Annotated in this window: 36 protein-coding genes, 1 pseudogene and 1 riboswitch (2 of these 38 running past the window's edge); of the genes and pseudogenes, 22 read left to right on the forward strand and 15 right to left on the reverse strand. The window is 62.7% G+C overall.

Annotated elements, in window-relative coordinates; translation table 11 throughout:
* A protein-coding gene (locus Q8L50_RS10135; RefSeq protein WP_305348548.1) for a phage holin family protein crosses the window boundary here: on the forward strand, positions 1–4 show its end. Its footprint begins 422 nt before the window's first position; 4 of the gene's 426 nt are visible here — the last part of the coding sequence; its start codon lies off the left edge, out of view; it ends in the stop codon at positions 2–4.
* Positions 1–365: the 3' portion of a hypothetical protein gene (locus Q8L50_RS10140; RefSeq protein WP_305348549.1), read on the forward strand. Its footprint begins 4 nt before the window's first position; the window shows 365 of its 369 coding nt (coding positions 5–369); the start codon falls outside the window, past its left edge; its stop codon occupies positions 363–365. The genes Q8L50_RS10135 and Q8L50_RS10140 overlap by 8 nt, the downstream gene beginning before the upstream one ends.
* Before the next feature lie 117 nt (positions 366–482).
* Here the strand turns inward: Q8L50_RS10140 and panC are convergent, their stop codons facing one another.
* From panC to Q8L50_RS10205, 13 genes are all read right to left on the reverse strand, one after another.
* Positions 483–1,325 (reverse strand): pantoate--beta-alanine ligase, encoded by an 843-nt coding sequence (gene panC / locus Q8L50_RS10145; protein WP_305348550.1) that lies wholly within the window; start codon positions 1,323–1,325, stop codon positions 483–485.
* 61 nt (positions 1,326–1,386) lie between these two features.
* The gene (panB, locus tag Q8L50_RS10150) at positions 1,387–2,262 is read right to left on the reverse strand and encodes a 3-methyl-2-oxobutanoate hydroxymethyltransferase (RefSeq protein WP_305348551.1); all 876 of its coding nucleotides are present in this window, start codon (positions 2,260–2,262) and stop codon (positions 1,387–1,389) included.
* Positions 2,259–3,275 (reverse strand): biotin synthase BioB, encoded by a 1,017-nt coding sequence (bioB, locus tag Q8L50_RS10155; protein ID WP_305348552.1) that lies wholly within the window; start codon positions 3,273–3,275, stop codon positions 2,259–2,261. Before bioB ends, panB begins: the two co-directional genes overlap by 4 nt.
* Positions 3,276–3,338: 63 nt before the next feature.
* On the reverse strand, positions 3,339–3,719 hold the full coding sequence (gene panD, locus Q8L50_RS10160; protein ID WP_305348553.1) for an aspartate 1-decarboxylase: 381 nt from the start codon (positions 3,717–3,719) through the stop codon (positions 3,339–3,341).
* A 15-nt stretch (positions 3,720–3,734) separates the two neighbouring features.
* On the reverse strand, positions 3,735–4,925 hold the full coding sequence (locus Q8L50_RS10165; RefSeq protein WP_305348554.1) for a thiamine phosphate synthase: 1,191 nt from the start codon (positions 4,923–4,925) through the stop codon (positions 3,735–3,737).
* A complete protein-coding gene (locus Q8L50_RS10170; protein ID WP_305348555.1) occupies positions 4,922–5,704 on the reverse strand; it encodes a thiazole synthase in 783 nt (260 codons plus the stop codon). Before Q8L50_RS10170 ends, Q8L50_RS10165 begins: the two co-directional genes overlap by 4 nt.
* Before the next feature lie 7 nt (positions 5,705–5,711).
* Positions 5,712–5,921, reverse strand: coding sequence for a sulfur carrier protein ThiS (thiS, locus tag Q8L50_RS10175; RefSeq protein ID WP_305348556.1), 210 nt, complete (start codon positions 5,919–5,921; stop codon positions 5,712–5,714).
* Positions 5,918–6,982 (reverse strand): glycine oxidase ThiO, encoded by a 1,065-nt coding sequence (gene thiO, locus Q8L50_RS10180; RefSeq protein WP_305348557.1) that lies wholly within the window; start codon positions 6,980–6,982, stop codon positions 5,918–5,920. The genes thiS and thiO overlap by 4 nt, the downstream gene beginning before the upstream one ends.
* Before the next feature lie 28 nt (positions 6,983–7,010).
* Positions 7,011–8,912, reverse strand: a complete 1,902-nt coding sequence (gene thiC, locus Q8L50_RS10185) for a phosphomethylpyrimidine synthase ThiC (protein WP_305348558.1) — start codon at positions 8,910–8,912, stop codon at positions 7,011–7,013.
* 90 nt (positions 8,913–9,002) lie between these two features.
* Positions 9,003–9,117, reverse strand: a riboswitch (TPP riboswitch).
* A gap of 190 nt (positions 9,118–9,307) precedes the next feature.
* Complete coding sequence (locus Q8L50_RS10190; RefSeq protein WP_305348559.1) at positions 9,308–11,509, reverse strand: filamentous hemagglutinin N-terminal domain-containing protein; 2,202 nt, start codon at positions 11,507–11,509, stop codon at positions 9,308–9,310.
* A 47-nt stretch (positions 11,510–11,556) separates the two neighbouring features.
* Complete coding sequence (locus tag Q8L50_RS10195) at positions 11,557–13,203, reverse strand: ShlB/FhaC/HecB family hemolysin secretion/activation protein (protein WP_305348584.1); 1,647 nt, start codon at positions 13,201–13,203, stop codon at positions 11,557–11,559.
* Positions 13,204–13,510: 307 nt separating this feature from the next.
* On the reverse strand, positions 13,511–14,377 hold the full coding sequence (locus Q8L50_RS10200; protein WP_370869780.1) for a ScpA family protein: 867 nt from the start codon (positions 14,375–14,377) through the stop codon (positions 13,511–13,513).
* 92 nt (positions 14,378–14,469) lie between these two features.
* Entirely contained in the window at positions 14,470–14,688 is a 219-nt protein-coding gene (locus Q8L50_RS10205) for a DUF3460 family protein (protein WP_305348560.1), read from the reverse strand.
* A 125-nt stretch (positions 14,689–14,813) separates the two neighbouring features.
* Between Q8L50_RS10205 and bamE the strand changes: the two genes are divergently transcribed.
* Positions 14,814–15,335: an outer membrane protein assembly factor BamE gene (gene bamE, locus Q8L50_RS10210; RefSeq protein ID WP_305348561.1), complete on the forward strand. Its 522-nt coding sequence runs from the start codon at positions 14,814–14,816 to the stop codon at positions 15,333–15,335.
* Between the two features lie 58 nt (positions 15,336–15,393).
* Here bamE and Q8L50_RS10215 read toward each other — a convergent pair whose 3' ends face one another.
* The gene (locus Q8L50_RS10215) at positions 15,394–17,064 is read right to left on the reverse strand and encodes a SulP family inorganic anion transporter (protein ID WP_305348562.1); all 1,671 of its coding nucleotides are present in this window, start codon (positions 17,062–17,064) and stop codon (positions 15,394–15,396) included.
* Between the two features lie 175 nt (positions 17,065–17,239).
* Here Q8L50_RS10215 and Q8L50_RS10220 point away from each other — a divergent pair, with 175 nt between their 5' ends.
* Positions 17,240–18,934: a 7TM diverse intracellular signaling domain-containing protein gene (locus Q8L50_RS10220; RefSeq protein WP_305348563.1), complete on the forward strand. Its 1,695-nt coding sequence runs from the start codon at positions 17,240–17,242 to the stop codon at positions 18,932–18,934.
* On the opposite strand, the gene metG is transcribed toward Q8L50_RS10220, so the two are convergent.
* On the reverse strand, positions 18,927–20,996 hold the full coding sequence (gene metG, locus Q8L50_RS10225; protein ID WP_305348564.1) for a methionine--tRNA ligase: 2,070 nt from the start codon (positions 20,994–20,996) through the stop codon (positions 18,927–18,929). The two genes, Q8L50_RS10220 and metG, sit on opposite strands and share 8 nt — an antisense overlap.
* Before the next feature lie 166 nt (positions 20,997–21,162).
* On the opposite strand from metG, the gene apbC reads away from it, so the two are divergent.
* From apbC to Q8L50_RS10315, 18 genes and pseudogenes are all read left to right on the forward strand, one after another.
* Positions 21,163–22,254 carry an iron-sulfur cluster carrier protein ApbC gene (gene apbC / locus Q8L50_RS10230; RefSeq protein ID WP_305348565.1) on the forward strand — a complete coding sequence of 364 codons (1,092 nt, stop codon included), beginning with the start codon at positions 21,163–21,165 and terminating at the stop codon, positions 22,252–22,254.
* 19 nt (positions 22,255–22,273) lie between these two features.
* Positions 22,274–23,239 carry a LysR family transcriptional regulator gene (locus tag Q8L50_RS10235; RefSeq protein WP_305348566.1) on the forward strand — a complete coding sequence of 322 codons (966 nt, stop codon included), beginning with the start codon at positions 22,274–22,276 and terminating at the stop codon, positions 23,237–23,239.
* A gap of 41 nt (positions 23,240–23,280) precedes the next feature.
* Positions 23,281–25,095 (forward strand): NADH-ubiquinone oxidoreductase-F iron-sulfur binding region domain-containing protein, encoded by a 1,815-nt coding sequence (locus tag Q8L50_RS10240; RefSeq protein WP_305348567.1) that lies wholly within the window; start codon positions 23,281–23,283, stop codon positions 25,093–25,095.
* A gap of 76 nt (positions 25,096–25,171) precedes the next feature.
* Positions 25,172–28,105: pseudogene (locus tag Q8L50_RS10245) on the forward strand (molybdopterin-dependent oxidoreductase).
* A 62-nt stretch (positions 28,106–28,167) separates the two neighbouring features.
* The gene (locus Q8L50_RS10250; RefSeq protein ID WP_305348568.1) at positions 28,168–28,755 is read left to right on the forward strand and encodes a DUF3305 domain-containing protein; all 588 of its coding nucleotides are present in this window, start codon (positions 28,168–28,170) and stop codon (positions 28,753–28,755) included.
* Complete coding sequence (locus tag Q8L50_RS10255) at positions 28,748–29,428, forward strand: DUF3306 domain-containing protein (protein WP_305348569.1); 681 nt, start codon at positions 28,748–28,750, stop codon at positions 29,426–29,428. Before Q8L50_RS10250 ends, Q8L50_RS10255 begins: the two co-directional genes overlap by 8 nt.
* The gene (locus Q8L50_RS10260; protein WP_305348570.1) at positions 29,358–31,499 is read left to right on the forward strand and encodes a 4Fe-4S binding protein; all 2,142 of its coding nucleotides are present in this window, start codon (positions 29,358–29,360) and stop codon (positions 31,497–31,499) included. Before Q8L50_RS10255 ends, Q8L50_RS10260 begins: the two co-directional genes overlap by 71 nt.
* A 19-nt stretch (positions 31,500–31,518) precedes the next feature.
* Positions 31,519–32,139: a molecular chaperone gene (locus Q8L50_RS10265; protein WP_305348571.1), complete on the forward strand. Its 621-nt coding sequence runs from the start codon at positions 31,519–31,521 to the stop codon at positions 32,137–32,139.
* A gap of 210 nt (positions 32,140–32,349) precedes the next feature.
* Positions 32,350–32,556: a formate dehydrogenase gene (locus Q8L50_RS10270; RefSeq protein WP_305348572.1), complete on the forward strand. Its 207-nt coding sequence runs from the start codon at positions 32,350–32,352 to the stop codon at positions 32,554–32,556.
* 39 nt (positions 32,557–32,595) lie between these two features.
* Positions 32,596–35,571 carry a formate dehydrogenase subunit alpha gene (locus tag Q8L50_RS10275; RefSeq protein WP_305348573.1) on the forward strand — a complete coding sequence of 992 codons (2,976 nt, stop codon included), beginning with the start codon at positions 32,596–32,598 and terminating at the stop codon, positions 35,569–35,571.
* 2 nt (positions 35,572–35,573) lie between these two features.
* A complete protein-coding gene (gene fdh3B, locus Q8L50_RS10280; RefSeq protein WP_305348574.1) occupies positions 35,574–36,197 on the forward strand; it encodes a formate dehydrogenase FDH3 subunit beta in 624 nt (207 codons plus the stop codon).
* A complete protein-coding gene (locus Q8L50_RS10285) occupies positions 36,194–36,424 on the forward strand; it encodes a hypothetical protein (protein ID WP_305348575.1) in 231 nt (76 codons plus the stop codon). Before fdh3B ends, Q8L50_RS10285 begins: the two co-directional genes overlap by 4 nt.
* A 12-nt stretch (positions 36,425–36,436) precedes the next feature.
* A complete protein-coding gene (locus Q8L50_RS10290; protein WP_305348576.1) occupies positions 36,437–37,621 on the forward strand; it encodes a formate dehydrogenase subunit gamma in 1,185 nt (394 codons plus the stop codon).
* Positions 37,622–37,643: 22 nt separating this feature from the next.
* Positions 37,644–38,033 (forward strand): hypothetical protein, encoded by a 390-nt coding sequence (locus tag Q8L50_RS10295; RefSeq protein WP_305348577.1) that lies wholly within the window; start codon positions 37,644–37,646, stop codon positions 38,031–38,033.
* 65 nt (positions 38,034–38,098) lie between these two features.
* On the forward strand, positions 38,099–38,977 hold the full coding sequence (locus Q8L50_RS10300) for a formate dehydrogenase accessory sulfurtransferase FdhD (protein ID WP_305348578.1): 879 nt from the start codon (positions 38,099–38,101) through the stop codon (positions 38,975–38,977).
* Between the two features lie 25 nt (positions 38,978–39,002).
* On the forward strand, positions 39,003–40,529 hold the full coding sequence (locus tag Q8L50_RS10305) for a C13 family peptidase (protein WP_305348579.1): 1,527 nt from the start codon (positions 39,003–39,005) through the stop codon (positions 40,527–40,529).
* 30 nt (positions 40,530–40,559) lie between these two features.
* Complete coding sequence (locus tag Q8L50_RS10310; protein WP_305348580.1) at positions 40,560–43,103, forward strand: ABC transporter permease; 2,544 nt, start codon at positions 40,560–40,562, stop codon at positions 43,101–43,103.
* A gap of 2 nt (positions 43,104–43,105) precedes the next feature.
* The gene (locus tag Q8L50_RS10315; protein ID WP_305348586.1) at positions 43,106–43,522 is read left to right on the forward strand and encodes a group II truncated hemoglobin; all 417 of its coding nucleotides are present in this window, start codon (positions 43,106–43,108) and stop codon (positions 43,520–43,522) included.
* Positions 43,523–43,612 lie beyond the last annotated feature (90 nt).

Consider the following 43,612-nt stretch of genomic DNA (forward strand, 5'->3'; position numbering starts at 1 on the left):
ATGATGCTGCCGGTCAACGCGCGCTGAGAAAACAGCTGCTGCTGATGCGTTCGGCCACCGAACGTGCCGAACTGGCGCAGGCGGCGCTCGCTGCGCGGCAGTCGCTGGCGGCCTTCAAAAGTGGTGTCCCGGGTCTGGCCATGGGCAAGGGCTTGCCGCTGGCCCGGGGGCTGATGCAGCGGGCGCCCCTGATCAGCTCCTTGCTGCCGCTGCTACTGGCCGGCGCGCGCCGGCCCCTGCTGCGTAAAGCCTTGCTGGGCGCCGGCTCGGCGCTGCTGCTGTGGACGGCTTACCAGTGGCTGGCCGGTCAGCGCGGGCCGGATGGGGAGCTTGCGGAAGACCGCCATCCACCGGCTGCCGATTGATTCTTTGCTACCAGGGCGGGTGGGCCAACCTGCGCCGACAGGCAGGTTGCTCCTGAAAAGATAGCTGCTTCCGCCCGTCCCTATTGGGCTGGAGGCATTTTATCTTTGAATCCAAAATTAAATCTCGAGGTTGTCGATCAGCCGTGTTGGACCCAGCCTGGCGGCACCCAGCACCACCAACGATGTATCGGCGTTTTCCGGTGGCAGCAGGTCGGCGCGGCGGCGCACGGTCAGGTAGTCGGGTTTCCAGCCGCGTGCGGCCAGCGCCTGCATCGCGGCAGCTTCCAGGGCCTCCCGTTGGGGCAGACCTTGCGCCTGGACGGCCTGGCCCAGGGCCTTGAGCGCCATCGACAAATGAACCGCTTCGCTGCGTTCTTGCGCGGACAAGTAGCCGTTGCGCGAAGACAGGGCCAGGCCGTCGGCGGCACGCAGCGTTTCGCCGGGCACGATTTCTATCGGCAGCGCGAACTGTCGCACCATGCGGCGCACGATCATCAGCTGCTGGTAGTCCTTCTTGCCGAACATTGCAAGGCCTTCGGGCTTGCCGGCGAATACGCAGGAAAACAGCTTCATCACCACCGTGCTCACGCCGGTGAAAAAGCCGGGCCGGAAGTGGCCTTCGAGGATATCGGCGAGTTCGGCTGGCGGGTGCACCTTGTAAGTCTGCGGTTCGGGGTAAAGATCGGCTTCCCGCGGCGCAAACAGCACATCGCAACCCGCAGCTTGCAGTTTGGCGCAGTCAGCCTCCCAGGTACGCGGGTAACTGTCGAAATCTTCATGCGGCGCGAATTGCAGGCGGTTCACGAAAATGCTGGCCACGGTCACATCGCCGCGGGGCCTGGCCTGGTTGACGAGCGCAATATGGCCATCGTGCAGATTGCCCATGGTGGCCACAAAAGCCGGGCGCCGGTAGGGGGCCAGCTGCGTGCGCAGGTCGGCGATGGTATGGGCAATTTTCATGGCTTGGTTGCAGAAGGGTGCGGTTCAGAGCGGCGGATAATACAGCGGCAGCTGCGCTGCCTCACCAGGCATGCAATGCATCGACCGGGAAGCGGCCTTGCTTGACGGCCTGCACATAGGCCTGCATCGCGCCCTGTACGCTGTGCGCCTCGGCCATGAAGTTGTGCACAAACTTTGGCATCTTGCCGAGGTTCATGCCCAGCATGTCGTGTAACACCAGCACCTGGCCAGCGGTAGCCACACCGGCGCCTATGCCTATGGTCGGGCAGTGCCTGAGTTCCTCGGTGAGCGTGGCCGACAGCGCTGCTGGCACCATTTCGAGCACCAGCATGGAAGCCCCGGCATCTTGCAGCGCGTGGGCCTGGACCATCAGCAAGGCGGCAGCCTCATCGCTTCTCCCCTGTACTCGGTAGCCGCCCAACGCATGCACGGTTTGCGGTGTCAGGCCCAGGTGGGCGCAGACCGGGATACCGCGTGCCACCAGGAATTGCACAGTCTCGGTGGTCCAGCCGCCGCCTTCGAGCTTGACCATGTGGGCGCCCGCCTGCATCAGCACGGCAGCGCTGCGCAGCGCCTGCTCTTTGGACTCGTGGTAGCTGCCAAAGGGCAGGTCAGCGATCAGCCATGCGGTGGCCTGTGCCCGTCGCAGGCCACGCGCCACACACTCGGTGTGATGCCGCATGGCTTCCAGCGTCACGCCGACCGTGCTGCTCAAGCCCTGGCAGACCATGCCCAGCGAGTCGCCGACCAGGATGCATTCGACGCCAGCAGCGTCGGCCACCGCCGCAAAGGTCGCGTCGTAGGCGGTGAGCATGGTGATTTTTTCGCCCTGCGCGTGCATCTCGCGCAGGCGCGGCAGGCTGATGGGTTTGCGCTGCGCTGGCGCTGGGGACGCGGGCAGGGTGCCGTAGGGGCTGCTGGCAGGGGTGGGCGTCATGACAACGCCTCAGGGGCGGCGCGCTTCATGCCCAGCCGCTCCAGCAAGGCCACATCGGCTGCGGTGTCGGGGTTGCCGGTGGTCAGCAGTTTGTCGCCATAAAAGATCGAGTTGGCACCGGCCAGAAAACACAGGGCCTGCACCGCGTCGCCCATTTGCTGGCGACCGGCCGACAGGCGCACTCTCGCCTTCGGCATGGTGATCCGCGTGACCGCGATCGTGCGCACAAATTCAAACGGGTCCAGGTCTTGCTGGCGGGCCAGCGGCGTGCCCTCGACCTTCACCAGGTTGTTGATGGGCACCGACTCGGGGTAGGGCGACAGGTTGGCCAGCTCGGCCACCAGGCCGGCGCGCTGGCGCCGGGTTTCGCCCATGCCCACAATGCCGCCGCAGCAGACCTTGACACCCGCACTGCGCACGCGCGCCAGGGTGTCGAGCCGGTCCTGGTAGTCGCGCGTGGTGATGATGTCGCCGTAAAAATCGGGTGCACTGTCCAGGTTGTGGTTGTAATAGTCCAGACCCGCGCTTTGCAGGGTCTGGGCATGGCCGTCTTCCAGCATGCCAAGGGTGGCGCAGGTTTCCAGGCCCAATGCCTTGACCGTGCGCACCAGCTCGGCAACCTTTTCAATATCGCGGTCTTTCGGTGCGCGCCAGGCGGCGCCCATGCAAAAGCGCGTGGCTCCTGCGTCTTTGGCGCGTTGCGCCGCCAGCCGCACTTCGTCCGGCTCCATCAGCTTGGTGGCTTCCACGCCGGTGTCAAAGCGGGCCGCTTGCGGGCAGTAATTGCAGTCTTCCGGGCAGCCGCCGGTTTTGACCGACAGCAGTGTCGCAAACTCAACCCGTGCAGGGTTGAAATTTGCCCGGTGCACGGTCTGCGCCTGGTGCATCAGTACGGGAAATGGCAAATCGAACAGTGCTTCAATGGCGTCCACGCTCCAGCGGGCCTCGGGGCTGGCCGGGACGGTTTGGCGCGGTCGGTGCAGGGTGACGGGTTGTTCAAAAACGCTGGACATGTCCTGGCTCCTGGAGGTGAGAGTGGTTTGACTCTGGTTTTTTTGCGTGAGAGTGCGACTGGCTCAAACGCCCTGAACCGCAATCGTGGAGCGCTCTTCCTTGATGCGGTTGCTCTCGTCGACAAACACCAGTTTAGGCTGGAAGCTGGCCACCTGGTCGGCCGGCAACTGGCCAAAAGCCGCAATGATGACCAGGTCGCCAACAGCCGCCTGGCGTGCTGCCGAACCGTTGACCGAGATGGTCCCGCTGCCGCGCAGGGCGCGTATCGCGTAGGTCACAAAACGCGCGCCGTTGTTGATGTTCCAGATGTGGATCTGCTCGAACTCGGCAATGCCCGAAGCCTCCAGCAAGTCGTCGTCAATGGCGCAGGAACCCTCGTAGTGCAGTTCGCACTGGGTAACGGTGGCGCGGTGGATTTTTCCGGCTAGCAAGGTACGTTGCATGGTGTCTCGGGGCTGTCAAGGCGTGGGTGAAAGAGTGGGTTTGGGAAACAGGGGTGCCGTGACGGGCGGGCTCGCGCGGCCACGCCGCACGGCTTCCTGTAGTTGCGCGATAGCTGCTTCCGGCGACGCGGCCGCCGTGATGGCACTGATCACGGCCACACCGGCGGCACCGGCGCTCGCCGCCTGTTCGGTTCGCGGTACGTCCATGCCGGCAATGCCGACAACCGGTGTGGGTAGCAGCGCGCACCAGTAAGCCAGGTTGTTATTGCCCTGCGGAATCCAGGGCATGGCTTTGGCCTGGGTGGGGTGTATCGGCCCGCAGGCGATGTAGCTTGGGCGAAGCGCCCAGGCGCGGCAGACCTCCCAGTAAGCATGTGTGCTGATGCCCAGCCGCAGGCCGGCCTGGCGGATGGCGGCGAGATCGGCAATGTGCAGGTCTTCCTGCCCCAGGTGCACGCCGTACGCGCCTTCTTCGATGGCGAGTTGCCAGTGATCGTTGATGAAAAGTTGTGCGCTGGCGGGTGTGGCTGCGGCAATGGCGCGCCGTATCTCTTGCCGTACAAAATTGCCTTGCTCCGGTAACTCTGCATCCTTGATGCGTAGCTGTACGGTGCGTACACCGGCGGCCACCACGCGCTCGACCCAGGCTGCGCTGTCCACCACGGCATACAGACCCAGATCGGGGTCGCTGAGCGCGGCAAAGCCGCTGACCGCTGTGGCTTGAGGCAGACTGAAATGCGGAAGGTTGGCAATGTGCCGTGCGAAATCCGGGCGTGCTTGCAGGCCGCCCTGGCCCAGACAGTCGGTCCTGGCCATGCTGGCCAGGACAACGGCTTCGATGGCGACAAAGCCCCTGGCCAAAGCGTAGTCGGCACTGGCGGCAAATACCGCAGCGCCGCCGGCGGCGTTGCCGCCCGGGCTGCGAAGCCAGCCGCTGGCCTGCACGGTGTGCGCGTAGTCTTCTGCCTCGTCGCCTGTGATCACCACCGCCTGGCAGACCCGGGCCCGCAAGGCGCAGGCGGCCAGCTCCACCGCCTCGCGGGTGCTCAGCGCAGGCACGCCCAGCAGGCTTGCCGCTTCGTCGCGGCTGATACACAGCAGGGCGGATTGGGGCTGGGCACGAGTTGGACCCTTCAACAACTGCTTGATCTCATGGGCCTGTCCCGCCACGGTCCAGACCTTCGCGGTGTGGTGTGGCCCGGTCATAGCACGAAAGGCCGACCAGTGACGGGTGTGGAAGCGACCGCCATGTCTTGTTGCGCCATGATGCCGGCCTCGTAAGCCAGCCGCCCGGCTTCGATGCCGAGTTTGAAGGCGCGCGCCATCTGCACCGGATCGCGCGCATGGGCCACGGCCGAGTTGAGCAGTACGGCGTCGTAGCCGAGTTCCATGGCCTGCACCGCGTCGGCGGGTGAACCGATACCGGCATCGACTATCAGTGGTACCCCTGGCAGGCGTGCGCGCAGGGTGCGCAGTGCGTGCGGGTTGAGCAGGCCCTGGCCCGAGCCAATAGGCGCGCCCCAGGGCATCAGGATGCGGCAACCGGCATCGAGCAGGCGCTGGCAACTGACCAGGTCGTCGGTGCAGTAGGGGAACACTTCAAAGCCATCGCGCACCAGTTCGGTGGCGGCGATGACCAGTTCAAACGGGTCGGGTTGCAGCGTGTGTTCGTCCCCGACCACCTCGAGCTTGATCCAGCTCGTGCCGAACATTTCGCGCGCCATTTTTGACAGCGTGACCGCTTCACGCGCGCTGCGGCAGCCGGCGGTGTTGGGCAGCAGGAGCGCACCGCTGGCCCGAATCATTTTGTAGAAGTCGTTTTGGGTGCTGCCGCCACCCGCGGCCATCTGGCGCTTGAGGCCGACGGTCACGACTTCGGCGCCTGAGGCTGCGATCGCCTCTTGCAAAACCTGAGGTGACGGATAGCTGGCGCTACCCAGGAAAAACCGGCTGCCAAGCTCGACCCCTGCGATCTGAAAAGTCATGGTGCTACTAGCCTCCTGTGATGGCCTGGAAGGTGAAAACCGCATCGCCGTCGGCCAGTGGCGTGGATGCACGCGCATCGCGCGCCACAAACTCGCCATTCACCGCGCTGGCAAACGAGGCCGCCGGCTGTCCGTTGCTGGCCAGTACGTCGGCCAGCGAACTGCCCGCCGGCACTTGCCGGGTCTCGCCATTGAAGGTTACGGTGATCAATGTCATGTCAATTTTTTCAGCGTTTGCTCGACCAGCGCCGGCGCAATCAACCAGCCGTGTCGGAACAGACCATTGATACGCACCAAGCCGGGCTCTTGTTCAACATGCGGCAGATTGTCGGGCAAGGCGGGGCGCAGGTTGGTTTCAGAATGGACAATGCGCGCCTCGGCCAGTTCGGGAATGATGCTGTGCGCCGCAGCCAGCAGCTCCACCATGCTGCGCAGCGAGATCGGCGAACGGTCTTCACTTTCGATCTCGCTGGCGCCGACCACGATGCGGCCGCCTTCGCGCGGCACCAAGTAAACGCGGTGGCGCGGGTGCAGCAGACGCACGGGGCGCTGCAGCACGACGCCGGGCGCATGCAGCCAGATGATTTCGCCGCGTACCCCGCGCACTCCCGGTGTGAAACCGTGGTCCTGCCCGTCGCTTGATGCTTGAGGTCGTGCCCCGGTTCCGCGCACGTCGAATACGCAGTCGAAGGTGTGCAGTCCTTGCTGCGTGTGAATTTCTCCGGCCTGCAGGCGCTGCACCGTGATCCCCCAGTGAAAGCGTGCGCCGGCCGCTGCGGCCGCATGGGCCAGCGCCGCCATGGCCTGCACGCTGTGGATCTGCCCTTCATGCGGCAGGAGCCAGGCGTGGGTTGCACCATGGATCGCGGGATCAAGCTCGCGCAGGTCCGCCGCGTCCAGCGCCTGCGGGGCGTGGCTGCTTGGGGCCTTGTGCAGCAGCAGGTCGACCACGCGGCGCGCTGCGCCCTCGTCGCCCCGGTGCGCGACCAGCAGGCTGCCGCGCTGGCGCAACTCCACGGGCTGGCCCAGCGCGGCCACGATGCCAGGCCACAGCGTCAGCGAACGCAGGCCGAGCGCAAAGACGTTTTCATCGGCCGATTCCAGCTCGGCCGTGGGGCTGAGCATGCCGGCGGCGGTCCAGCCGGCAGCGTACACGCCTGCTGACGGCGCGTGTGGGCCAGGCGCGGGGTCAAAGACCTCGACCTTATGGCCGGCGCGGGTCAGCTCGAAGGCCAGCAGCCGACCTAGCAAACCTGCGCCTGCGATGCCAATGTGCATGGGTGTTTACGCTTCGGTCAGCGTGGGTTCAGATTTTCTGGATGGGGATGTAGATTTCGCTGCCGCCTTCGCGGAACTCGGCCGATTTTGCCTGCATTCCCCGATCCAGCGCCGCGTTTTCCGCGATACCTTGTTGCGCCGCAAACTCGCGCACTTCCTGGCTGATTTTCATGGAGCAGAATTTCGGCCCGCACATGGAGCAGAAATGTGCCACCTTGCTGACTTCCTTGGGCAGGGTTTCGTCGTGAAACTCGCGCGCGGTGTCCGGGTCCAGCGACAGGTTGAACTGGTCGTGCCAGCGAAATTCAAAACGGGCCTTGGACAGGGCCTCGTCGCGCGCCCGCGCTGTCGGGTGTCCCTTGGCCACGTCGGCCGCATGCGCGGCAATCTTGTAGGCGATGATGCCTTGCTTGACATCGTTGCGGTCGGGCAGGCCCAGGTGCTCCTTGGGCGTGACGTAACACAGCATGGCCGTGCCGAACCAGCCAATCATCGCCGCGCCTATGGCGCTGGAGATGTGGTCGTAGCCCGGCGAGATGTCGATGGTCAGCGGTCCCAGCGTGTAAAACGGCGCTTCGTGGCAGTGCTTCAATTGCTCTTCCATATTGGCCTGGATCATGTGCATGGGCACATGGCCAGGGCCTTCGATCATGGTCTGCACGTCGTGTTTCCAGGCGATTTTTGTGAGTTCGCCCAGCGTGCGCAGTTCGGCAAACTGCGCCTCGTCGTTGGCGTCCGCGCCCGAGCCCGGACGCAGGCCATCGCCCAGCGAGAAGCTCACGTCGTAGGCCTTCATGATCTCGCAGATCTCTTCAAAGTGCGTGTATAAAAAGTTCTCTTTGTGGTGCGACATGCACCACTTGGCCAGGATGGAGCCGCCGCGCGAGACGATGCCGGTGCGGCGCTTGGCCGTCATCGGGATGAAGGGCAGGCGCACGCCGGCGTGGATGGTGAAGTAGTCCACACCCTGCTCGGCTTGCTCGATCAGGGTGTCGCGATAAATCTCCCAGCTCAGGTCTTCGGCGACGCCGCCGACTTTTTCGAGTGCCTGGTAAATCGGCACCGTGCCGATGGGCACCGGCGAGTTGCGGATGATCCAGTCACGCGTGGTGTGGATGTTTTTGCCGGTGGACAAATCCATCACGTTGTCAGCGCCCCAGCGGATGGCCCAGACCAGTTTTTCAACTTCCTCCTCGATGCTGGAGGTGACCGCCGAGTTGCCGATGTTGGCGTTGATCTTGACCAGGAAGTTGCGGCCAATGATCATGGGCTCGACTTCGGGGTGGTTGATGTTGGCCGGAATGATGGCCCGGCCACGCGCCACCTCGTCGCGTACAAACTCCGGCGTCACCAACTCGGGCAGTTGCGCGCCCATGGGGTTGCCGCGCAGGCGCCGGTTGCGCTCAGCGTCGCCCAGGTACTCGGCCATCCATTCGCGCTTGCTGTTTTCGCGCAGCGCAATGTATTCCATCTCGGGCGTGATGATGCCGCGGCGCGCGTAGTGCATTTGGCTGACGTTGGCGCCGGCCTTGGCGCGGCGCGGCGTGCGCTGCAGGCTGGCGGCCTGGGCGCGCAGCGCGGCAACGCGCTGGGCTTCCGGGTCCGACGGGTCAGTGCGGTCTTCCCGGCGGGTGCCGTCGTCCACCGCCTGCGCCGTGCGGCCGGCGTAAACCTCGGTGTCTCCGCGCGCTTCAATCCACGGCGTGCGCAGCGCTTCGAGCCCGCGGCGCACATCGATGTCGGCGCCCGGATCGGTGTAGGGGCCAGAGGTGTCGTACAGCGTGGCGGACTCGCCGTTGCTCAGCGCGACCTCGCGCATGGGCACGCGGATGTCGGCGTGGACCTGGCCGGGCACATAGATCTTGCGCGAAGCGGGAAACGGCTCACGGGTCAGCGACAGCAGTTGGGCAAATTTGTCGGGGGCGTTCATCGGGGCATCCTTTTGGTGTAGCTCTACACAAAGTGCTCCGAAGGTGTGGCCAGAACCAGCGCTGTGGTTGTGGTCAGTGACTGCAACCTCGAGGCAGCAGTCAGCTCTTCTTACGTCGGTACGAACCGATTCAAGTTCACGGGTTTGGGTCTGGCCATCTCAGCTGCCCGACCAACATGGTCGGGCAGCACCCCGGAGCAAAGCCATTGTAGTCCCCGCACCAGGCAATGGCCGTCCCGCTTCCTCAGGGCAGCAGACTGACGTGACAGAGGCGTCCGCTTTCTCCGCCGGCTTGTGATCGGAACTTTTGCTGCCAAGGCAAGCGTCTTGAAGCCCGCAGTCCGAGATAGGTGCGGCCTTGCGAGGTATCGATGCGCCATGCCATCGGCTGACTGCTAGTTGCGTGCCGGTTTCGGAGCGTAGCGCGGTGCGACATACGGCGGCGGCGGGTTGAACGGGATGGGGGTGGCTGCCACCTCTTCCTCCTCGGCCAGCGCCAGGAAAACATCGTCTGTATCGGCAAAGGCGGTTGGCAGCAAGCTGGATGGAAACGAAAAACCAGCCAGCAACGGCGAGAACAACCCGGCAAGTATGATGGGGCGCGCTGGGGAAATGGTCCCTGTTGTCTTGCCGACAATCGGGCCGCAACAGGAAGCCGGAAGCGCGTATCTACTGGCGCTGGGTCCTCCAAGCCTGTAACCTGTGAATGTCACGATCTTGCCGGTGCCTACATCGACACTGTTGAAGACGGCAGTGCTGCCGGGGTCGGCAATCAGGCTGACACCATCCGGGTTCCCTTTGAGCGACACGAGGGTAGCCGTGAGAGTCCCGTCATAGACTTTCGTGATCTCGGGAAATACCAGCATGCGCTGGGTGATCGTGCTGTCGGTCAGGATGAACTTGGGCGCGTAGTCTGTCGGCGTTGTGTAGGAGGTCGGGTTGTAGTTGATGGTGACCGGCGCATTCGGGCCGGTGACGGTTGGACGATCTGGCCCGCTGACGTTGATGTTGACCGTGCCACCGGCCACACCGGGCCCGGTACCGTCGGTATCTGAGGTGAGCGTCAGGCCGAGCGGTATGCCCAGGCTGCGGGAAGGAATGCTGGTGCCCCGGGTCAGGGTGATCTTGGCGTTCACGTTGACATCGTTCGCAGCACACATCATGAGGTTGCCGTCGGTGACCGTGATGGCCGCATTCTGGTTGACATTGCGCCCGGCGCCCAGAGAAACGCTTCCCCGGGTGGTGGTGATGGCTGCGTTGACATTGATGTCCCTGCCGCAACAAACCACAAAATTCCCGTCCACTGCCGTCACGGCTGCATTGATGTTCACATCCCGGTCAGCCGTCAGGGTCAGGGTCGTCGGGGTCCCGGCGGCGACCCAACTGACCGCTTCATTGACGAAAATATCGCCGTTGCCGGCGCCGGGCATGGTGGTGATGTTGACGTTGTTGTTCACCAGCTGCGCAGAAAGAGTGGCACCGGAGATGTTGCCGCCTGCGCCGATGATGAAGTCCTGCGGGTCGATCAGCCAGGTGCCCATCAGGCCAAGGGGTGCGTTGGTGGTGACACGAACACCGTCCCTGATGGTGACCTTGGCCGCCGAGGTCTCGATAAATCCGCCGTTGCCGCCGTTGGGTGCGCTGGCGTCCAGTGTGCCGCCCACACTCATGGTGCCGGTGGCCATGTCGCCCAACAGCAGGATGGTGCCGTTGCGGCTTCCAATGGTCTGGGCCTGAATGACCCCCGTGTTGTTCACTGCGGTGTGCAACAGGTTGCCGGCTGCCTGGGCGGTCAGCAGGACTCGCCCGCCATCGGCCTGGATGAGCCCGCCGTTTTCAACCAGCGCGTTGACAGCACCCTGGGCCACCGACACGCGGAGTATCCCGTCGCCCGCCAGATCGAGTGTGGCCGCCTGCCCACCGACCAGCGCCACTGTTCCCAGGCGCGCGGTGATGACGCCCTGGTTGATGACAGTTTTGCCCATCAGGGCCACATGGCCTCCGTCGGCCGCGTTGATGGTGCCCTGGTTCACCACGGTGCCGCTTCCGGCATTGCTGAAGCTGTAATCGCCGGACATGAATTTCGCATCGCTCAGGCTCATGGTTGACGCCACCAGACCTCCGACATTGACTTGCGCACCGCTGCCAAACAGAATGCCGTTCGGGTTGAGCAGGAAGACCTTGCCGTTGGCAGACAGGTTGCCGAGGATGCTGGAAACTTCTGACCCCAGCACGCGGTTCAGCGCTACAGAGTTGCTTCCGGGTTGGACAAACTGCACGCTTTGTCCGGCGCCAATGCCGAAACTTTGCCAGTTGATCACCGTATTGGCGCTCGACTGGTTGATGGTCGTGGTGGAGGCCGTGCTGCTGATGGTTGCTGAGCCGGCTGCCACCGCGCCATTGGCGGGTAAGGCTTGTGCGACGGTGCCGAATGTGAGCATCAGACACGCTGACAGCAGGTTCACGGCAAAGCAGGCGCTAGTCGGGCCAGCACCGGCGCTGGACGATTTATTCTGGCCCTTGCCTGCAGCGTTCTCGGCGACGGCGACGCAGGCGCCAGAGCTGTCGCTCCAGATGGTTTTGTAAATGCGGTTCATGAGGTGTCCTTCAAGCTTGTTCGGTGCGGGTGATCTGTCTGCTGGGCTTAGAAATACTTCACGGCCTGAATCCAGAATCGGCCCGTTTTATCGGGTGCCGAGGTGGCGGCCGAGTCACCGAGCTTGCGTGCGTAGTAAGTCCTGATTGCAAAATTGCCAGGCTCGCCCCAGGTCAGTCCGACGCCATAGGAGGCGAGGTTGCGGCGGTTATTGCCTGCCGCCCAGGGTTTCTTGTTGATGGTCACAGTTCCCCCGTCCACGAAGCCGATCAGGTGAACCTGTCCGGGCATGTTTTCCGGCTTTGGCAGGAGCAATCGGGCTTCCACGTTGACCAGGTAGCCCTGGTCGCCGAAGGCTTCGCCCTGCGGGTAGGCCCTGACGCCGTCCATGCCGCCCAGGACCATCTTCTCGGACGAGTCCAGATTTTTCGAGGCGAGCTGTCCGTTGATGCCTGCGAACAGGGACAGCGTGTCAGTAACCCGCTGCAGCCGGCTGGCACTGAAAGCCAGCTTGCCGTAAGAGCCGTTGGTGCGGGCGCTGGCCGCATCCGCAGCCCGTGCGGCTGGGGTTTCAATGTCCAGGTTGCCCGCGGACAACCCGAGCGAAAAAGCGCTGACGCCGCCACCGCCCAGGTCGTCGCGGTGGTTGCCATACAGGCTTCCGGTGACGACGTTGGCCTTCTTGTCAACGACCGAAGGGATTACATCGACCCGGTCCTGGAAGGTCCGGTGGTCGTAGGTGAGACCCGCATTGAGGTTGGTACTGCGGGAGCGGATCAGCGGGTAGCTGCCGTAAACACTGGCGACCTCTGCCGTGCCATTGGCTTGCAGCGGCGCGAATTCTTTGCCCAACTCATAGGCCAGCCGGCTGTAAGACACACCCGCTGTGGCCTTGCCGAACTGCATCTGGTAGGACGCGCGACCATAGTTGAGCCCCGACCCCGAGGTCACTGCCCGCAAGCTGAAGACGTCCCCCTGGCCCAGCAGGTTGTTGAGATTGACCGTCCCGCCCAGGCGATATTCACCGGTGTAGCGGTTGCCGGCGTTGTCGAAGTCCACGCTGCCACTGACGCGCTTGCCTGGCGTGATAGTGACCACCAGGTCAGAGCTGCCGGGCGTGTCACCCGGCACCAGTGTTGATGAGATATTGACACCAGGTAGGTCCGAAAGCAGCAGCAGCCGGCTCTCCAGGGTGTCGTTGGTGATAGGGTCGCCGCTGTTGACGCCGCTCAGGATGTTGAGGACCAGGGCATCGGACAGGTTGGTCTGGTTGTTCAGGACGATCTTGCCGTATTGCCCTTCGCTGACTGCAATCGTGAGGGCGTTGTCCTTGACATCTTGCGCTGGCAGGTAGGCCCGGGCCACAAAGTAGCCGTTTTTTCGATAGTGCTCAGTGATCCGGTCAGCCATGGCCTGCAGCTCGCCCAATGTCAGCTCGGTGTTGGGCACAAAGCCGGTCAGTGCCAGTAGTTCGGCTTCGGAATACACGCGGGAGCCGCTCACTTGCAGGCTTTTGACCAGAAATTTCGCCGTGCTGGGCGCGGATCGGACCGGTGCCTTGCCCTGCTGTATCCGGATTTCCGGCGCCGCCTTCTGAGGAACGGGGACAGGCGGAAGCTGCTGGATCTGGCTTCCCGATCCGGGAAGCTGTTGGGCCAGGAGGCCCTGGCTCAGTGCCAGCAGCGCGAAAGGGATCGCCCCTCTTGCGAGGACGGCGGGAAGAGGGGTGCGATATCTGTCACGGGTCTGTCGGGATGTCTGCGAAGTCATGATGGGTCACCTGAAGTTCAACCCATCGTGTCTGTAGGTGTTGATAAAAGCTGTAGGACATCACGCCGCGCACCCGCAATAGAATCACTAAAATTACATTTAAGTTACCAATCAGTAATTATGATAAATATGATAAATCGTCAAATTACCTTGCTGACCGTGGTGATGATGCCGGCAAGGGACCGAAGCCTCGTGCCCGCTGACGTGGCTGGCGAGTCTGCCGTGCGCGAGATCAGGTGGGCGAGTAAGCCAGCCGCACGTAGATAGGCGCATAGGCCTCGGCCTGGGTCACGTCGATCAGGCCTTCCTTGGACAGCTCCAGCAGCGCGATGAAGGTGACCACCAGCACGGGCATGCCGCGCGTGGGGTCAAACAGTGCCTCAAACTCGACAAACTTCTGCCCCTGCAGCTTGCGCAGCACGATGCTCATGTGCTCACGCACCGAGAGTTCTTCGCGCGAGATCACGTGGTGCTGCACCAGCCGCGCGCGTTTGACGATGTCGCGCCAGGCGTCCTGCAGGTCCACCACGCTGATATCGGGAAAACGCGGCTGCAGCGCCTGCTCGACATAGACCTGCGCACGCAGGAAGTCGCGACCGTACTGCGGGATTTCATTGAGCTTGTGCGCCGCCAGCTTGATCTGCTCGTACTCCAGCAGGCGGCGTACCAGCTCGGCGCGCGGGTCTTCGGCTTCCTGGCCGTCGGCCACCTTTTTGGGCGGCAGCAACATGCGGGACTTGATCTCGATCAGCATCGCGGCCATCAGCAGGTATTCGGCCGCCAGCTCCAGGTTGGTGCTGCGGATTTCATCCACATACACCAGGTACTGACGCGTCACCGCCGCCATCGGGATGTCCAGAATGTTGAAGTTCTGTTTGCGGATCAGGTACAGCAGCAGATCCAGCGGGCCTTCAAAGGCTTCCAGAAACACCTGTAGCGCGTCCGGCGGTATGTACAGATCCTGCGGCATCGCAAACAGCGGCTCACCATACAGGCGGGCCAGCGCCACCTGGTCAATCACCCCCGGCATGCCCGCCAGCGCCAAATCCCCGGTCGGCAGGCCTGGCTCGGCGGGCGGAAGTTCGGTGATGGTGGTCATGGGCATGGGAGGGGTGGCATCAGCTATGAATTTGATAGCTGTTTGCGCACGTCCAGTATGGGCTGCGGGTCTTTTTGACCTGAATGTTTCGACTATTTGCTGTTCGGGTGGCCGCTGGTGCCATACACATAGGCTTGCTGCGCAACGTTGGCGTCCAGGTAATCGGCCTGCTCTGTGGCGCTCAGCTTTTTGTCCCACAGAAGCGCGCGCCCCTGGCGCTGCTCGGCCTCCAGCGTGGGCTTTTTCGCCTTGAGTTCGTCAATGAACTGGGTCGCTTCCGAGGAGTAGTGGGGCCGGGCGAAGATGGACATGGGATTAAACTGCCTGAAACTTGAATCGGCTGATTTTACCGGGGACCACCATGCACCTGCCTTTTTTCGCTTTCCCGGGGCGAGCGGCGGCGAGCGGGCGCTGCAGCATGGGGAGATGGGCACTGATGGGACTGTTGTCGGCTTTGCTGGGTCTGGTCGGGTGTGACGCCCAGCGTATTGCAGAACTTGAAGAAGGTGTTGCCACCGAGGCCGATGTGCGCGCCCGTTTTGGCGAGCCCGAGAAAATTTGGGAAGCAGCCGATCTGGCGGGCAACCCTTTTCCCGGCGCCGCTGCCCAGCCAGGCGCCCGCACCTTCGAATACAACCGCCAGCCCGAGGGACAGGTCAACTACATGGTCACCATAGGTGCTGACGGCAGGATGAGCGCCTTGCGCCAGGTCCTGACGCCGCAGAACTTTGCGCTGGTACTGCCGGGCATGCCAATGGAGCAGGTGCGCAAGATGCTGGGAAAGCCGATGAAAGTCACGCCTTACGCCCTGCAGCAGGAGACGCACTACGACTGGCGGTATCTGTCGGCGCCAAACACAACCAGAATTTTCACCGTGGTATTTGACCGCGACCTGCGCGTCGTGCGCAGCGCCTCGGTGGATGCCGAGCTGCTCGGCCCGTCCGGCCCCAGCCGTTAAGTTTACATACGAAAAATGGCTGCAGCCCTTGTGCAGCTTGCGTAATTAGCTACTTTTTTTATAGCGTTTCTATTTTCGCCAGAAAACCTGAACGCTCCATCACCGCGCGCGGCTGGGCGTTCAGCCCCGAGATCACCAGCCGCCCCCCGCGCAGGGTGATCGCCTTGTGCAACTGGCCCAGCACGTCCAGGCCGGATGCGTCCAGCGATTGCAGCGACTGGGCGTCCAGGCGCACCAGCAGGCCTTGCGGCGCGCTTTCAACCACAGACAGTACCGGATCTATTTTGGCCACTGCGCCGAAAAACAGCGAGCCGTAGAGCTGGAAATGGACCGAGTCGTCTGTGCGCGCTGTCTCCACCACCTGAAACAAACTGCTCATGCGCCGCACAAATAACACGCAGGCCAACAGCAGGCCCACCTGTAGAGCTACCGTCAGGTCAAACACCACCGTGAGAAAAAAAGTGCCCAGCATCAGCAGCCGATAGTGGTTGCTGTACTGCCGCAGGTGCACAAACTCACGCCACTCACCCATGTTCCAGGCGACATGCACCAAAATGCCGGCCAGTACCGCCAGCGGCACATGCAGGGCCAGCGGCGCGGCCAACAGCACGATGGCGGCCAGCACCAGTGCATGCACGATGCCCGCTATCGGCGAGCTGGCGCCTGAGCGCACATTGGTCACGGTGCGGGCAATGGTGCCCGTGGCCGGCATGCCGCCAAAAAAAGGCACGATGAAATTGGCCACACCCTGGGCCATCAGCTCCTGATTGGGATCGTGTTTGGGCAGACCTGAAAGCTGGTCGGCCACGCGTGCGCACAAGAGCGACTCCACGGCACCCAGCATGGCGATGGTCATCGTGGGAGGCAGCAGCAGGCGCACGGTTTCCCACGAAAACGCCGGTAGCGCAAAGGCCGGAAGCGCCTGTGGAATGCCGCCAAATCGCGAGCCTATGGTTTCAACCGGCAGATCCAGCAGCCAGGCCAGAAGTGTCAGCGTGATCAGGGCGACGATGGGGCCGGGCACCCGTGAGACGGCGCGTGTGGCCCGTAACAGCTGCACACCTTCTACCGCCTGAATACGGCTGATCAGGCGTGCGGTGAAGCCGCTGGCGGTGCTGGCGCGGCTGACAAACAGTTTGGGCCAGAGGATCAGCCCCAGAAAACACAGCAGGCCCAGCCCCAGGGCGTGGCTATTGAGGGTTTCGACCTGGCCGGCGATGGCCGCAATTTGCGAGAAAAAATCAGCCGGCATCTTGCCGATTTGCAGCCCCAGCAAGTCCTTGAGCTGCGACAGGGCAATCAGCACGGCAATACCATTGGTAAAACCCACCACAATGCTGACTGGCACGTACCGCACCAGGGTGCCCATCTTGAGAAAACCAAGCAAAAACAGCAGCACGCCGGCGCAGGCGGTGGAGATCAGCAGATTGGGCAGGCCGTAACGCTCGACAATGCCGTACACAATCACGATGAAGGCGCCTGCGGGCCCGCCGATTTGCACCGCTGATCCGCCCAGCAACGAGATCAGTCCGCCTGCAATGATGGCCGTCCAGATGCCCGCCTGCGGCGACAGGCCCGAGGCAATCGCAAACGCCATGGCCAGCGGCAGCGCCACAATGCCGACGGTCAGGCCTGCGCCTACATCTTTGCCAAAGCGCTCCCGCGTGTAATTTTTCAGGGCCGGGCCAATGCGTGGCCGAAATGGCGCCAGGTAGGCGGGTAAGTTCATCGGTAGGTAGTGTCCAGCGGGATAAGCCGGTTGGTCATCCTGCAACTGGAGGATGGTCAGAGCGGCAAGCCCTTGTTAAAGTAAACACCTGTCTTTTGGTTGGGTTTCAGATACCTGTCGGGCTATCTTAAGGCGCTGTCGCACGCTTCATGCCAGTTTTATCCAGTCGCTCCTCATGCCGCGCAGACTCCTAGCTTGTCTGACCATGGCCGCCTGCGTGCTGGGGATGGGCGGCCCCGCTGTGGCCCAGACCGATCAGGCAGCTGGCCCCGGGTGGATGGGCCAGCAGGGCGCTGCCCAAGTGGTGATTGATGGGTCGGGCCAGCAAACGCTGGCGCAGATCGAGCAACGCTTTATGCTGGGCGAGTCCGAGCCCGCCGACGCCGGGCGCATCATGCCCACTGGCGGCAACACCGCCGTCTGGTACCGGCTGGCGCTGCCTGTGGTCAGTGTGCCAACCCCGCTGGTGCTGGCGCTGCCGCACCCGGGCATGAACCGGGTCGATCTCTACCGGCCTGCGGCCGATGGTGGCTGGGGCGTCGAGCGTTCGGGCGATTCGATCCCGGTGGCGCAATGGCCCCTGCCTTACCTGTACCCGGCGTTTGAATTGGTGCAACAACCGGGTGAGGTGCGCGCCAGCTACCTGCGGGTTCAGCACAGTCACCCCATCAGTGTGCGCTGGTCCGTCTGGAGTACTCGCGATTTCCAGGAGTCCGGCAAACGCTGGCATTTCTTTCTGGGTGCCTACGTAGGGCTGATGGCGCTTGTGATTTTGATCTGCATGGTCAACGCTTATGTGCTGCGCGACTCGATACATCTCTATTACGCCGCCTACGTGCTGTTCATCACCTTCGGCCAGCTTTCGCTGACCGGCCTGGCCGGTGAGTATTTGTGGCCCGGCAGCGCCTGGTGGAACGACGTGGCGTCCAACGTTCTGCCAGTCACCGGGGTGGCGCTGGGCCATCTTTTCTTGCGGGAGCTGGTGCTTGAGCGCGGCGCCCGCTGGGCCACCGGCCTGATGCTGGCCATGGCTGCGGTCGGTGCCGGGCTGGCGCTGGGTTTTCTGTTTGTCGGGCGCGATCCGTTTTTTACCATCAGCGGCCCCTTTTACCTCGCCAGTTTTGCGGTTTACCTGGGCGCTGCGCTTTGGTACACCTGGCGCGTGCCACGCGTGGGCCTGTGGGTGCTGGCAGGCATGTTGGCCCTGCTGGCCGGGGCGGTGTTCCCCGTCCTGCGCAACATGCAGATGCTGCCGGTTTCCTTCATGACCCAATACGGCGCACAGCTGGGCGCCGCTGTCGAAATTCCCCTGCTGCTGATCGCCTTGTATTTGCGCAGTCGGGGCCAGCGTGCCACCCAGGCGCGAGTGGGTGCCATGGCCACGGCCGACCCACTCACGGGTGTGGCGAACCACCAGGTCATGCTGCAGCGTCTGGCGCATCTGCTGGAGCATCGGCCGCGCGACCCAGGCGCCGGTGTGGTGATCCGTGTGCGTATCGGCAATATCCACGACATCCGCGCCGAATATGGCTTGCAGGTGGCGCAGATGGCGCTGGTTCATGCGGGCGCCTGCATCAACCAGGTGGTCAGGGAAGGCGACACCGTGGCGCGCCACCGTGACGGTGATTTTGTGCTGATTTTGCAGGGCCGGATGGAGCGTGACGACATCTCGACCATAGGCCAGCGCCTGATTGCGCGCGGATTGGCCCCCAGCGGTGTGTTGCCGCCGGGTGCTGTGCTGCAGCTCAAAGTCGGCATTGCCGCTGCACCTTATCAGATGCAGGACGTGGAGGCCTTGTTGCTAGCGCTGGAAGGTGTGGTCACCGAGCTGGCGGCGCGGCCAGGCAAAGCACTGCGCTTTGTTACCTGATACGCATGCCCGGGGTGGCGCCCGGCCAGGGCTCCAGCACAAAGATGCCAGGTGCGGCTTTTTCGTCGGCATGGCTGGCGGCCAGCACCATGCCTTCGCTGAGACCAAACTTCATCTTGCGCGGCGCGAGGTTGGCGACCATGACCGTGTGTTTGCCGATCAGTTGCTCTGGTTTGTAGGCGCTGGCAATGCCGCTGAAGACGTTGCGTGTTTTGCCCTCACCGACGTCCAGCGTCAGGCGCAGCAACTTGGTTGAGCCTTCCACGGCTTCGCAATTGACGATGAGCGCAATGCGCAGATCGATCTTGCTGAAGTCGTCGATGGGGATGCTGGGGGCGATGGCTTCGCCGCCGGGCGCTATGCTTTCAATAGCTGCTTTGGCAGGCGTGGAAAGGGCTGGAGGCTCAAACAATGCATCGAGTTGCTCTGGAGTTACCCGCTGCATGAGGTGTTGGTAGTCGCCAATTTGGTGACCCACAGGAAGCGCAACAGCTGCATTCTCAAAATTCAACGGAGCGCATTGCAGAAATTTTTCAACTGCCGCGGCAACGCCGGGCATCACAGGTTTGAGGCAGGCCGACATGACCCGGAACATTTGAAGCGCCTCGGAGCTCTTTTCCGCAGCCAGTTCAATCTTTCCTTCTTTGACCAACTTCCAGGGTGCGGCGGCGTCAAAACGCGAATTCACGTTGTCCGCAAAGGCCATCACTTCCCGCAAGGCTTTGCCGTACTCGCGCTGTTCCAGATATTCACGCACCTGCTTCAGAAGGTCTGTGGAACTGATGTGTGACTGCTCGGGCGAAGCCACAAACTTCCCGTCCGGTAAAAATTTGGCAGCGCGGCTTGCAATGTTCACATACTTGCCAATCAAGTCGCTGTTCACCCGCGCCATGAAGTCATCGGCGTTGAAATCAATGTCTTCATTCTTCGCATTGAGCTTGGCCGCCAGGTAGTAACGCAGCCACTCCGGGTTCATGCCCAGACTCAGGTACTTGAGCGGGTCCAGGCCGGTGCCGCGGCTTTTGCTCATCTTCTCGCCGTTGTTGACCGTCAGAAAACCATGCACAAAGATGTTGTCCGGTGTCTTGCGGCCACTGAAGTGCAGCATGGCCGGCCAGAACAGGGTGTGGAAGGTGACGATGTCCTTGCCGATGAAGTGGTACTGCTCCAGCGCCGGGTCGGCCATGTAGTCGTCGTAGCTTTCACCACGCTTGTCGAGCAGGTTTTTCAGTGACGCGAGGTAACCGACCGGCGCGTCCAGCCACACATAAAAGTACTTGCCAGGCGCATCGGGGATCTCGATGCCGAAGTAGGGCGCATCGCGGCTGATGTCCCAGTCGCCCAGGCCTTCGCTTTGGCTGCCATCGGGATTGGTTCGAACGCTGAACCACTCCTTGACCTTGTTGGCTACCTCGGGCTGAAGCTTGCCGTCCTGCGTCCACTTCTCCAGAAAGTCCACACAGCGCTGGTCAGACAGCTTGAAGAAAAAGTGTTCTGAATTTTTGAGAACAGGGGTTGCGCCCGACAAGGCTGAATAGGGGTTGATCAAATCTGTAGGTGCATACACAGCACCGCAGTTTTCGCAGTTGTCGCCATACTGGTCTTTGGTTCCGCACTTGGGGCAGGTGCCCTTGATGTAGCGGTCCGGCAAAAACATGTTTTTTTCGGCATCAAAAAACTGCTCAATCGTTTTGGTCTCAATCAGCGAGCCATCCGCGTTGTCGCGCAAGTCGCGGTAGATCTGCTGCGCCAGCGCGTGGTTCTCCGGCGCGTCGGTCGAATGCCAGTTGTCAAAACTGATGTGAAAGCCGTCCAGATAGGGCTTGCGGCCGGCGGCGATGTCGGCCACAAACTGCTGCGGCGTCTTGCCAGCCTTTTCGGCGGCAATCATGATGGGCGCGCCATGCGCGTCATCGGCGCCGACAAAGTTCACCGCATGGCCCTGCATGCGCTGGAAACGCACCCAGATGTCGGCCTGGATGTACTCCATGATGTGGCCGATGTGAAAGTTGCCGTTGGCGTAGGGCAGGGCGGTGGTGACAAAAAGGCGGCGCTGGGACATAAGGATGCTTTGTGGCTTTGGAGGCTAACCGGCGATTTTAAGTCGGGCGGGCGCAAACGGCGGCCGCAAGCCCCCGCAGTTCACCGGTTTGGCCTGCGGCGTTAGACTTGACTGCAATTGCGGCGACACCGGCCACCTTGTCAGAATCAATCGGAGACTTTTCCCCATGGCAGTAGAACAACAGGCACTCCTGAACGCACTTCAAGGCGTGCTGGACCCCAACACCGGCAAGGATTTTGTCAGCACCAAGGCGCTGAAAAACCTGCAGGTCAGCGGTGACGATGTGGCTTTCGACGTGGAACTCGGCTACCCGGCCAAGAGCCAGCTCGCCGGCATCCGCAAGCTGTTGATCAACGCCACCAAGGGCGTGACTGGTGTGGGCAATGTATCGGTCAACGTGGGTTTCAAGATTGCCAGCCACAGCGTGCAGCGTGGCGTGCAGTTGCTGCCCAACGTCAAAAATATTGTCGCTGTGGCCTCTGGCAAGGGCGGCGTGGGCAAAAGCACCACCGCTGTCAACCTGGCGCTGGCGCTGGCCGCCGAGGGCGCCAGTGTGGGCCTGCTCGACGCCGACATTTACGGCCCCAGCCAGCCGATGATGATGGGTATCGAGGGCCGGCCCGAGAGCGTTGACGGCAAAAACATGGAGCCGATGGAGAACTACGGCATCCAGGTGATGTCGATTGGTTTTCTGGTGGCGCAGGACGAAGCCATGATCTGGCGCGGCCCGATGGCCACCCAGGCGCTGGAGCAGTTGCTGCGCCAGACCAACTGGCGCGACCTGGACTACCTGATTGTGGACATGCCGCCCGGCACCGGCGATATCCAGCTCACGCTGAGTCAGCGTGTTCCCATGACCGGTGCGGTGATTGTCACCACGCCGCAGGACATCGCGCTGCTCGATGCCAAAAAAGGCATCAAGATGTTTGAAAAAGTCGGTGTGCCCATTCTCGGCATCGTCGAAAACATGGCGGTGCACATTTGCAGCAAGTGCGGCCATAGCGAACACATTTTTGGCGAAGACGGCGGCAAGAAGATGGCGGCCGACTACAACATGGCCTACCTGGGAGCGCTGCCGCTGGACATGCAAATCCGCCTGCAGGCCGACAACGGACGGCCCACCGTGGTGGCCGACCCGGATGGCGAGGTGGCCGGTATTTACAAGGCCGTCGCGCGCCAGGTGGCCATCACCATCGCCGCCAAGGCCAAGGACTTTTCCGCGAAATTTCCGACCATCAAGATATCCAAGGACACCTGATGCGTGTTGGCGCCCACCCATGAACATGCTGGCGGCGCTGCGTTACCTGGTCGCCCTGAGTGAGCACAGGCACTATGCGCGCGCCGCGCAGTCCTGCCACATCACCCAGCCGGCGCTGTCCAACGCCTTGCGTGCGCTGGAAAAAGAGTTTGGCATAAGCATCGTCAAGCGTGGCCGCACCTATGCCGGCCTGACGCCCGAGGGAGAGCAGGTACTGGCCACAGCGCAGCGCATGTTGCACGAGCATGAACTGCTGCAACAGGAACTGCGCAGCAGCGCCAGCCAGCCGCAGGGCACGCTGCAACTCGGTGTGGTGCCTACGGCTGTACCAATAGCCACCCATTTTGCGGCGCAACTGCGCCAGCACCACCCCGGTATTTCGCCTGTGTTGCGCTCACTCAGCTCGCAGGAGATCGAGCTGGGCCTGGAAAACCTCTCGCTCGATCTGGGCCTGGGTTTTGCTGAACGCCTGAACCTGCGCAGCCAGCGTTTCGAGTTGCTGCCGCAATACACCGAGCACTACTTTCTGGTACGCCGCGCGGCTGACACGACCCGCACCCAACTGCATCTGGGCCTGCCCATGGCCTGGCGCGATGCGGCGCAGTTGCCGCTGTGCCTGCTGACGCCCGATATGCACAACCGCAGCATTGTGGACAGAGCCTTTGCGGGGCTGGGCCTGCAGGTCACGCCGGTGATGCAGACCAACTCGATTCTCGCGCTGGCGCTGAGTGTGGTCGCCGGTGATGTTTGCAGCATCCTGCCCGGCGCGCTGGTCGGCGCCGTGCGCAGTTATGCCGAGCTGGAGGCCCTGCCTTTGGTGGGGCCTGAACTGACAACGGCCGTGGGCTTTTTCAGCCTCAGCAAGGCCAGCCCCTCGCGCGCCTTGCAAGCCGCCCTGGTGCTGGCGCAGGACAGCGCCTGGCTGCGCCACGCCGCCCGGCACAGCGGCGCATTGCATTCAGCGCCTGAATCAGCGCATACATGATTTCTATTTGACGCGGGCAGCGCCAGCGGCGACAGTGCGGCATGCCTGCCCTTGCTGCTCCCCTTGACGCCGTCCCCACTGTGGCCATTGCCACGCTGGACGACATGCGCGCGACAATTCGTCGCAAAAGCAGGCTCAAGGGCCGCCAGGCGGATGAGGCGTCTCTGGCCGACGTGCGGGCGTTGATCGGCGAGCGGCCCGAGGGCGGACACCGGCGCGACCTGCTGATTGAGCACCTGCACCAGCTCAACGACGCCTGGCGCGGCCTGCATGAGCGACATCTGGTGGCACTCGCCAAAGAGATGAATATCCCGATGGCCGAGGTGTACGAGGTCGCCAGTTTTTACCACCACTTCGAGATCCTGCGCGGTGATGCCCATGCACCTGGGCTGACGGTGCGCGTGTGCGACGGGCTGGCCTGCGAGCTGGCGGGCGCGCAGGACTTGCTGGCGCGTTTGCCGGCGCTGCTGGGCAGTGCGGATGTGCGGGTGGTGGCCGCACCCTGCCTGGGTCGCTGCGAGCAGGCGCCGGCAGCGCTGGTGCATCAGCAAGCTGTGCCCTTTGCCACCGCCGAACGCCTGGTCTTGATGATAAAAAGGCTTCCAGCCCATACCGCTCAAGCGCAAGCAGCTATAAATTTCATAGCGTCTGATTACGCTGAAAAAAGTGTGCCGGGCTCCGCGTGCGAGGTAAGCGGGGTGCTGCCAGCCTTTACCGACTACGCCACCTACCGCGCCCATGGCGGCTACGGCCTGGCCGCAGCCGTGGTCAACGGGGAGGAAGATGCTGAGACGGTGCTGGAGGCGATGGAAAACTCGGGCCTGCGCGGTCTGGGTGGTGCGGGGTTTCCGGCGGGCCGCAAATGGCGCATCGTCCAGGGCCAGCCCGGACCTCGCCTGATGACGGTCAACATTGACGAAGGCGAGCCTGGCACCTTCAAGGACCGGACCTGGCTGGAGCGCGACCCGCATCGCTTTCTGGAAGGCGTGCTGATTGCGGCGCAGGTCGTCGGCACCGAGGCCTGCTACATCTACCTGCGTGACGAGTACCACGATTGCCGCGTGATGTTGCAGGCCGAGCTGGCCAAACTGCGGGCCGACCCACCGTGCCCGCTGCCGCTGATTGAGCTGCGGCGCGGCGCGGGCGCCTACATCTGCGGCGAAGAGTCGGCCATGATCGAAAGCCTGGAAGGCAAGCGCGGTGAACCGCGCCTGCGGCCACCCTACATCGCCGAGCTGGGTCTTTTTGGCAGGCCCACGCTGGCGCACAATTTTGAAACCCTGTACTGGGTGCGTGACATCGTTGAAAAAGGCCCGCAATGGTTCAGCGGCTTTGGCCGAAACGGTCGCAAGGGACTGCGCAGTTTCAGCGTCAGCGGGCGCGTGCGCTTGCCTGGCGTCAAGCTGGCGCCCGCCGGCATCACCTTGCAGGAGCTGGTGGATGAATATTGCGGCGGCATGGCGGAAGGCCACACGCTGTATGCCTACTTGCCGGGCGGCGCATCGGGCGGTATTTTTCCGGCCAGCCACGCCAATCTGCCGCTGGACTTTGACACCTTGCAGCCGCACGGCGGCTTCATTGGTTCGGCGGCGGTGATCGTGCTGGGCCACCATGACAGGGCGCGTGACGCAGCCCTGAACATGATGCGGTTTTTTGCGCACGAAAGCTGCGGCCAGTGCACACCTTGCCGTGTCGGCACCGTCAAAGCTGCCAGACTGATGGAAGCGGCGGTGTGGGACAACAGAACGCTGGAAGACCTCAATGTGGTGATGACCGATGCGTCGATCTGCGGCCTGGGCCAGGCGGCGCCGAACCCGGTGCGCTGTGTGCAGAAGTATTTCCCCCATGAGATTTAGCTCCCCCCCGAAGCGGCCTGCGGCCGCCTCCCCCTCAAGGGGGCGCCACCAGCGGCCCGGCGAAGCCGGTTCCGCGGTGGCCACTGGCACGGTCAGCTTCGCGCTGAATGGTCGCGTTGCGCAGGCTTATGAAGGCGAGACCATCCTCCAGGCTGCGCGGCGCCACGGCGTGGATATTCCGCACCTTTGCTACAAGGACGGTTACCGGCCCGACGGCAATTGCCGCGCCTGTGTGGTCGAAGTCAAGGGAGAACGCACACTGGCACCCAGCTGCTGCCGCGTGGTGACTGCGGGGATGGACGTTCAGGCCAGCAGTGAGCGCGCCCTGAAGAGCCAGAAGATGGTGCTGGAGATGCTGCTGTCGGACATGCCGGACACTGGCTACAAATGGAGTGATCAGGACGAGTCGCTGCAGCATGGTGAACTCAGCGAATGGGCCGACCGCATGGATGTGACGGTTCGGCCTGCGCTGAAGGCCTTGCGCCGCGAGCAACCGACCGCCGATATCTCGCACCCCGCCATGGCGGTCAATCTGGACGCCTGCATCCAGTGCAAGCGTTGTGTGACCGCTTGCCGCGACGAGCAGGTCAACGATGTGATCGGCTACGCCATGCGCGGGGCGCACAGCAAAATTGTGTTTGATCTGGACGACGCCATGGGGGGCAGCAGCTGTGTGGCCTGCGGTGAATGTGTGCAGGCCTGCCCGACAGGCGCCTTGATGCCGAAAACACTGATGGGCTCGCAGGTGGTGGACAAAAAGGTGGACTCGGTCTGCCCCTTCTGCGGCGTCGGTTGCCTGGTGAGCTACAAGGTCAAGGACAACCGGATCGTCGGGGTGGACGGGCGCGACGGCCCGGCCAACCAGTCGCGCCTGTGTGTCAAGGGTCGTTTTGGTTTTGACTATGCGCACAGTGCGCAGCGCCTGACCGTACCCCTGATCCGCAAGGCGGAGGTAGCCAAAGACCCTGCTGCCTTGCAAACACTTAACCGCAACTCCGCCGACTGGTCGCAGGTGTTTCGTGAAGCCAGCTGGGACGAGGCGCTGGCCCTGGCGGCCGGCGGACTCAAGGGCTTGCGCGACACACATGGCAACAAGGCACTGGCGGGTTTCGGATCGGCCAAGGGCAGCAACGAAGAAGCCTATTTGTTCCAGAAGCTGGTGCGTACCGGTTTTGGCTCGAACAATGTGGACCATTGCACCCGCCTGTGCCATGCATCCAGCGTTGCGGCGCTGCTCGAAGGAGTGGGTTCTGGCGCGGTGAGCAACCAGGTCAATGACGTGGCGCATTCAGACCTGATTTTTGTCATCGGTTCCAACCCTTCGGCCAATCACCCGGTAGCAGCGACCTGGATGAAAAATGCGGCCAAAAACGGCGCAAAAATTGTACTGGCCGACCCGCGCATCACCGACATCGGCAAACACGCCTGGCGCACCCTGCAGTTCAAGGCCGACACCGACGTGGCCATGCTCAATGCGCTGATTTACACCGTGATTGATGAAAACCTGGTGGACCGGGACTTCATCGAGAAGCGCGTCAGCAACTACGAAGCGCTCAAGGAAAACGTCAAGGCCTACAGCCCCGAGGCCATGGCGCCGATTTGCGGTATCCCGGCACCCCTCTTGCGCGAGGTCGCGCGAGCCTTCGCTACGGCCAAAGCCGCGATGATCCTGTGGGGTATGGGCATCAGCCAGCATGTGCACGGCACCGACAACGCGCGTTGTCTGATTGCCCTGAGTGCCGTGACCGGGCAGATCGGCAAGCCGGGGTCCGGCCTGCATCCACTGCGTGGTCAGAACAATGTGCAGGGCGCCAGCGACGCAGGCCTGATCCCGATGATGTTTCCCAACTACCAGCGCGTCGACAACCCGGACGCGCACCGCTGGTTTGAAGACTTTTGGGGAAGCAGGCTGGACGAGCAACCCGGCTACACCGTGGTGGAGATCATGCAAAAGGCGCTGGCGCCCGAGAGCGACCCGAACAACGTGCTCGTCATGAACATCATGGGCTAGAACCCGGCCATGAGCGACCCCGACCTGAACCACGCGCGCCATGCGCTGGCCAGTTTGCAGCATCTGGTGGTGCAGGACATTTTCATGACCGAAACCGCCTGGCTGGCCGATGTGGTCTTGCCAGCCACCGCCTGGCCGGAAAAAACCGGCACTGTCAGTAACACCGACCGCATGGTGCAACTGGGCAGGCAGGCGATCGATCCGCCAGGACTGGCCAAAGCTGATTTGTGGATCATCCAGCAGATGGCACAGCGTGTTGGCCCCCACGCGCCGCACTTCGTGTCGTCGCTGCCCCCCGAGGGGGCCTCCCCCGCCTTGGGGCGGCCCGGCGGCGGGGGCATGGGCCTGAACTGGAGCTATGCAGGCGATCATGATGGCGTGGCGGCGGTGTACGAAGAAATGCGGCAGGCCATGCACACGGCCATTTCCGGCATCAGCTGGGAGCGTTTGCAGCGCGAGTCCAGCGTGACCTACCCCTGCCTGAGCGAAGACGACCCCGGGGCGCCCACCGTGTTCATCGATCATTTCGCGACCAGCGATGGGCGTGTGCATCTGGTGCCCGCCGAAATCATCCCGGCCAACGAGCGACCCGATGCCGACTACCCGTTTGTGCTGATCACCGGGCGCCAGCTGGAGCACTGGCACACCGGCAGCATGACGCGGCGCGCTGCGGTGCTGGATGCGATTGAGCCTATGGCCACGGCATCTCTCTGCGGCGCGGACATGCTGGCTTTGGGACTGGTACCGGGCGACGTGGTGACGGTGCAGTCACGGCGCGGGTCGGTCGCCCTGCACGTGCGGCGTGATGATGGCACGCCCTCCGGTGCCGTGTTCATCCCGTTTGCCTATCACGAGGCTGCGGCCAATCTGATGACCAATGCGGCGCTGGACCCGTTCGGCAAAATTCCCGAGTTCAAATATTGCGCGGTGGCCATTCGTGCGGGAGGCGAAGCCGCTGCGTTGGTGGGCTATGGCGCCAGTGCTTCCCATGACCTTTAAGCGGGTAGGCGGCAAAAGAGTCGTGCCCAAAAGACGCGTGACGGTCGCCGTACACTGCAGATATGTCTGAATTTGCCTTGCAGTCTCCCGGTGCGGATGAGACCCTTCGCCGCCCTTGCGTTTCGGTGGCGGTCGTCATGCGGCGCGAGCGCATTGACAACCGCTGGCAACCTTGGCGCTGGTCGCTCGCCGACATCGTGCCGCACGAGGACAGCTTTGGCACGCAGCCGCGCCTGCTGCTCAAGGACGATCAGGAAGAGCGCTGGCTGCACCCCGGCTTCAAGGTCGAGCTGTTCACCGACGATGCCGAAGGTTATTACCTCAACGTCAGCACGCCTCAGCCCTGTTTCTGGGTGGTCTGGCGCATGGAGGAAGAGGCGCTGCTGGCCAACGAGCCGGTCCCCGTGCCCCAGACCGTGACCCTGAGTTACCACGACGCAGGTCGCTGGCTGGACGCGCAGGAAACCGTCGAGCAGGTCCCAGCCCCGCGCGATGTGGTCGAGTGGATGCAGGCTTTTGTCGATGCGCACTATGTGCTGGAGGCCAAACGCCGACAGCGCCCGCAAAGCTTCAAACCGCTACAGGACCGTTTTGGCAACCCGGCCCGGGTGAGCACCGACAAAAAGATGGGTGGAGGCGGCCATGGCTGAAGACTCGCCCGGGTTTCTGGGGCGCTGGTCCAGGCGCAAGACCGATGTGCTACAGGGCAAACCACTGGCCGAGCCGGCGCTGGTACCACCTGCTGCCGAAAACCCGCTGACCGTCACGCCAGCCCCAGTACCTGAGCCAGTGATTGGTGAAGCACCTGTTGAAGAAAGGAAATTGCTGACCCTTGACGACGTGAAGCTGCTCAACAAGGACTCTGACTTCAAGCCCTTCATGGCGAATGACGTGGGCCCGGACGTGCGCAACGCAGCCATGAAAAAGCTCTTTGCCGACCCGCACTTCAACGTGATGGATGGCCTGGACATCTACATCGACGACTATTCCAAATCCGACCCGATTCCCGAGTCCATGCTGCGCCAGATGGCGAGCGCCAAGTTTCTCAAGTTGTTTGACGATGAAGACAAGCCGGACGAGGCAGCAGGGGAAGTGCCTGCTCCTTCACCACGGGAAAATGCGAATAAGCCTGCGGATGAAACCGTGGCACAGTCGTCTCAAGGCCACGAGCCCGCTGACCCGACACCCCTAGCTACCGAACCGACCAGCCAGCCCGAGTCCCCGACGGACTGCCGCGCCAGCCAGGAAAACCATGCCCACATTGATTTGCGACTGCAACCAGACCATGCCGCTCCAGCCCCAGGCGCTGGGCGCAGCACTTAACGAAACCCTGACGCTGCATTCAGCGCTGTGTCGGCGCGAGGCGGCCACCTTCCAGAAGGCGGTGCAATCCGGCGATGACGTCGTGGTCGCCTGCACCCAGGAAAAGCGCCTCTTTGCAGAAGTGGATCAACAGACCCCGGGTGCGACCTCCGTCATCAAGTTTGTCAACATCCGGGAAACCGGCGGCTGGAGCAAGGACGCTGCACGCGCGATGCCCAAAATGGCTGCGCTGCTGGCGGCCGCGCATTTGCCCGACGCTGAACCGGTGGCCACCGTTACCTACAAAAGTGCAGGGCGGCTGCTCATTGTCGGCGCGCTGGACCAGGCCGAGCAGGTCGCAGCATTGGTCGCTGACACGCTGGATGTGACCATTTTTGCGCAGGGCGTTTCCAGCCAGCCGCAGGCCGGGTTTCCTGCGCAGGAGCGCAAGTACCCGGTGCTCAGTGGCGACCAACTCGCTCTCAAGGGCTGGTTGGGCGCGTTTGAGGCGAGCTGGGAGAAAACCAACCCGATTGACCTGGACCTGTGCACCCGTTGCAATGCCTGCGTGGCCGTTTGCCCGGAAGGGGCGATCGACCTCAGCTACCAGATCGACAGCAGCAAATGCACCTCTCACCGCGATTGCGTCGCGGCCTGCAAGGTGGCGGGTGCGATTGATTTCGGCCGCGAGCCGCAGGCGCTCAGCGAGGCCTTCGACCTGGTACTCGATCTGGGCGCCAAACCGCTGGTGGCCTTGCATGCGCCGCCGCAAGGTTACTTTGCGCTGGATGCATCGATGGGTTTGGCGTCCCCCGGTTTGCTGCCTACTGTGGTGAAGCTGCGTGACATGGTGGGCGAGTTTGAGAAACCCAAATTTTTTGCCTACAAGCAAAAACTGTGTGCCCACAGTCGCAATGAGACGGTGGGCTGCAATGCCTGCATCGACATCTGTTCGGCAGGGGCGGTGAGCAGCCAGAAAGAGCGCCAGCAGATTGTTGTCAACCCCAACCTTTGTATCGGTTGCGGTGCCTGCACCACGGTTTGCCCGACGGGGGCGCTGACCTATGCCTACCCGCGTGCCAGTGAGCAGGGGGTCAGGCTCAAGACGCTGCTCTCCACCTATGCCAAGGCCGGCGGGCGCCAGCCGGTGCTGCTGCTGCACAGCCAGGGCAGGGGCCAACAGGCGGTGGAAGCCCTGGGGCGCGCCGCCCGGCTGCAAAAAGAAGTGCAAGGCGTGCCTGCCAACGTCATTCCTCTGGCCTTGTGGCACACCGCCAGTGTCGGACTGGACCTGTGGCTCAGTGCCATCGCGTTCGGTGCATCGCAGGTGGCGGTATTGGTCACCGACGAAGAAGCGCCGGCGTATCAGGTGGGGCTGGCTGAACAGATGGCGGTGGCGCAGGCTGTCCTCACCGGCATGGGTTACGCCGGAACACATTTTCATTTGCTCAAAGGCCCGTCCGATCCCGATGCGGGCGCTGTGGCAGCCCTCGATGCCGGCCTGCAGCAACTGGCACGCCAGCAGCCGGTGGGCCCGGCGGTCCCGGCCAGGTTTGCGGTAGCCCAGGAAAAACGCAGCACCCTGGACATGGCGCTGGACCACCTGATCACACAGGCGCGCGCGCCCTTGCCCGAAGAGATCGAACTCCCGGCCAAAGGCTCACCTTTTGGCAGTCTGCTGGTCAATAAAGATGCATGTACCTTGTGCCTGAGCTGCGTCAGTGCCTGTCCTGCCAGTGCCTTGCAGGACAACCCGGAGCGGCCGCAGCTGAAGTTCATCGAGAAAAACTGCGTGCAGTGCGGGCTGTGTGCCACCACCTGCCCGGAAGATGCCATCACGCTGCAGCCGCGCCTGCTCTTGACGCCGCAGCGCAAGGAGGCGCGTGTGCTCAATGAATCCCAGCCCTACCAGTGCATACGCTGCAGCAAGCCCTTCGGCACGCTCAAGGCCATCGAGTCCATGCTTGGCAAGCTCGCTGGCCACGCCATGTTCCAGGGCGCGGCGGCGGACCGGCTCAAGATGTGCAGCGACTGCCGCGTGATCGACATCTACTCGGCCGACAACGAAGTCAAGATCACCGATATCCGCTAACGATTTTCACCCGTACCCCATGACGCAACAAGCCCAACTCTCGCCGTCCGGCCTCGACGAAGAAACTGCGCGCGCAGAAATCTACGGGCTGCTCGCTGCACTGTATTACGCGCCGCCTTCGGTCCAGCTGTCCGAAAAGCTCCGTGTGGCCGTCACCGAGGCGCCCGCCGCTGGCGCGATGCTGGAAGCTTCATGGCGAGAGCTGGTGGCCGTAGCCCGGCGGCTTCCCGAGGATGCAGTGCGGCGTGAATACGACACCCTGTTCGGAGGCGTGGGCAGACCCGAGGTCTATCTTTTTGGTTCGCACTATCTCAGCGGCTTTCTCAATGAGAAACCGCTTGCCGCGCTGCGCACCGACCTGGCGGCCCTGGGCCTGGCGCGCGACGAGGCCATGGCCGAAACCGAAGACCACATCGCCTACCTGTGCGAGGTCATGCGTTACCTGATTGCCGGTGACGATGTGGAGGTGGCCAACCTGACGCGCCAGCGCGAGTTTTTTTCACGCCACCTCCAACCCTGGGTCAGCGCGCTCTGCGATGCCATGCAGGCCCATCCCAAGGCAGATTTTTACCGCAGCCTGGCGGCTTTTACCCAGGCATTCATCAGCGTCGAAACCCAGGGGTTCGACATGTTGGTGTGAGTCAGCTCAGCGCCGAGTGCGAGAGTTCTCAGAATGCGACACTTTTGTCTGATTACGGTGATTTCGGTTAAAACCAAGTTGCCCTATCGTTTTCCCGTAGGCCCCCCATTGACCGTCCGTAAAGCATTGTCGGGTATTCAGGTCTGGCGTAAAGTACAGCAGTTAGTAAGTATGCAAACTGCTTCATAGCAAGCTTCCTTGGAGACAACCATGCAGGACAGCCAGCCAAAACCCTCGCGCAGGGGTTTCTTTTTCGGCGCCGCCGCGACCGGTGCCGCAGCCGCCGTCGCGGTGGCCCTGCCCGGGGTCCGCGCTCCGCAGGCTTCGCTTCCCGAGCCCAAGCCAGCGCCTGAAAAAGGCGGCGGCTACAGCCTGTCGGATCACGTCAAGCACTACTACCGCACCACCCGCATCTAGTCTCAAGCCCATCCCGGTTTCATTCTTACGGAGAGCTCCATGCTGCTCACGAAAAAATCTCACGGTATTCACGGCGATCAGGCGCAACGCGCAGGGTCGGCACGGTTTGTTCAAAGCCTGTCGCGCGGACTGTCCAACGCGCTTCCCACGATGGACCGTCGCGCATTTTTGCGTCGCTCCGGTCTGGGCGTCGGCGTGGGTCTGGCGGCCACGCAACTGACACTTGTCAAAAAAGCCAAAGCCGCGACACCGGGTGCCGGTGACGGCACCGGGAAGATCGAGGTCAAGCGCACTGTGTGCACCCACTGCTCTGTCGGTTGTGCGGTTGATGCGGTTGTGGAAAACGGCGTGTGGGTGCGGCAGGAGCCGGTGTTTGACTCGCCCATCAATCTGGGCGCGCACTGTGCCAAAGGTGCAGCGCTGCGTGAGCACGGCCACGGCGAATACCGCCTGCGTTATCCGATGAAGCTGGTCAACGGCAAGTACGAACGTATCAGCTGGGACACGGCGCTTAACGAGATCACCGCCCGCATGCAGGAGCTGCGCAAGACCAGTGGCCCGGATTCGGTGTACTGGGTGGGCTCTTCCAAGCACAACAACGAACAAGCCTACCTGATGCGCAAGTTCGTCAGCTTCTGGGGCACCAACAACTGCGACCACCAGGCGCGCATCTGCCACTCCACGACGGTGGCCGGCGTGGCCAACACATGGGGCTACGGCGCCATGACCAATTCCTACAACGACATGCAGAACAGCAAGTGTGCGTTGTACATTGGCTCCAACGCCGCCGAGGCACATCCCGTCAGCCTGCTGCACATGCTGCATTCGAAAGAGACCGGCTGCAAGATGGTGGTGGTGGACCCGCGCTTCACGCGCACCGCCGCCAAGGCCGACGAATACATCCGCATTCGCTCCGGCTCCGACATTCCCTTCCTGTTCGGCATGCTGTATCACATCTTCAAGAACGGCTGGGAAGACACCAAGTACATCAACGACCGTGTTTATGGCATGGACAAGGTCAAGGCCGATGTGCTGGCCAAATGGACGCCCGACAAGGTCGAGGAAGCCTGTGGTGTGCCAGAAGCCAAGGTTTACATGGCGGCCGAGATGATGGCCAAAAACCGGCCTTCGACGATTGTCTGGTGCATGGGCCAGACCCAGCACACGATTGGCAATGCCATGGTGCGCGCGTCCTGCATTTTGCAGCTGGCGCTTGGCAACGTCGGGGTGTCTGGTGGCGGTACGAATATTTTCCGCGGCCACGACAACGTGCAGGGCGCGACCGACGTCGGCCCCAACCCCGACTCGCTGCCTGGTTATTACGGCCTGGCAGAAGGCTCGTGGAAACACTTCGCCAAAACCTGGGGCGTTGACTTCGACTGGATCAAGGGGCGCTATGCCTCGCCCGCCATGATGGGCAAACCTGGCATCACGGTATCGCGCTGGATCGATGGTGTCCTGGAAAAAAATGAACTGATCGACCAGGATTCCAACCTGCGTGGCGTGGTGTTCTGGGGCCATGCACCCAACTCGCAGACGCGGGGTCTGGAAATGAAGCGGGCGATGGACAAGCTCGATTTGCTGGTGGTGATTGATCCCTACCCCTCGGCCACAGCCGCCATGGCGGCGATGCCTGGCAAGGCCGAAGACCTCAATCCGAATCGTGCCGTTTATCTGCTGCCGGCGGCCACCCAGTTTGAAACCAGTGGCTCGGTGACCGCATCCAATCGCTCGCTCCAGTGGCGTGAGAAAGTCATTGAGCCGCTGTGGGAAAGCCGCAGCGACCACATGATCATGCACCAGCTCGCCGAAAAGCTCGGTTTTGCCAAAGAGCTGTCCAAGAACTACAAGATGCAGAAGGTCAAGGGCATGGACGAACCCGTGCCCGAAGACATCCTGCGTGAAATCAACAAGTGCGTCTGGACCATTGGTTACACCGGGCAGAGCCCGGAGCGCCTGAAAGCGCACATGCGCAACATGCATTTGTTTGATGTCAAGACGCTCAAATCCAAAGGTGGCAAAGACAAGGAAACCGGGTACGACACCACGGGCGATTACTTCGGTTTGCCATGGCCTTGTTTCGGCACACCCGAGCTGAAGCATCCTGGATCGCCCAACCTGTATGACACCTCCAAACATGTGATGGACGGCGGCGGTAACTTCCGCGCCAACTTTGGTGTCGAGCGCGAAGGCAAAAATCTGCTGGCTGAAGACGGTTCCCACTCCAAAGGGGCCGACCTGCAGACCGGGTATCCGGAGCTTGATCACTTGCTGCTTAAAAAGCTCGGCTGGTGGGACGAGTTGACGGAGCCCGAAAAAGCCGCCGCAGAAGGCAAGAACTGGAAGACCGACTCTTCCGGAGGCATGATGCGCGTCTTCATGCAGGGACATGGCTGCCATCCTTTCGGCAATGCCAAAGCGCGTGCGGTGGTCTGGAACTTCCCGGATGCGATTCCGCAGCACCGCGAGCCCCTGTACGGCAACCGGCCGGACCTCATGGCCAAGTACCCCACACACGACGACAAAAAAGCCTTCTGGCGCCTGCCCACGCTGTACAAAACCATCCAGCAGAAAAACCTGGCCGACAAGGTGCACGAGAAGTACCCCCTGATCATGACTTCGGGGCGCCTCGTGGAGTACGAAGGTGGTGGCGAGGAGACCCGCTCCAACCCCTGGCTGGCCGAGCTGCAACAGGAAATGTTCATCGAGATCAATCCCAAAGTGGCGGCCGACAAAGGCATACGCAATGGTGAGCGAGCCTGGGTCAGCACGCCAACCGGCGCACGCATCAACGTTCAGGCCATGGTGACCGAGCGGGTAGGCCCCGACACCGTTTTCCTGCCATTCCACTTTTCTGGTCGCTGGCAGGGTGCGGACATGTTGGCCTATTACCCCAACGGCGCGGCGCCTATCGTGCGTGGCGAAGCCATCAACACGGCCACAACCTACGGCTACGACAGCGTGACGATGATGCAAGAGACCAAGACAACCGTCTGTAATGTGGAGAGGGCATAACCATGGCACGCATGAAATTTGTCTGTGACGCCGAGCGCTGCATCGAATGCAACGGCTGTGTCACGGCCTGTAAAAACGAAAACGAAGTCCCGTGGGGTGTCAATCGCCGCCGCGTGGTGACGCTCAACGACGGCGTGCCCGGTGAAAAATCCATCTCGGTGGCCTGCATGCATTGCAGCGATGCACCCTGCATGGCAGTGTGTCCGGTCAATTGTTTTTACCGCACCGACGAGGGTGTGGTGTTGCACGACAAGGATGTCTGTATTGGTTGCGGCTACTGCTCGTATGCCTGCCCCTTTGGTGCGCCACAATTTCCATCGCAAGGCACTTTTGGTGTGCGTGGCAAGATGGACAAATGCACCTTCTGCGCAGGTGGCCCCGAGGTCCATGGCAGCCAGGCTGAGTTCGAAAAGTATGGCCGCAACCGGCTGGCAGAAGGCAAACTGCCGGCCTGCGCCGAGCAGTGCTCGACCAAGGCCCTGATCGCCGGTGACGGCGATGTGGTGGCAGACATCTTTCGCAACCGGGTGGTGCAGCGCGGCAAAGGCGCAGAGGTCTGGGGCTGGGGCACGGCCTACGGCTCCAAACAGGCCGGTCAGCCGCCAGCCAACGGAGTCAAATCATGATGCGCCTTGTCCTCATCAGTGCCGCCGCCCTGGGTCTGGCCGCCTGCGGCGACAAGCCGCAGACCGCTGCCGGTGTCAAAAGTGATGCGGCCGCCTTTCAGAGTGTGACCGGCGCGGGCAGCGCCTACAACGCGCCCGGCTGGAAGGCTGGAGACAAGGCCGCCTGGGAGGAGCAGCTCAAGACGCGCACCCAGGCCGGGCAAAACGAATACAACCGCGTGAAATAACCGGGAGTTCTCATGCAAGGTCCCCTGCGATTTTCGCGAGTTCTGGCAGCACTGCTGTTGACAGCCTCCGGCTGGGCCGCTGGCGTTTCAGCGCAGACGACTGCTGCCCCGACAGCGGCCCCTGCTGCCGCCGCAGCGCCGTCGGGCGGCATCAAAAGCGCCAACATCTTCGAAGTCAAACCCGACGCCAGCGCCGACCCGAATTACGCCAACCAGACCAACGCCGAGCGAGCCAAAGTACAGCCCGGCAACAACGCACCCATCTGGCGGCAGGTGGGGACTGGTGTGACCGGCTACAGCAGTCTGCCCAAAAGCGAGGCGCCAGAGGCAGGCAACCTGATCCAGCCTTTTGTGCAATATCCCGGTTCCCGTCTGACCAACGCCGGGGAGGCCTGGCGGCAGGTACGCAACAACTGGCTGATCCCTTATGGCGGATCCTTGTTGCTGATCGTTATTGGTGCTATTGCCCTGTTTTATTTTGGCAAGGGCACCATCAAAATGCATGGTACCAACACCGGGCACAAGATCGAGCGCTTCACACCCTTTGAGCGTTCGGCGCATTGGTCCAATGCGATCGCTTTTTGCATTTTGGCGATCTCCGGCATCGTGATGGCCTTTGGCAAATTTTTCCTGCTTCCAGTGATGGGTCTGACCCTGTTTGGCTGGTTGACCTACATTCTCAAAACCGCACACAACTTTGCCGGTCCGCTTTTTGCCGTATCGCTGGTGATTGTGTTTTTCACGTTTTTGCGTGACAACATGCCCAGCCGTGGCGACATTGGCTGGTTGCTCAAGGGCGGTGGTCTCCTGTCGGGCAAAGAAGTGCCTTCGCACCGCTTCAATGCCGGTGAAAAACTGGTGTTCTGGGGCGGGGTGTTCTTCCTGGGCATCGTGGTGGTGGCGTCCGGGCTGGTGCTCGACAAGCTGGTGCCGGGGCTGCTGTATGTGCGCGATACGATGCAGATCGCTCACATGATCCACGCGGTGGCCACCGTGTTGATGATGGCGATGTTCATCGGTCACATCTACATCGGCACCATAGGCATGGAAGGCGCGTACCAGGGCATGAAAACCGGGTATGTGGATGAAACATGGGCCAAAGAACACCACGAGTACTGGTACGACGATGTGAAGGCCGGCAAAATTCCGGCTCAGCGCAGCGAGCCTGTGCCCCCCAGCCAGACTGCGCAAGCCTGATCAGACTCACCGAGAGGATCTTATGAAAAAACTTCTTATTGCAGCTTTGTTGACGGGTGTGTCGGTTGCGGCACTGGCCAAACTCCCCCCGCTGAGCGACGAGGCCAAGGCCAAAGCCGCCGAGGCGGCGGCCAAAGCGGCGTGGGCCGGCAAGGTAGATGGCTACCTGCTCTGCAAGTCGCTGGATAGAGTGGCTGCTGGCTATTACAAAACCGCCAAGGCGGCCGGAAAAGATACCAAGCCGCCCACGGCCACGCCGCCCTGTGCAGACCCGGGCGCCTTTGTCTATACGCCGCCGGAACCGGCGAAACCCATTGAGGCTGCCGGCGCGCATTCCCCAGCCGCAACGGCTGTCAGCCCGCCCAGCACCAAGCAACCTGATGCGGTCGTCAATCCGGCCAAAAAATCCTGAGTTGTCCTTTTTCTGCAAAGGGCCGAGCCGCAAGGTGTCGGCCCTTTTTACGTTAGGCTTCCGACATGCCTTTGCCTTACCTGACCCAAGCCCGGGCGCCGCTGACCTGCGACATTGACGTCGTCAACGAATATGGCGAGCAGCAGAAAGTATCGATTCCTGCGGAGCGAGCCCTTACTGTGTACGTTGACAAGCGCGAGCTGGTCACCCTGATGACGCTGGGCGCACAGCCCGAGCTGCTGGTTCTGGGTTATTTGCGCAACCAGCGCCTGGTCGCGCAAGCCAGCGACATAGAGTCCATCACGGTCGATTGGGATGTAGGAGCGGCAGCGGTAAAAACGTGGCACGGCATCAAAGACATCGAAGAAAAAACCGCGAAACGCGTGGTAACGACCGGCTGCGGCCAGGGCAGCGTGTTTGGCGGCCTGATGGACGAAGTGGACCAGATAGTTTTGCCTGCCGACGCCCACCTCACCCAGGGCCAGCTGTATGCCCTGGTCAACACCATCCGGCTCAAGGAGACCACCTACAAGTCGGCGGGCTCGGTGCACGCCTGTGCGCTGTTTGACGTGGCGGGCAGTGAGCCGAAGATGCTTTTATTCGTTGAGGATGTGGGCCGCCACAACGCCATCGACACCATTGCCGGCTGGATGTGGATGAATATGGCCGCCACACTCGCCCCCGGCGTTTCCGGTCTGGTGTTCTATACGACCGGCCGGCTGACCAGCGAGATGGTCATCAAATCGGCCCAGATGGGCGTGCCGATGGTGGTCTCGCGCAGCGGGATCACGCAGATGGGCCATCAGGTGGCGCAGGCGGTGGGTTTGTGCGCCATCGGGCGCGCGACCAACAGGCGTTTTGTCTGTTATTCCGCCCCGCAAAGGCTGCACCTGCAACCCGAACTCGCCGGACCGAAACTGCGCACGCCCGCCGAACCACGTTGAGCAAAGGCCGTGGCATGATGCCGCCATGCACGACTTGGAACCGCAGGCCACGCGGCCCGGGCTTCCCCAACCCTTGACAGACGCCGCAGGCCCCGGCCAACGCGACGCAGTTCGCTTGCCGACCCTGCGCTGGATCCAGGAAGGCCTGCGCGCTGCCTTTTTCCGGGTGCCCCGCGTTGCCGGCCATGGGCCCGCACCGTCGCAGATGTTGGCCGTGGCAGCGCTGGTGGGCGTGCTTGAAATTGCACTGCTGCGGCTGGAGATCGTCGGCCCGGCGCGTTTTGATACGCAGGCCTGGTTGTCCACCTGGTGGTTCACCGCATTGGGCGCAGGCCTTGCCTGGTGGGTTTTTGGCGGGCCGTCCGCAGTGCCGAAGCAATCAGGCAGCGCTGAGCTGCAACCTGCCGGACTGGCGGCTTTTCTGGTCCTCTGGCTGGCCGCATCATTGCCCAATCTTGTCCTTGCGCAGGCACTGATTGCTGCCATCGCCCACGGCTGGATACGCTCTGATGTATTTGCCGAAACCTGGTTTTACTGGACCTTGTATGGGTTCTTCACCGCCTGGTCACTGGCTGTCAGCGCAGCGCTGATCTTGCGGTTTGCCGGACGGCACTGGCGCGCTGCGGTGTTTTCGCTGGCCTTGCTGGCGGCAACCGGCCTCAACCACTGGCAATTCGAGGCTCGCACCTGGGACAGCGACTCCACACGCAACGCTCAGGCCGAAGAAACGCGCCCCCGGCTGCGCCTTAGCCAGGAAACCCTGGAGGCGCAGCAGGTGTTGTGGCAGCGCACGGTGGATGCGCTCGCGTCGGAGCGTCCGGGCGTCGCTGATGTGTACGGCCTGGTGTTTGCGCCGTATGCGGCTGAAGACGTGTTCCTGCGCGAGAGTACGCTGGTCAGCCGCGTGCTGGCCGAGCGGTTCGACGCAGAGGGCCGGGTGATCCATCTGCTGAACCACGCCGGCACCGCGCTCACCCATCCGTGGGCGACGCCGCTGAACCTGCAGCGTGCCATTGAGGTGCTGGCCCAGCGCATGGACCGCGAGAACGACGTGCTGGTGGTTTACCTGACCTCGCACGGCGCACGCGACTTCAAGCTTGCGGCTTCACACTGGCCGCTGGAAGTGCCGCCGCTCAGCCCCGGCGAGTTGCGCGCCGCGCTGGACAAGGCCGGCATCCGGCACCGCGTGATCGCGGTCTCTGCCTGTTATTCCGGCGGCTGGATCGATCAACTGGCCGACGACAACACGCTGATCATGACGGCAGCTGACGCCACCCACACCTCCTACGGCTGCGGCCGCTTGTCGGAGCTGACCTTTTTCGGCCGCGCCATGTTCGACGAACAGCTGCGCAACACCCTCTCTTTCGAGCAGGCGTTTGCGCGGGCGGTGCCAGTGATCCGGCAGCGCGAGATCGATGCCGGGAAGAATGACGGTTTTTCCAACCCGCAGATCAAAGTGGGCGCCAACATGGCCCTGGTGCTTCAGGCGCTGGAAAGGCGGCTGGCGGCCCTGCCCTTAGCTGCGCCGGCACTAAAAACCGTCCCTCCCTGAAGGGCGGGCGCTTTGCGGTAAGGTCGGTCCATGAACCCTCTTTTCCTGAAACTCGGCTGGCGCACCCTGCTGCGCGACCTGCGTGCCGGTGAGCTGCGTTTGTTGATTGTGGCGGTCACGCTGGCCGTGGCGGCTCTGACGGCGGTTGGCTTTTTTGCCGACCGACTCAAAGGCGGCCTGCAGCGCGACGCGCGCCAGCTGCTGGGGGGTGATGCGGTGCTGCGCAGCGATGGTGTCACGCCAGAAGCCTTTGTGGCCAGGGCGCGCAACATAGGCCTGCAGGCTACGCTGACGGTCACCTTTCCGACCATGGGCCGCGCGCGTGAAGAAGAGGGTGGCGCCAGCAAACTGGTGGCCTTCAAGGCCGTGCCCGACGGGTACCCGCTGCGCGGCAACATGCGCGTGGCCGACAGCCCGGACGCCCCCGGAGCGATCACGCGCGAGATTCCGCTACCCGGCACCGCCTGGGCCGACGCTTCATTGCTCGACGCCCTGGGCCTGCAGCTTGGCCAGACGCTGTTGATGGGCGACGCCCAATTCAGGCTGGCACGGGTGATCGTGCAGGAGCCCGACCGGGGCGGCGGTTTTGCCAACTTCTCGCCGCGCGTGATGATCAACAGCGCCGACCTGGTCGCCACCGGTCTGATCCAGCCTGCCAGCCGCACCAACTACCGTTTTGCGGTGGCTGGCCCGGATGCAGCGGTGAAAGCCTATGTGCAATGGGCCACGCAAGAGATCAAGAAGGCCGAGTTTCGCGGCGTACGCATAGAGTCGCTGGAAAGCGGCAGCCCCGAGATGCGCCAGACCCTGGACCGTGCCGAAAAATTTCTGAACCTGGTGGCCTTGCTGGCGGCGCTGCTGAGCGCGGTGGCGGTGGCCATTGTGGCGCGCGGTTTTGCCGCCAAACACCTGGACGACTGCGCCATGCTGCGTGTGCTGGGCCAGCCGCAGCGCACGATTGCGCTGGCTTACACCTTTGAGTTTGTGCTGGTCGGCCTGGGCGCCAGTGCGCTGGGTGTGGCGATTGGTTTTGCAGTGCATTACGGCTTTGTGCTGCTGCTGGCCGGGCTGGTGGAAACCTCTCTGCCCGCTGCAACCTTGTGGCCGGCAGCATTTGGCATGGGCATGGGCCTGACCCTGCTGCTGGCGTTTGGCCTGCCGCCGGTGCTGCAACTGGCGCAGGTGCCGCCGCTGCGCGTGATCCGCCGCGATGTGGGCAACCTGCGGCCGGCGTCGCTCGCGGTGCTGCTGGTTGGCGTGCTGGGTTTTGCCGCCTTGCTGGTCGCGGCCAGCAGCGACCTCAAGCTGGGCCTGATCGCCGTGGGCGGTTTTGCCGGCGCAGTGCTGGTGTTTGCGCTGGCCAGTTTTGTGGCCGTCAAGCTGCTGCGCGCCAGTGTCAGTGAGCTTACCGCACCGCGCTGGCTGGTGCTGGCCACGCGCCAGCTGTCAGCGCGGCCAGCGTACGCGGTGGTGCAGGTCAGCGCACTGGCGGTCGGCCTGCTGGCGCTGATGCTGCTGGTGCTGCTTCGCACCGACCTGATCAGCAGCTGGCGCCGCGCCACACCCCCCGACGCACCGAATCGTTTTGTCATCAATGTGCAGCCTGAGCAGGGCGACGCCTTTCAGCAGGCGCTGCGCGACGGCGGTGTCAAAAAATTCGACTGGTACCCCATGATTCGTGGCCGGCTGGTGGCCGTCAACGGCAAGGAGGTCACGCCCGACGATTTTGAAGACGACCGTGCCAAACGGCTGGTGGACCGCGAGTTCAACCTGTCGCATGCGCAGCAGCAACCGTCACACAACGAGGTGGTCGCCGGGCGCTGGACACCGGACGAAGCAGGCGCCATCAGCGTCGAAGACGGCCTGGCCAAAACCCTGGGCCTGAAGATGGGCGACAGTCTGCGTTTTGACATAGGCGGGCAGATCAGCGAGGCCAAAATCACCAGCCTGCGCAAGGTGGACTGGGGCTCGATGCGCGTCAACTTTTTTGTCATGTACCCTGTGGCCAAAATGACCGATGTGCCGGTGTCTTACATCAGCGCCTTTCGCGCGCCCGAGCGCGTGGTCGCTGTCGACGGCATCAGGCCGCGCAGCTTTGACAACGAACTCGTCAAGGCCTTTCCCAACATCACCAACGTTGATATGAGCGCCACCATCAACCAGGTGCAACGTGTGCTGGACCAGGTGATACGCGCGGTGGAATACCTGTTTGGCTTCACGCTGGCGGCGGGGCTGGTGGTGCTGTTTGCTGCCATCACCGCCACGCGTGAAGAACGCGCCAGGGAATTTGCCATCATGCGGGCCGTCGGTGCCCGCTCCTCGCTGCTGCGCCAGGTACAGCGCGCCGAGCTGGCGGGTGTGGGTCTGCTGGCCGGCTTTCTGGCGTCCATCGTGGCGCTGGCGGTGGGTTGGGGCCTGGCCCGCTTTGTGTTTGACTTTGCCTGGACTGGCTCCTGGACCGTGCCCTTGTTCGGCAGCCTGGCTGGCGCAGCGCTGGCGCTGGCCGCGGGTTGGTGGGGCTTGCGCTCGGTGCTCAATACGCCGGTCGTTGAAACCCTGAGAAAAGCCCAGTGAACATGCAAATCGAAGAAAAACCACCGGGCACGCCGCCCTTTGCCACGCCTTTTGACTGGATGGGCGGCGAGGGCAAAGTCAAAGAGCTGGTCGACCGCTTTTACGACCTGATGGACATCGAGCCCGCCTACACGGCCCTGCGCGCCGCGCATGGCAGCGAACTGGTCAAGGCGCGCCAGCACCTGTTCTGGTTTTTATGCGGCTGGCTGGGTGGGCCGCAGCACTACACCGAAAGGTTTGGCCACCCCAAGCTGCGGCTGCGCCACATGCCTTTTGTCATCGGCATCCTCGAGCGCGACCAGTGGCTGGCCTGTATGGACCAGGCCATGGGCGAAACCGGTGTTGACGAGGCGCTACGTGCCCGCCTGCGCGAATCGTTTTTTCAGACGGCTGACTGGATGCGTAATTCACCAGCTTAAGCGCCTGGCCTGTCCTGAGCTTGACGATGGATCGAGGCTGCTGCCCCTGTTGCTATTAATTCAGGAGCTGTTCACGCACAGCGGATATGG

The sequence above is a fragment of the Polaromonas sp. genome, from assembly GCF_030680935.1.
Taxonomy (GTDB): domain Bacteria; phylum Pseudomonadota; class Gammaproteobacteria; order Burkholderiales; family Burkholderiaceae_C; genus Polaromonas.

What these genes read in the sequence shown, in the direction of transcription:
- panC (WP_305348550.1), bottom strand. Translation starts at nt 1,325, where the DNA reads ATGAAAATTGCCCATACCATCGCCGACCTGCGCACGCAGCTGGCCCCC.
- panB (WP_305348551.1), bottom strand. Translation starts at nt 2,262, where the DNA reads ATGACGCCCACCCCTGCCAGCAGCCCCTACGGCACCCTGCCCGCGTCC.
- bioB (WP_305348552.1), bottom strand. Translation starts at nt 3,275, where the DNA reads ATGTCCAGCGTTTTTGAACAACCCGTCACCCTGCACCGACCGCGCCAA.
- panD (WP_305348553.1), bottom strand. Translation starts at nt 3,719, where the DNA reads ATGCAACGTACCTTGCTAGCCGGAAAAATCCACCGCGCCACCGTTACC.
- Q8L50_RS10165 (WP_305348554.1), bottom strand. Translation starts at nt 4,925, where the DNA reads ATGACCGGGCCACACCACACCGCGAAGGTCTGGACCGTGGCGGGACAG.
- Q8L50_RS10170 (WP_305348555.1), bottom strand. Translation starts at nt 5,704, where the DNA reads ATGACTTTTCAGATCGCAGGGGTCGAGCTTGGCAGCCGGTTTTTCCTG.
- thiS (WP_305348556.1), bottom strand. Translation starts at nt 5,921, where the DNA reads ATGACATTGATCACCGTAACCTTCAATGGCGAGACCCGGCAAGTGCCG.
- thiO (WP_305348557.1), bottom strand. Translation starts at nt 6,982, where the DNA reads ATGCACATTGGCATCGCAGGCGCAGGTTTGCTAGGTCGGCTGCTGGCC.
- thiC (WP_305348558.1), bottom strand. Translation starts at nt 8,912, where the DNA reads ATGAACGCCCCCGACAAATTTGCCCAACTGCTGTCGCTGACCCGTGAG.
- Q8L50_RS10190 (WP_305348559.1), bottom strand. Translation starts at nt 11,509, where the DNA reads ATGAACCGCATTTACAAAACCATCTGGAGCGACAGCTCTGGCGCCTGC.
- Q8L50_RS10200 (WP_370869780.1), bottom strand. Translation starts at nt 14,377, where the DNA reads ATGACCACCATCACCGAACTTCCGCCCGCCGAGCCAGGCCTGCCGACC.
- Q8L50_RS10205 (WP_305348560.1), bottom strand. Translation starts at nt 14,688, where the DNA reads ATGTCCATCTTCGCCCGGCCCCACTACTCCTCGGAAGCGACCCAGTTC.
- bamE (WP_305348561.1), top strand. Translation starts at nt 14,814, where the DNA reads ATGGGACTGTTGTCGGCTTTGCTGGGTCTGGTCGGGTGTGACGCCCAG.
- Q8L50_RS10215 (WP_305348562.1), bottom strand. Translation starts at nt 17,064, where the DNA reads ATGAACTTACCCGCCTACCTGGCGCCATTTCGGCCACGCATTGGCCCG.
- Q8L50_RS10220 (WP_305348563.1), top strand. Translation starts at nt 17,240, where the DNA reads ATGCCGCGCAGACTCCTAGCTTGTCTGACCATGGCCGCCTGCGTGCTG.
- metG (WP_305348564.1), bottom strand. Translation starts at nt 20,996, where the DNA reads ATGTCCCAGCGCCGCCTTTTTGTCACCACCGCCCTGCCCTACGCCAAC.
- apbC (WP_305348565.1), top strand. Translation starts at nt 21,163, where the DNA reads ATGGCAGTAGAACAACAGGCACTCCTGAACGCACTTCAAGGCGTGCTG.
- Q8L50_RS10235 (WP_305348566.1), top strand. Translation starts at nt 22,274, where the DNA reads ATGAACATGCTGGCGGCGCTGCGTTACCTGGTCGCCCTGAGTGAGCAC.
- Q8L50_RS10240 (WP_305348567.1), top strand. Translation starts at nt 23,281, where the DNA reads ATGCCTGCCCTTGCTGCTCCCCTTGACGCCGTCCCCACTGTGGCCATT.
- Q8L50_RS10250 (WP_305348568.1), top strand. Translation starts at nt 28,168, where the DNA reads ATGTCTGAATTTGCCTTGCAGTCTCCCGGTGCGGATGAGACCCTTCGC.
- Q8L50_RS10255 (WP_305348569.1), top strand. Translation starts at nt 28,748, where the DNA reads ATGGCTGAAGACTCGCCCGGGTTTCTGGGGCGCTGGTCCAGGCGCAAG.
- Q8L50_RS10260 (WP_305348570.1), top strand. Translation starts at nt 29,358, where the DNA reads ATGCCCACATTGATTTGCGACTGCAACCAGACCATGCCGCTCCAGCCC.
- Q8L50_RS10265 (WP_305348571.1), top strand. Translation starts at nt 31,519, where the DNA reads ATGACGCAACAAGCCCAACTCTCGCCGTCCGGCCTCGACGAAGAAACT.
- Q8L50_RS10270 (WP_305348572.1), top strand. Translation starts at nt 32,350, where the DNA reads ATGCAGGACAGCCAGCCAAAACCCTCGCGCAGGGGTTTCTTTTTCGGC.
- Q8L50_RS10275 (WP_305348573.1), top strand. Translation starts at nt 32,596, where the DNA reads ATGCTGCTCACGAAAAAATCTCACGGTATTCACGGCGATCAGGCGCAA.
- fdh3B (WP_305348574.1), top strand. Translation starts at nt 35,574, where the DNA reads ATGGCACGCATGAAATTTGTCTGTGACGCCGAGCGCTGCATCGAATGC.
- Q8L50_RS10285 (WP_305348575.1), top strand. Translation starts at nt 36,194, where the DNA reads ATGATGCGCCTTGTCCTCATCAGTGCCGCCGCCCTGGGTCTGGCCGCC.
- Q8L50_RS10290 (WP_305348576.1), top strand. Translation starts at nt 36,437, where the DNA reads ATGCAAGGTCCCCTGCGATTTTCGCGAGTTCTGGCAGCACTGCTGTTG.
- Q8L50_RS10295 (WP_305348577.1), top strand. Translation starts at nt 37,644, where the DNA reads ATGAAAAAACTTCTTATTGCAGCTTTGTTGACGGGTGTGTCGGTTGCG.
- Q8L50_RS10300 (WP_305348578.1), top strand. Translation starts at nt 38,099, where the DNA reads ATGCCTTTGCCTTACCTGACCCAAGCCCGGGCGCCGCTGACCTGCGAC.
- Q8L50_RS10305 (WP_305348579.1), top strand. Translation starts at nt 39,003, where the DNA reads ATGCACGACTTGGAACCGCAGGCCACGCGGCCCGGGCTTCCCCAACCC.
- Q8L50_RS10310 (WP_305348580.1), top strand. Translation starts at nt 40,560, where the DNA reads ATGAACCCTCTTTTCCTGAAACTCGGCTGGCGCACCCTGCTGCGCGAC.
- Q8L50_RS10315 (WP_305348586.1), top strand. Translation starts at nt 43,106, where the DNA reads ATGCAAATCGAAGAAAAACCACCGGGCACGCCGCCCTTTGCCACGCCT.